The organism is Ideonella sp. sgz306126 (assembly GCF_056032705.1).
The window spans coordinates 114,588-171,329 of sequence record NZ_JBVYWP010000005.1; the positions used below are offsets into that span (position 1 = coordinate 114,588).

Here is a 56,742-nt window from a genome sequence, read left to right on the forward strand (position 1 = left end):
GGTGTCGGAACCACCGCGCCCCAGCGTGGTGATGTTCAGATCCTCGTCGACCCCCTGGAAGCCGGTGATGATGACCACCTTGCCCGCCGCCAGATCAGCCCGCACGCGCGCATCATCGATGCTCTGGATGCGCGCCTTGGTGTAGGCAGAGTCGGTCTTGATCGGCACCTGCCATCCGTTGTAGCTCACCGCGTCCATGCCTTCGGCTTGCAGCGCCAGCGACAGAAGGCCGACCGAGACCTGCTCGCCTGTACAGGCGATCATGTCGAGTTCACGCAGCATCGCGGGCGTCTGAGCGGCCGGCGAAACCTCCCTGGCCAAGCCCAGCAGACGATTGGTCTCACCGCTCATCGCCGAAGGGACGACCACCAGTTGGTGCCCGGCTCGGGCCCATTTGGCGACGCGCTTGGCGACATTGCGGATGCGCTCGGTCGAGCCCATCGAGGTGCCGCCGTACTTGTGAACGATCAGTGCCATGAGGGAGTTTGAAGAGTTGCCGCACGGGGCGGCCGGCCAGGACAGGCGAAGGGCACTCGGCCCCAGGCGCTAGAAAACCCTTGATTGTAAGGGCATGGGGCGGGCCGCCGTGCAGCGTCGCCCTGCCGCACGCTCATGCCTCGGCCTGCCACGCCAGCTGGTATTGCCGCTCACCCGGCGCAGCCAAGGCCCGGGCATCGACCCCCAGGCCCGGCACCCAAAGCAGCAGCTCGCCGGAGAAAATCAACGGCCCGCGCCGGGCCCAGGGCGCGATGGCAGCGCTCTGATACTGCTTCTTCAGGCTGCGCGCGATGCCGAACGGGCTGCGTTGGAACTGTTCGCCGCCGCGGCGCTCATCCCAGCGGGCGTGTGCAAGCAGGCGCGCCGACACCCCCCCTTGAGTCACCTCGCTGACCTGCAGCATCCCCGCCCAGCCGGGAAGTCGATGCCCACCGGCACGGTTCAGCGCGCCCGCGCCCGCAGGGCCGATGCCACCGTCCGATGCCGTTGCCGCGTCGACGCCCACCAGACTCAGCCGTTGCCGATAGCAACGCAGCTCGTACCCCTGGCCGGCCGGCCAGCGACCGGCGCGCGCACCGGGCAGCTCGGCCAGCAGACGCGACAGCAAGGCGTCCGGAACGCCGCCAGGCAGATGGGTCGCGAGCCAGGCCCGCAGCAAGAACCATCGGCGAGCGGCCGACAGCGGCCGCCACACGGTGAGGTCCAGCCCACCTTGCGATGCGGTGGCGAGCCGCAAGTCGGCGGCCGCCACTTCGTCGATCAGGGCCGCGGCGCGCTGGGCCTGCTGCGCCACCTGACACAGGCGGGCGTCGGCTTGTTCGAACGCAGCGCTCAGCGCCGGCCAGACCTGGCGACGCAGGCGGTTGCGGTCGAAGCGAGGATCGGCGTTGCTGTCGTCTTCGATGTGGCTGAGCCGGTGCCGACGGACATAGGCCTCGATGGCCTCGGACGGCAACGCCAGCCAGGGACGCGCCCAGACCACCCCGTCGCGCCCCGCATGCACCGGCATCGCGGCCAGGCCAGCCGGCCCGGCGCCTCGCATCGCCTGCAACAGCACGGTCTCCGCCTGATCGCGGCGGTGATGCGCCAGCAGGATCAGTCCGGCGCCCTGCTCGCGCGCCAACTGCCCCAGTGCCGCGTACCGCTCGCGCCGCGCCCAGGCCTCCACGCTGTCACCTGGCGCCGGCCGTCCGGACAAGCGCGCGGCATGAAAGCCGAGCGGCCAGCCGGCGCGCTGCCAGCGCGCGCACTGCCGCTGCAGATGCTGTTGCCAGGCGTCGGCATGGGGACTCAAACCGTGATGGACATGCAGCGCGACGACCCGCAGGCCCAGCGCGGCGGCCGGCCTCAACGTGGCATGCAGCAAGGCCGTGCTGTCGCGCCCCCCGCTGGCGGCCACCGCAACGACCGACGGCGCCGGGCTCATGCTGCCCGGCTCGTCAGCGGGCCGTCGTGTCGGTGAAGCGCCCGTAGCTCTTGAGTCGTTGGTAGCGTCGCTCCAGCAGTTCGGCCACCGGCAGGTCGTTGACCTGGCGCAGCGCGTCGACCAGGCCTCGCTTGAGTTGCGCCGCCATCTGCTTGGTATCGCGATGGGCGCCGCCCACCGGTTCGTTGACGATCTTGTCGATCAGGCCCAGGGCCTTCAGGCGATGCGCGGTGATGCCCAGCGCCTCGGCCGCGTCGGAGGCGCGCTCCGCCGTCTTCCAGAGAATGGACGCACAGCCTTCGGGCGAGATGACCGAGTACACCGAGTACTGCAGCATCAGGACCTGGTCGCCGACACTGATCGCCAACGCGCCACCAGAGCCGCCTTCGCCGATGATGGTGGTGACGACAGGCACCTCCAGCTGGGCCATCTCGAAAATGTTGCGGCCGATCGCTTCGGATTGGCCGCGTTCTTCCGCGCCGATGCCGGGATAGGCGCCGGGCGTGTCGACGAAGGTGAACACCGGCAGGCCGAATTTCTCGGCCAGCTTCATCAGCCGCAGCGCCTTGCGGTAGCCCTCCGGCCGCGCCATGCCGAAATTGCGCGCCGCGCGCTCCTTCGTGTCGCGCCCTTTCTGGTGACCCAGCACCATGCACGCCTGCCCGTTGAAGCGCGCCAGACCGCCGACGATCGACAAATCGTCCGCGAACGTGCGATCGCCGTGCAACTCCTGAAAGTCGGTGAAGATCTCGCTGACGTAATCCAGCGTGTAGGGCCGCTGCGGGTGGCGCGCGATCTGCGTGACCTGCCACGGCGACAGCTGGGTGTAGATGTCCTTGGTCAGTTGCAGACTCTTCTTGTCCAGCCGATCGATCTCTTCGGAGATGTCGACCGCGGACTCGTTCTGCACGTAGCGCAACTCTTCGATCTTGGATTCCAGTTCCGCGATCGGCTGTTCGAATTCGAGAAAATGTCGCTTGCTCATGGCATGGGTCCTCGCCGCTATTTTCCCTGATTTCAGTAGTCGACCGGCAGCGGATCCAGACTGCGCCACAGGTACCAGGTGGCCACGGATCGAAACGGTGCCCAGCCTTCGCCCAGTTCGCGGGCCTCGGCCCGCGACACCGGTTCGCCGCTGAAGTAGCTCAGGCTGATGCCCTTGAGCAGGCCCAGATCGTCCAGCGGCAGCACGTTCGGGCGCATCAGATGGAAGATCAGGAACATCTCGGCGGTCCAGCGGCCGATGCCCCGGATGGCCACCAATTCGTCGATGATGGCCTCGTCGTCCATCTCCTGCCACTGGCGCACATGAACCACGCCCTGCTCGAAATGGCGCGCCAGATCGCCGAGGTACTCGGCCTTTCGCGCGGACAGCCCGACACCGCGCAGTGACGGCGTGTCCAGGGCCAGCACCGCGGCCGGCTGGATGCGCGTCGACGGTCCACCGACCAGGATCGCGAACTTGTCCCAGACCGACTGCGCGGCCTTGACCGAAATCTGCTGGCCGACGATGGACCGGGCCAACGTGGTGAAGGCGTCGCCGCGGCTCTGCAGCCGCGCCTCGCCGAATTGAGGAATCAGCTTCTTCATCACCCGGTCGCGCTTGCCCAGGTGACGGCAGGCCTCGTCCCAGTACTCCGGTGTGACGCCGGCGTTCGCCGCTCTTGCCATCGTCAAGCCTTCACCCAGGTGGTGCCCTGAGGCGTGTCCTTGAGCAGCACGCCATTGGCCTGCAACTCGTCGCGAATGCGGTCGGCAGCGGCGAAGTCGCGTGCCTTCTTGGCGGCGTCGCGCTCGGCGATCCTGGCCTCGATCGCCGCGACCTCGTCGGTCTCGGCCCCGCTGCGCAGGAACGCCGACGGCGACTGCTGCAGCAGGCCCAGCACGCCGCCCAAGGCCTTGAGCAGGCCTGCCAGCGCGGGCGAGCGGCTGCGGTTGACCTCGTTGGCCAGTTCGAACAGCACGGCGACTGCCTCGGGCGTCCCGAAATCCTCGTCCATCGCCGCCTTGAAACGCGCCGCCGGGCCCAGCGACCAATCGATGGCCACCGGCGGCGCCGGCACACCGTCCAGCGCGGTGTACAGGCGCCGCAAGGCGGCCCGCGCATCGCTCAGATGCACATCGCTGTAGTTCAGCGGACTGCGGTAATGGGCGCGCACGACGAAGAAGCGCAGCGTCTCCGCCTCGAACTGCTCCAGCACTTCCCGAATGGTGAAGAAGTTGCCCAGCGACTTCGACATCTTCTCGTTGTCGACATTGACGAAGCCGTTGTGCATCCAATAGCGCGCCAAAGGCTGGCCGAACGCCCCCTCGCTCTGGGCGATCTCGTTCTCGTGGTGCGGAAATTCCAGGTCGGCACCGCCGCCATGGATGTCGAAGGTCTTGCCCAGAAGCGCGCAGGCCATCGCCGAGCATTCGAGGTGCCAACCGGGCCGGCCCTTGCCATAGGCACCGTCCCATTGCACGTCGGGCGGCTCGCCCGCCTTGGCGGCCTTCCAGAGGACGAAATCGAGCGCGTCCTCCTTGCCCTCCAGGCTGGCCACGCGTTCGCCGGCATGCAGTTCATCCAAGGACTTGCCTGACAGCTTGCCGTACCCTGGGAAGCGGCGCACGGCGTAATTCACGTCGCCGCTGTCGCTGCGATAGGCCAGCCCCTTGTCCTCCAGGGCGCGGACGATGTCGAGCATCTGCGGCACATAGTCGGTGGCCCGCGGGTCGTGCGTCGGGCGCTCGATCCCCAAGGCATCGAAGTCGCGGTACATCTCGGCGATCATCCGGTCGGTCAGCGCTCGAACCGCCTCGCCGTTCTGCACCGCGCGGCGAATGATCTTGTCGTCGACATCGGTGATGTTGCGAACGAAGTTGACGCTCAGGCCGCTGGCCTGCAGCCAGCGCCGCACGACGTCGAACGCGATGTTCGAGCGCGCATGGCCCACGTGGCACAGGTCGTAGACGGTGATGCCGCACACGTACATGCGCACGTGACCCGGCTCAAGAGGCGTGAACGCTTCGACCTGGCGGGTCAGCGTGTTATGGATGCGCAGCGTCATCGACGAAGGAAGCGGGCGGCAAGGCGTGGTGGGCGAATGTCAAGCCCCGATGCGCGGTGCGCGGGCCAGGATGGATCACAGGAAAATCAGCCGGCCCGGTGGCGAGTCGCTCAGCGACCGGGTCGGTAGAATCGAGCCAGTATAGCGAAGGAGACTCTGCCTGTGCCCATTCAATTTTCCGTCTCCCGCCCCCTGCGTCGCCTGCTGGTGGCGCTCGCATTGACGGCGGCAGCGGTGACCCCTGCGCTGGCGCAAAAGGTGCGGCTGGCCACCAGTGACGGCGACATCGTGCTGCAACTCGACGCCGCCAAGGCACCGCAGTCGGTGGCCAACTTCGTGCAGTACGTCAAAGCCGGCTTCTACAACGGCACCGTCTTCCATCGCGTGATCAAAAATTTCATGATCCAGGGCGGCGGCATGACGGCCGACCTGCACGAGAAGCCGACCCGCGCGCCGATCCCGCTGGAAAGTCGCAACGGCTTGGCCAACCTGCGTGGCACGGTGGCCATGGCCCGCACCTCGGATCCGAATTCGGCCACGGCCCAGTTCTTCATCAACGTGAAGGACAACCCGTTCCTCGACCAGGCCCAGGCGGGCGACGGCCAAGGCTACGCGGTGTTCGGCAAGGTCGTCTCCGGCATGGAGGTGGTCGACAAGATCCGCAACGTGGCCACCGGCAGCAAGGGGCCGTTCGACGACGTGCCGCTCACCCCCGTTTTCATCAAGAAGGCCTCGATGGAGGACTGACACACCATGACCAAGACCGTAGAACTGAACACTTCCGCCGGCGTGATCCGCCTTGAGCTTGACGATGCCAAGGCGCCGAAGACCGTGGCCAATTTCCTGGCCTATGTCAACAAGGGCCACTATGACGGCACGGTGTTCCACCGCGTGATCAAGAGCTTCATGATCCAGGGCGGTGGCATGCTGGCCGACATGAGCCAGAAGCCCACCGATGCGCCGATCCAGAACGAGGCCGGCAACGGCCTGAAGAACCAGAAGTACAGCATCGCGATGGCGCGCACCAATGCGCCGCATTCGGCCAGCGCGCAGTTCTTCATCAACACCAAGGATAACGACTTCCTGAATTTCACCGGCGAGACGCCCAGCGGCTGGGGCTACGCGGTGTTCGGCAAGGTGGTGGCAGGCGCGGACGTGGTGGATGCGATCGACAAGGTGCGCACCGGCCGCCAGGGTTTTCACGACGACGTGCCCGTCGAAGCGGTGACGATCATCAAGGCGCAGGAGATTGCCTGACCCCCTGCCAGTCGGGCCCGGCCTGCACCTGCCGGCGGCGACCCGCTCGGTCGAGTTCATCTCCGACCTGCACCTGAGCCCGGAGCTGCCGCGCACAGTCGCTGCGTTCAAAGCCTATCTGCAGGACTGCCGGGCCGACGCCTTGTTCATCTTGGGCGACTTGTTCGAGGCCTGGGTCGGCGACGATGTACTGACCCAGCCGTTCGAAGCCGATTGCGCGGCCGCGCTGGCCGCCACCGCCGGCCGGCTTCCGGTCTACCTGATGCACGGCAACCGGGACTTCCTGCTGGGCGTCCGCTTCTTCGAGCAGACCGGGTGCCGCCCCTTGCCGGATCCTCAGACCGTGTACGCGTTGGACCAGGCCGTCGTGCTGAGCCATGGCGACGCGCTGTGCCTGGATGACCTGGCCTACCAGGCCTTTCGAGCCCAGGTGCGTGCACCGGCATGGCAGCAGGCCTTTCTGGCGCGCTCGCTGCCTGAACGCCTGGCCATCGCGGCCCAGATGCGGGCCGTCAGCCGCGAACACCACGGCCGGCACGATCAGGTGACCTATGCGGACGTCTCGCCCGCGCTCGCCGGCCGCTGGCTGGCCGAGGCCGGCTCCGCAACCCTGATCCACGGCCACACCCATCGGCCAGGCAGCGAACGGCGCTCCGAAGGCTGGACGCGCCATGTACTCAGCGACTGGGATCTGGACCACGGCCCCGCGTTCCGGGCCGAGGCGCTGCGCTGGACTGCCGACGGCTTCGAGCGGCTGAACCTGACGTCCCCTGCGCACTGACCCCGTCCGGCTGCGGGCGAACGTGACAAGGGGCGCCGAAGCGCCCCTATGGTCGGTCGGCGCCCGCCGTTCAGATGGCGGCCGCCTCGGTACGGGGCTTGTCCCCGCTCTTGCCCGAGGCCTGGATGTCGAGCTGGGTGTTGCCCTCGGCATCGATGTCCACCGTCAAACGCCCGCCATCGACCAGGCGGCCGAACAGCAACTCGTCCGCCAGGGCACGGCGGATCGTGTCTTGAATCAGGCGCTGCATCGGCCGTGCGCCCATCAAGGGGTCGAAGCCCTTCTTGCCCAGATGCTGCCGCAGCGCGTCGGTGAAGGTCACCTCGACCTTCTTCTCAGCGAGTTGCTGCTCCAGTTGCAGCAGGAACTTGTCGACCACCCGCAGGATGATCTCCTGATCCAGGGCCCGGAAGTTGACGATGGCGTCGAGACGGTTGCGGAACTCGGGCGTGAACAAGCGCTTGATGTCGGCCATTTCATCGCCACGCTCGCGCTGGGTCGTGAAACCGATGGTCGCCCGGTTCATCGTCTCGGCACCCGCATTGGTGGTCATGACGATGATGACGTTGCGGAAGTCGGCCTTGCGGCCATTGTTGTCGGTCAATGTGCCGTGGTCCATCACCTGCAGAAGCACGTTGAACACGTCCGGGTGGGCCTTCTCGATCTCGTCGAGCAGCAGCACCGCATGCGGCTTCTTGGTGATCGCCTCGGTCAGCAAGCCGCCTTGGTCGAAGCCGACATACCCCGGTGGCGCACCGATCAGGCGGCTGACCGCATGGCGTTCCATGTATTCGGACATGTCGAAACGGATCAGTTCGATGCCCAGGATGTAGGCCAACTGCTTGGCCACCTCGGTCTTGCCGACGCCCGTGGGGCCGCTGAACAGGAAGGCGCCGATCGGCTTGTCGGACTTGCCCAAGCCCGAACGCGCCATCTTGATCGCCGCCGCCAGCGCGTCGACGGCCGGATCCTGTCCGAACACCACGCTCTTGAGGTCGCGCTCCAGCGTCTTGAGCTTGCCGCGGTCGTCGCTGGAAACACTGGCCGGCGGGATCCGGGCGATCTTGGCGACGATGTCCTCGACCTCGTTGCGTGTGATCGTCTTCTTCTGCCGACTCTTGGGCAGGATGCGCTGCGCCGCACCGGCCTCGTCGATCACGTCGATCGCCTTGTCGGGCAGGTGGCGGTCGTTGATGAACTTGGCCGACAGTTCGGCAGCCGCCTGCAGCGCGCCCAGCGCGTACTTGACGTTGTGGTGCTCTTCGAAGCGGGACTTGAGCCCCTTCAGGATCTCGACGGTCTGTTCCACCGATGGCTCGACCACGTCGATCTTCTGGAAACGCCGCGACAGCGCAGCATCCTTCTCGAAGATGCCGCGGTACTCGGTGAACGTGGTGGCGCCGATGCACTTCATCGCGCCGCTGGACAAGGCCGGCTTCAGCAGGTTGCTGGCGTCCAGCGTCCCGCCCGACGCCGCGCCCGCGCCGATCAAGGTGTGGATCTCGTCGATGAACAGAATCGACTTCGGGCTGTCCTTCAACTGCTTGAGCACACCCTTCAGCCGCTGCTCGAAGTCGCCGCGGTACTTGGTGCCTGCCAGCAACGCGCCCATGTCCAGCGCGAACACGGTGGCATCGGCCAGCACCTCGGGCACGGTGCCTTCGGTGATCCGCCAGGCCAGGCCTTCGGCGATCGCCGTCTTGCCCACGCCGGCCTCGCCGACCAGCAAGGGGTTGTTCTTGCGCCGGCGGCACAGTACCTGGATGACCCGCTCCACCTCGTGCTCGCGGCCGATCAGCGGATCGATCTTGCCTTCCCGGGCCAACTGGTTGAGGTTGGAAGTGAACTGGTCGAGCGGCGAGCCTTTGCCGTCGCCGCCTTCCTCCTTGTCGCCCTCGCCGGCCCCGCCGCCCTCGCTGCTGCCCTTGGCAGGCTCGGGCGGATCGGACTTCTTGATGCCGTGGGCGATGAAATTGACCACGTCGAGGCGCGTCACGCCTTGCTGGTGCAGGTAATACACCGCGTGCGAATCCTTCTCGCCGAAGATGGCCACCAGCACGTTGGCGCCGGTCACCTCCTTCTTGCCACCGCCAGTGGATTGCACGTGCATGATGGCGCGCTGGATCACCCGCTGGAAACCCAGCGTGGGCTGCGTGTCGACCTCTTCGGCGCCGCCCACCGTCGGGGTGTTTTCGCGGATGAAGCCGACAAGGCCCTTGCGAAGATCCTCGATGTTCGCGGCACAGGCGCGGAGCACCTCGGCCGCTGAAGGGTTGTCCAGCAAGGCCAGCAGCAGGTGCTCGACCGTGATGAACTCGTGACGCTGCTGGCGCGCTTCGACGAACGCCATGTGCAGGCTGACTTCCAGTTCCTGGGCAATCATGCGGCCTCCATAATGCACTGAAGCGGGTGCCCTGAACGGCGAGCCGCGGCGAGAACCAATTCGACCTTGGTTGCGGCGACGTCCTTGGTGAACACGCCACAAACCGCCCGGCCTTCATGATGGATCTTCAACATGATGAGGGTTGCGGCGTCAAGATCAAGCTTGAAATATTCCTGCAGAACCATGACCACGAACTCCATCGGCGTGAAGTCGTCGTTGAGCATGAGCACCTGGTACATGCGAGGCGGCTTGGTCCGAGCGGCTTTCCGCTCGGCCACGACGGCACCCTGACCGTCTTCCGGCTTGCTCACCGAAGGCAACTTCGGTGGTGTCTTAGGGTGGTTGGAGGACATCAATTCAGTATAGCCATTTGGTCATCGTGGCACCTGCTCATGGGATGGTGGCCGCAGCCCGCAGGGGGTAATCTGCGAAAAAGCCTGGCGAGAAGCGTACTTTTGCGCTTGCGCACGGCGGCCTTGCCACAGACAGGGTGGATTCATTTGACACAGCCCTGGACGGGAAACCAGAATGGATCGAGAAGCCTGCAAAAGGCGCAAGGAGGAATGGCATGGAATTGTTTGGTACGGTCAAGTGGTTCAATGACGCCAAGGGGTTCGGATTCATCGAACCCGAGGGCGGTGGCGGTGATGTGTTCGCCCATTTCAGCGCCATCCAGATGGAAGGCTTCCGAACCCTGAAGCAAGGCAGCCGGGTCGTCTACGAGTTGATCCAGGGTCCCAAGGGCGATCAGGCGCAAAACATCCGCACGGCCGATGCGATTTCTGAGCCAGGCGCCGCTGCAGAACGTCCGGCGACCCCGCAGGAAGGCCCCGCCGGCTCGGCTTGACGGCGTCCCCCAGCACCCGAACGCAGCCCGCCGAGCGCGGGCTGCGTCATTTGGTGGCGTAGGCCGCGCCATCGTGGATATCCGACCACCGCCCAGGTGTCTGCCTGGCGGGGTTCTTTGTGTATCGAGGCCGCGCCGCCGACCGTGTCGGATGGAAGGTGGCAGCCTAGAATGCCGCACGCCGCGCCTGCGGTGCATAACTCCATTCACTTCGGACCCACGAACCCATGGCAACTGCAAAGAAGACGACCCAGACCCCCGCCAAGAAGGCGGCACCGGCAACCAAGGCGGCCAAGCCTGTGAAGGCCGCGGCCCTCGCCAAGAAGGCCGCCGCACCGGCCAAGAAAGCCGGCAAGGTGACCGCTGTGGCCAAGCCGGCCGCGGCGCTCAAGCCGATCAAGACCGCCTTCAACAAGACCAACCTGATGGCGCACCTGGCCGAAGTGGCTGCGGTCGAACTGAAGGCCGTCAAGGCCGTGGTCGCGTCGCTGGAAGCGACGATCCTGGCTTCGGTGAGCAAGAAGGGCCTGGGCTCGTTCACCCTGCCCGGCCTGCTCAAGGTCAACGTCGTCAACGTGCCCGCCAAAAAGAAGCGCACGGGCATCGACCCCTTCACCAAGCAGGAACGCGTCTTCGCCGCCAAGCCGGCCAGCGTCAAGATCAAGACCCGCGCGTTGAAGAAGCTCAAGGACGCCGCAGCCTAAGCCCCCTGACACGGCGCCAGACCCTGGCGCCCGACCGGCCGCCGCAGCGCAGGTTGCGGCGGCCGGTCTGCATTCGGGCCTCGGCGAGATCGCCGCGCCGCGCTGCCGCTGCGTGGCGTCAAGCGACCTTCAACGCGTCGTCGATCAGGTCCCCCAGATCCTCCAACGTGCGCTCCTTGTGCATCACGGCATGCACCCCGAGCGCGTGGGCGCGCTCCCGCAAACTGTCGTTGATGTAGCCCGAGCTGATCAGCACCGGCAGGTCGGGGCGCAGACGGTCCAGCGCACGTGCCACATCCAGGCCGGACAGCCGCGGCATGTTGAAGTCGGTGACGACCAGATCGACGCCGGCCGGATCGCGCTCCACGAGCGTGATCGCCTCCTGCGGATCCAGTGCGGTGGTCGCGCGGTAGCCCAGCCGCTGCAGCAGACCCTGGACCATCGCGACCATGACCTCGTCATCGTCTACATAGAGCACGTGCTGGCCGCGTCCCCGGCCCGGGCTCATCGCCGAGGCGGGGTCGTCCGATGCGACCGGGACGCCGGGCTCGGCCACCGGCAGATAGACATCGAAACGGCTGCCTTCGCCGGGCGCCGAACTCACGGCGATGGCGCCGCCATGCGATTTCACGATGCCATGCACCACCGCCAGCCCGAGCCCGCTGCCCTGCCCGACCGCCTTGGTCGTGAAGAACGGCTCGAAGATGCGCGCACGGGTTTCAGTATCCATGCCCTCGCCATCGTCACGGACCCATAGCCGCGCGTAGCGCCCCGGCGGCAGGCCGGCGGCCGGCGGCGGGGTCGGCTCGTCGCCGGCCATCACGGCCTCCAAGCCCACCTCGATCAAGCCCCACCCCTGCGGCAGCGCCTGCCACGCGTTGGTCACCAGGTTCATCAGCAGGCGCTGGACCTGGCTTGCATCGCAACACACCGTCGGCAACGGGTCGATCAGGACCGCTCTCAACACCACCTCGGCGCCAAGCGTGGGACGCAGCATGGCCAAGGTTTCCTCGATCATCGGGCGCAACGACAGCCCCGCGAACTCGCCCGGCTGCTGACGGCTGAACGACAGGATCTGCTGCACCAGGCTCCTGGCGCGCAGGCTCGCCAGGTCGATCTGCGCCAGGTGGGCCTGGACGGGGTGGTCCGCGGGCACGTCCTGGCGCGCAAATGCCACGTTGCCCAGGATCGCCGCCACGATGTTGTTGAAGTCGTGCGCGATGCCGCCGGCCAGCGTGCCGATGGCTTCGAGCTTGTGCGCCTCGCGCAACTGCGACTCCAGCGCCAGCGTCCTGGCTTCGCCCTGCTTGCGCTCGATCGCGATCGAGGCCATGCGGGCGAACTCGGCGACGCAGGCGATGTCGACCGGCCGAGGTTCGCCGGGCTGGTCGCGGTAGGAGCCGAAGGTGCCCAGGACTGCGCCCGACGCGCTCAGAATCGGCTCGGACCAGCAAGCCCGAAATCCGGCCCGCTCGACCAGCTCGAGGTAGGGTGCCCAGCGGGCATCGCAGCGCAGATCCCGGCTGATGATGCGCTCGCCGCGGAAGGCGGCCGTGCCGCAGGCACCGGCATCCGGACCGATCGGCAGGCCGTGAATGGCCTGGTTGTAGAACACCGGCAGGCTGGGCGCCGCGCCGGTCAGCAGATGCCGACCCTCGGCGTCGAGCAACAGGATGCTGCAGCGCCAGTCGCCCAGCGTCTCGACGCCCCGCACGATGGATTCCAGGATCGCCGGCAGACTCGCCCCGGTGGCGATCTGGCGCGTGATGCCGGCCGAGACGGACTCCCGGATCTGCAGCCATTTGCGCTCGCTGATGTCGGTGTGGGTGCCGATCATGCGGATCGGCGTGCCATCGGCAGTGCGCTCAACGGTCTTGCCTCGATCAAGGATCCAGACCCAGTGGCCATCCTTGGCCCGCATCCGGAACTCGCCAACAAAGGTATCCCTCAGTCCCTCGGTGCACGCCTGTTGGCGGGCCATGACCTCGGCCAGGTCGTCCGGATGGATGCGATCGATCCATTCCTCCTGCCCCGTCCCGATTTCGTGCTCTTCGTAGCCCAGCATGGATTTCCAGCGCCGGGAGTAGACCGACTGGCCGGTCACGACGTTGGCGTCCCAGAGCCCGTCGCCCGAGGCCTCGAGCGCCAGCGTGTAGCGCTCTTCACTGGCCCGCAGCGCCCCTTCGGCGCGCTCGCGAGCCGCCAACTCCTGGGCCAGGCGAGCATGCGCCCGCAACAGGCCGGCGTAAAGAACCGTCATCCCGACGAGGGCATAGGGAAAAATGGTGGCGACGACGAAGAGATCGGGGTGGATCCAGCCCAGCTTGATGGCCGGCAACTGGGCCGGATAGATCAACAGCAACAGGCTGACCAGGCCGTTGCCGTGACCGCGCTCGCGCCGCATCGCCCGGGCAAACAGCCAGGCCCACGCGAGATTGAACGATGCCACTGCGACCACCGCCTGGCCGCGGGTCAGCGCGTGGGCTGCCACGCCGGCCATCACCAGCGCCGCCGTCACGACGGCACCGATGCGCAAACGGCGCGCAAGGCGGATCTCCACGCCCACATAGTCGATGAAGCCGAAGCTGATCGCCACCAAGGCGACGATGGCAAGGAGGAAGTTGCGGAAAATCGGCACCCCGCCAGGTGCAATGCCATGGTGGCCGGTGGTCACCAGCGCGTACAAGGCCGTCAACAGCAGAAAGCCGGCCGACAGCCACAGAGCCCAGCGCGACTTCAAGGTACTCCAAACCAGCGCATAGAAGCCGCCGAGGATGCCCAGCATCACGACGCCGGACTGTGCCAACACGTCCGGAACGTTCACCACCGAGCATCCCCCCCGGCCACCGGCCGCGACGCCGCGCCGGTGCGCGACCGGCCGTCCCGACCGCGGCACGGGCAGGGGCAAGACTTCAGGCAAGGCATACGGGGCAAGGAGGGCATCGTCGTTGAACGCTCGGCGCCGGGCCACCGGCATCGCGGCGGCCCGGACCGGAAACCGGGCACATCAACGATATCGGCCAGGCACCGGTCCGACTTGAGCGGGCATGGGCCTGCGGAGGCGGCGCGGTCGGTCGTGCAGCGGCTTATTTTGCCGGCTGGAAGCGCGGATCGCCGAACTGCCAGAGCATGAAACTCCACATGTCGGCGTACTGCTGCTGGCGTTGCGTCTTGGTGCTGCCGATGCCGTGGCCCCCTTCATAGTCCAGCCGAAGCAGTACCGGCTTGCCGGACGCCGACGCAGCCTGGAGCCGGGCCGCCATCTTCATCGATTCCCAGGGCGGCACCCGTGGATCGTTGATGCCGTGGATCAACAAGGTGGCCGGGTACTTGACGCCGTCCACCACGTGCTGCAACGCGTCCATCTCCAGCAGACCGTGGAATTGCGATTCGACCTTGACCGTGCCGAACTCGGGAATGTTGGGCACGCCGTTGGCCGAGGTCTCGGCGCGCAGGGCGTTGAGCACGCCGACCTCGGGCACGGCCACCGCGAACAAGTCCGGCCGTTCGGTCATCGCGCGCCCGATCAGGATGCCGCCGGCACTGCCGCCGTGGATGCCCAGCCGGGCCGACGTGGTGTAGCCCTGCTTGATCAGGTAGTCGCCGCAGGCGATCAAGTCCTTCCAGGTGTTGGGCTTGGTCGCCATCTTGCCCGCCAGGTGCCAGTCTTCGCCGTAGGCACCGCCGCCGCGGACATGGCAGGTGGCACGGATGCCGCCGAGCTCATACCAGGCCAGGAAGCGCGGGATGTAGACCGGATCATCGGTGATGCCATAGGCGCCGTAGCCATACAGGTGCACGGGGTTGCTGCCATCCCGCTTGATGCCCTTGGGGTAGACGATGGACAGCGGCACCTGGACGCCGTCGTAGCTCGGCACCAGCACCTCCTTCGATTCAATGTTCTGCGGCGCGCCGTAGGGGCCCAGCGGCTGCAGGCCGGTGTCGGTGAAACGGCCGCTGCGCGCGTCGAGCTGGTAATAACCGAAGTCGCGCGTCCACGAACCGATCAGCAAGGTCACGCCGGGCAGCCGGGGGTCGGCCGACGCGATCTCCAGCGAGCCCTCGCGCGGCAGGGGCAAGGCTACCGGCTCGGCCCGCGGCGCGTAGGCGACCCGATAGAGCTTGCCCACGGTGCCGTCGCGGGTCTGGACGTACAAGCCATCTTGCGCCGCCGAGATGCCCACCACCACCTCGCGCCCGGGCGCCACCACGACCTGGGCATGGGCGAGATCCGGATGACTCACGCTGGTGCGAAGCACCTGGTAGCGCGGCGCGCCCTGGTGGGACAGCAGGTACAGGTCATCGCCATGGATCGCAAACGAGGTCACGTTGTCCTGGCTGCTGAACAACTTGCGCCAGGCCCGGTCCGGCTTCAGCACGTCGGCGGTCCGGGTGATGTAGAGCGAGAACTCGTTCTGCACACCGTTGCCCGGCACGGCGATGGTGAAGGGCGTGCCCGCCACAGGGGCGACCTGCGGGAACTCGTCGGGCGTGATGGCGATGTCCTTGCCGGCACCGGCGGTCAGGATGGCCAGGTCCGGCCCGGACTCTCCCATGCGATGGAAGAAGGCCGTCTGGAAGCGGTACTTCTCGGTCTCCGGGGTCCCCTTGGGCAGCGCGCGCTGGCGCAGATAGAAGAAACCGCTGTCGTCGGGCAGCCAGCTCGCGTCGCTGTAGTGCGCCCGGTCGATCGGCGCCATCACCTCCTTCAAGGTCGCGGTGTCCAGCACGTGGAGCGACGCTTCTTCGGATCCCCCCGCGGACAACCCATAGGCCAGGTAGCGGCCGCTGGGCGAGGGCTGGTAGAAGTTGACCGCGTAGGGGACGCCGGCGGACTTGCCCAGCGCTTCGGGGTCGACCAACAGCCGCTCGACCCCATTCAACCCGTGGCGCAAATAGATGTTGAACTGGTTGGCCCCCGCCGTGCGCTCCTCGTAGAAATACAGATCTCCAGGCAGCCGTTTGACGCTGCCGATGCGCGGCTGATCGCCCCCTTCCAGCTCGGCGATCCGGGCCAGCAGCCGGGCCCGCCCTGGAATCGCGTCCAGCACCGCCCGGGTGTGGTCGCTCTGCGCCTTCGCCCAGGCCTGGACCTCGGGCGAGGACAGGTCCTCCATGTAGCGGTAAGGATCGGTGACCGACACGCCAAAATAGCTGTCGACGACCGGCCTGACCGGCGCCACCGGCGGCGAATCGGCTCGGCACAAGCCGGCCACACTCGCCAAGACCAGGCCGGCCCACACGGGCACGCGCGTTGCTAGGTGTTTCATCGGAAGGAGGCCGAAGTCGATCAATGGCGCAGTATGACGTGGCAACGCCCCGAACCGAACCACCATGAACCCGGGATGTCTTCCACCCCTCAGCCGACGCAGCGGCATCGGGATTTATGGCGATGAGCCACATAGTCTTCGGCTGTCAAGCGGTTACAACCGAGATTCATTAGGGTGAAGCCAGTAATGACAGAGGCCAACCGCCCGCTATAGTCTCGCCTTTCACGGCCCTGTGGCCGTTGGCATCTGAATGCAGCGCCCCGCACGGGGCCTGGGAGGAACCGAGTGGATTTCGCCGAATCGCAGCGCAACCCGGGCAAGCACCCGATCGGCCTGATCGTGGTCGTGATCATGCACGTGATCCTGGGTTATGCACTGGTGAATGGCCTGGCACGCAAGATCGTCGATGTGGTCAAGGCCCCCATCGAAACCAAGATCATCGAGGAGGTCAAGCCGCCACCGCCGCCGCCGCCTGAGAACCTGCCGCCGCCGCCGAAGAACCTGCCGCCGCCGCCGGCCTTCGTGCCGCCGCCGGAGGTGCAGGTGACGCCCCAGCCGACCGTGGCCCCGACGATCACCACGACGTCGGTGGCGCCCCCGCCGACCGAAGTCAAGATCAGCCAGGCGCCGCCGGCGGTGAAGGCCCCGCCGGCACCGGCCGTGCAGCCCAAGCCGGCGATTGCCGACGTGCATGCCTGCGCCCCGACCGCGGACGACTACCCGCCTGCGGCCATCCGCGCCGAAGCCACCGGCACCACCAAGATTCGCTTCACGATCGACGCCAACGGCGCGCTCGTCAAGACCGAGGTGGTTCATTCGGCCGGCCCGACCCGAGAGCACAAAATGCTGGACCGCGTGGCGGTGACCAAGCTTAGCGAGTGCAAGTTCAAGGCCGCCATCGACGCCCAGGGCAAGCCCGTCGGCGGATCGTTCGATGTCGACTACGTCTGGAATCTGAACTGACCGGCAGCCCGGCTGCCGGCCCGTCAGCGTTCACCACCCTTTTTGACCTGGCACCGTCAGATCACCCCACTGATGCGTTGCCGTAGACCCCCTGTACCCGGAGGAACCATGTCCCTGCTCAAACTCGTGCGCGCCCCTTTCCTGGCCGCCACCATTGCCCTGATCGGCTCCCTGGGTGCCACCCAGCCCGCCCTGGCCCAGGCCTCCGCGCCCGAAGCGGCCTCTGCCGCCGAGGCCAGTTCGGCTCCGGCGCCGGCCCCCGTGCCGGACGAGATCCCCGCGCCCGAAACCAAGAAGGAAGTGGTGAACAACCCTTACGGCCTGGGCGCCCTGTGGAGCCAAGGCGACTTCGTCGCCCGCGGCACGCTGATCATCATGCTGATCATGTCGATGGGCAGCTGGTACATCATCTTCACCAAGCTGTTCGAGCAGCGCAAGATTCTGAAGAGCGCCGATCAGGTGACCGAAGGCTTCTGGAATGCCGGCTCGATCCGCAAGGGTGCCGAGACGCTGGAAGACGGCTCCGCCTTCCGCTACATGGCTGAGCAAGGTCTGAAGGCCAGCGAACACCATGAAGGCACGCTGGTCGAGAACATCGACCTGCACACCTGGATCGGCATGAGCGTCCAGCGCGCCGTCGACAACATCATGTCGCGCCTGCAGGACGGCATGGCCTTCCTCGCGACGGTCGGCTCCACCGCGCCGTTCGTCGGCCTGTTCGGTACCGTCTGGGGCATCTACCACGCCCTGACGGCCATCGGCATCGCCGGCCAGGCGTCGATCGACAAGGTGGCCGGTCCGGTGGGCGAGGCGCTGATCATGACCGCGTTCGGTCTGGGCGTCGCCGTGCCGGCCGTGATGGGCTACAACTGGCTGATCCGCCGCAACAAGACCGTGATGGAGAAGGTTCGCGCCTTCTCCGGCGACCTCCACAACGTGCTGCTGGCCGGCAAGCGCTGAACGTCGGCCCCAGGACCTGCCGCCCGGCGGCAGGTCGCCCCCCGAGGGGGTCGGATTTCCCCGGCGCCGCCAGGCGGAAATCCAGGCTTCCCCCCGATGACCGCAAGGAACACAAGATGGCGATGAACGTAGGTTCAGCCGACGACGGCGAAGAGCAGATGAACTCCAGCATCAACACCACCCCGTTGGTGGACGTGATGCTGGTGTTGCTGATCATCTTCCTGATCACCATTCCGGCGATCACCCAGTCGATCCAGCTGCAATTGCCCAAGGAGCGCAACGTGGTGACGGTCACCAAGCCGGAGAACATCCTGCTGGCCGTCAGCAAGGACGGCGACGTGTACTGGAACACCAAGAAGATGGCGGACAACCAGATGCTGCTCGATCTGCTGAAGAAGGAATCCGTCAAGGTGCCGCAGCCCGAGGTGCACATCCGGGGCGATGAGAGCGTGCGCTACGAATCGGTCGGCCGCGTGATCGTGGCCTGCCAGCGCGCCGGCATCGCCAAGGTGGCCTTCATCACCGAGCCGCCGCCCAACGGCCAGTAAGGAGCAACAAGATGGCAATGAACGTAGGCTCCGCCGGCGATGACGACATGATGGTCGACATGAACACCACGCCGTTGATCGACGTGATGTTGGTGCTGCTGATCATGTTCATCATCACGATTCCGGTGCAGACCCATGCGGTCAAGATGAACATGCCGGTGAACTCCAGCGCCAACCCGCCCAAGCCACCGGAGATCGTCCGCATCGACATCGACTTCGACGGCACGATCGGGTGGAACGGCGAAATCGTCAACGGCCGGCCCGACCTGGAACAGCGGTTGAACCAGATCGCCCGACTGCCCGACCAGCCTGAAGTGCACCTGCGCCCGAACAAGCTCGTGACCTACAAGTACGTCGCGATGGTGATGGCCGAGGCACAGCGCCTGGGCGTGACCAAGATCGGCATCGTCGGCAACGAGCAATTCATGAACTGACGTGTCCCCTGCCCGGACGCGAGGGGATCGGCCATCATCGGACCGGTCCCCTTTTGCGTTCAGGCGTCCACCCTCATTTCCCTTCCCACCATGACATCCTTGCGAGTTCTCACCGCTGCCCTGTTGACCGCCGGCTGCCTGGCATCCGTCCACGCCCAGAGCGTTCGCGCCGACGTTGGCAAACCGCTGCAGCAAGCCAGCGAACTGCTGCGGGCCGGGCGGGCCAAAGAAGCCTTGGCCAAGATTCGTGACGCCGACGCCGTGGCCGGCAAGACCGCTCAAGAGCAGTTGATGATCGACCGCATGCGCGGCGCCGCGGCGCAGCGTGCCGGCGACACGGCCCTGGCGGTCCATTCGTTCGAATCCGCCTTCAACTCAGGGCATCTGCCGGCCGGTGAACAAGCCCAGGTGGCCGAGTCGATCGCCTACGGCTATTCGCAGCTCAGGGACAACGCACGCGCGACCCAATGGGTGCAGAAGGCCGAATCGCTGGGCGACAACAGTGCCCAGCTCAAGCAACTGCAAAGCTACCTTCAAGGGCAGAGCGGCGACTACAGCGCGATTGCCCGCGATGCCGCAGCAGCGGTGTCGAACGCCGAAAAGGCAGGTCGCCGTCCGGACGAGGGGGACCTGCTGCGCCTCGCCGACGCCCAGCAGCGCATGCACAACATGGCGGGCCAGGGGGTCACCCTTGAAAAGCTGGTGGCCGATTACGGCAAGAAGGAATACTGGGCAGCGGCACTCGACCGGTTGCCCCGCAAGCCCGGTTTTTCCGATCGCTTCGCGCTCGACGTGATGCGCCTGAAACTGGCCACCGGCAACCTCAACACGACCCAGGACTACATGGAGATGGCGCAGCTCGCCCTGCAGGCCGGCTACGCCGCCGAAGGCAAGCGTGTGGTCGACAAGGGGTTTGCCGCTGGCGTGCTGGGCACCGGACCCGAGGCGGCCCGCCACAAGCGCCTGCAGGCGCTGGCCGAGCGGCAGGAAGCCCAGACCGCCGCGTCCATGGCCAAGGACATCGCCGCGGCCACCGCGGCGCCGGACGGCAACGATCTGGTGCAACTCGGCAGCGAGCTTGCCTCGATGGGCCAGGCCGACAAGGGTGTGGCGCTGATCGAGCAAGGCCTTGCCAAGGGTCAGCTGAAGCATCCCGAAGATGCGCGGCTGATGCTGGGTCGTGCATTGTTGCAAACGGGCAAGAACAAGGCCAAGGCGCAGCAGGTGCTGCGCAGCGTCCAGGGCAGCGACGGTGCCGCCGACGTGGCCCGGCTGTGGGCCATCCAGGCCAACCAGCAGTAACTCGCGGCGCATGGCACTGCCGGATTTCGTCGATGACCTCGGCGGCGGCATCTTTGCCGTCGACACCGGGTTTCAACGCCCTCGTTTCGACGCGGCCTACCTGATCGTCGATCGAGGCCGCGCCGCCTTCGTCGACACCGGCACCGGCTTCGCCGTGCCGCGCCTGCTGGCCGCGCTCGCCGCCGCGGGTCTGACCCCGTCGGCAGTGGAATGGGTGATTCCCACCCACGTCCACCTGGATCACGCTGGCGGCGTGGGGCATCTGATGCAGGCCTTGCCAGAAGCCAGGGTGCTGGTGCATCCCCGTGGCGCACGGCACATGATCGACCCCCGTGCGTTGTACCAGGGCGCGCTCGCCGTCTATGGCGCCGAAGAGATGCAGCGCTCGTATGGCGAATTGGTCGGCGTGCCGGCAGAGCGGGTGGTCAGCAGCCACGATGGCCAGCTCGTGGTGCTGGGCGGGCGAACGCTGGAACTGATCGACACACCCGGACACGCGCGCCATCATCACGCCGTCTGGGACCCGGTCACCCGCGGCTGGTTCACCGGCGACACCTTCGGCTTGTCGTATCGCGAATTCGATGTCGACGGCCGGGCCTGGATCTTCCCGACCTCGACCCCGGTGCAGTTCGAACCCGAGGCATTGCGCAAGTCGGTGCTGCGGCTGCTGGACCGCGAGCCTCGGTGGGTCTACCTGACCCACTACAACCGTCTGGGCGACGTGGCTTTGTTGGGCAGGCATCTGCTGGCGCTGCTGGACGACACGGTCGCGCTGGCCCGCTCGCTGGCCGCCGCCCCTGCGCGCCATGTCGCCTTGTGCGACGCGCTGCGCGGGCTGTACGTCGAGCGGCTCCGCGCTTTTGGCTGCCGCCTGAGTGACCAGGCCATCGCGCAGATCCTGGCCTTGGACATCGAACTGAACGCGCAGGGGATCGGCATCTGGCTGGACCGCAGCAGCCTGCCGTAAACACCGAGCGTGCGGCCACCCTCCCCTTGGAGCTCCCCCTGTCCGAGCGCATGCTTGCTCCTCTTGCCTCCGGTCACCGGCCGCAGCCTTTGCGACCCGCTGTGGCACCGGGCCCGGACACCCGCCAACGCGACGAGGCGTGAGACGATGTACCAACCCGAAGCCTTCATCGAACAAGACCCCGTGGCGCTGGCGGCGTTGATGGCGGACTTTCCACTGGCGACCCTGGTGCGCACCGGGCCCGACGGCGCCCTCGACGCGGACCACCTGCCGCTGCTGTGGCAAGCCGATGCACAAGGTCCGGGCGGGGTCCTGCGAGGCCACGTGGCCCGCGCCAATCCGTTGTGGCAGCAAGCCACCGGACGCAGCGTGCTGGCCGTGTTCCAAGGCCCTCAGGCCTATGTCACGCCGTCGTGGTATGAGACCAAGGCCCGCACCGGCAAGGTCGTGCCGACCTGGAATTACGCGGTGGTCCACGCCCATGGCACCTTGCGGGCCATCGACGACCCTGCCTGGCTGCTGGACTTCGTCTCGACGCTGACGCGACGGCACGAGGCCGGACGGCCCCGGCCCTGGGCGGTGAGCGACGCCCCCGAGGACTACATCGCCAGCATGCTCGGGGCGATCGTCGGCATCGAGCTGCGGGTCAGCCGCCTGGAGGGTAAATGGAAAATGAGCCAGAACCGCCTGGCGGTTGACCGGGAAGGGGTCGCCCAGGGTTTGATGGCGGATCCAGGGCGTGATGCGGCCACCTGGATGGCCGAGCGGGTGGCGCCCCGCCAGAGCTAGACCCGCAGCGCGGCGGCCTGCCGAGCCAGTTGGGTGATGCGCGGCCAATCGCCGTCGCGCACCGCGTCGGCTGGCGTCAGCCAGGAACCGCCGCACACCCTCACGTTGGGCAGGGCCAGGAACTCGGGTGCCGACGCCAGCGTGATGCCGCCGGTGGGACAGAACACGACGTCCGGAAACGGACCGGCCAAGGCCTTGAGCAGTGGGATGCCGCCGGCTGCGGTGGCCGGGAAGAACTTCAGGAAATCCAGCCCGTCGGCCTGGGCGGCCATGACTTCACCAGCCGTCGCCACGCCGGGCAGCAGGGGCAGGCCCAGGTCGCGGCAGGCCGCGCCGACCGCCGCGGTGTAGCCCGGGCTGACCCCGAACACCGCCCCGGCCGCTTTCGCGGCGCGGGCATCGGCGGCACTGCGGATCGTGCCCGCGCCGACGATCGCCGCCGGCACCGCGGCCACCATCGCCTCGATCGCCTGCAACGCCACCGGCGTGCGCAAGGTCACCTCCAGCACGTTCACGCCGCCGTCGACCAGCGCCCGGGCCAAGGGCACGGCATCTTCCAGCCGATCGATCACGATCACCGGGATCACCGGGCCGTGGGAAGCAAGTTCTAGGGTGTTCATGGGTGATCGGACTCTCTGCTCAATGCGGGATCGGGACACTCGGACGAAAAACGGTGGCTGCGGCCCGCCTGTCGACGGGCCGCCACTGGCATCGGCGGCGCTTGGCAACGCTCACAGCCAGGTGCAGGCGCCTTCCTCGGCGCTGTTGACGTGCCGGCGCAGGCCGGCGAAGAGCTCGCGACCCAAGCCGTGGGCGCTGTCCGCCGCGTGCGCCGCGTCGCGCGAAGCCGGGGTGCGTGCTTCCCACTCGTCGGCCGGCACCAGCGCCTCCAGCGTGCCCTGATCTGCATCGAGCCGGATCAGGTCGCCGTCGCGGACCTTGGACAGCGGCCCACCGGCGAGTGCCTCCGGGCTGACGTGGATCGCGGCCGGCACCTTGCCCGACGCGCCGCTCATCCGGCCATCGGTGACCAACGCGACCCGGAAGCCCTTGCCCTGGAGAACGGCCAGCGGCGGGGTGAGTTTGTGGAGCTCCGGCATGCCATTGGCCTGCGGCCCCTGAAATCGCACCACGGCCACCAGATCGCGATCCAGGGCACCGGCGCGAAAGGCTTCATGCAAGGCTTCCTGGCTGTCGAACACGACGGCCGGCGCCTCGATCACCTGCCGATCGGCAGGCACAGCCGACACCTTGATCACCGAGCGACCGAGGTTGCCGGTCAGCAGCCGCAGGCCGCCAGTGGCCGAGAACGGTGCACCGGCGCCGCGCAGCACCTGCGGATCCGCGCTGTGCGCCGGCGCGGCTTGCCAACGGGGCCGCCCGTCCGCTGCCAGCACCGGGACCTGGGTCTGCGACCGCAGCCCGCCCTGGGCAACCGCCGGCACATCCTCGTGCATCAGGCCGGCATCCAGCAACTCGCGGATCACGAAGCCCGGGCCCCCCGCCGCCTGGAACTGGTTCACATCGGCCGAGCCGTTGGGATAGACCCGGGCCAGCAGCGGCACCACGGCCGACAGGTCCGCGAAATCGGTCCAGTCGATCACGATGCCGGCGGCGCGTGCGACTGCGACCCAGTGGATCAAATGGTTGGTGGAGCCGCCGGTGGCCAACAGCGCGGCCATCGCGTTGACGATACAGCGCTCATCCACCAGGTGACCGATCGGGAGGTCCCGCTGGCCGGGCCGCAGACTGAGCACCGTGTTCACCGCCTCGCGAGTCAGGGCTTGTCGCAACGGCGTGTGCGGAGGCTCGAAGGCCGCGCCTGGCAGATGCAGGCCCATCGCCTCCAGCAGCATCTGATTCGAGTTCGCCGTGCCGTAGAACGTGCAGGTGCCGGGGCTGTGGTACGCGGCTTGTTCGGCGGCCAACAAGGCATCGCGACCGACCTGGCCCTGGGCGGCCTGTTCCCGCACCTTGGCCTTGTCGCTGTTCGACAGGCCCGACGGCATCGGGCCGGCAGGCACGAAGACGCAGGGCAAATGCCCGAAATGCAAGGCGCCGATCAACAGCCCGGGGACGATCTTGTCGCAGATGCCCAGCAGCAGCACCGCGTCGAACATGTCGTGCGACAGCGCGATCGCCGTCCCCATCGCGATGGTGTCGCGGGAGAACAGGCTCAACTCCATTCCGGGGTAGCCCTGAGTGACACCGTCGCACATCGCCGGCACCCCCCCCGCCACCTGGGCCGTCACGCCGAGTTTCAAGGCGGCGTCACGGATCAGCGCAGGATAGCCCTCGTACGGCTGATGCGCCGACAGCATGTCGTTGTAGGCCGTGACGATGCCGATGTTGGGCGCCTTTTCCGTCACCACGCGGAACTTGTCCGAAGCGGGTAACGCGGCAAAGGCATGCGCCACGTTGGCGCAGCCCATGCGGTCCACGCCGCGTGGCCGGCGGCGCATCGCCTCGACCTGTGCCAGGTACGCCGACCGGGTGCCTTCGCTGCGACCACGGATGCGCGCGGTGACCGCGGCGAGGACGGGATGCAAGCTGCTCATCGTGTTCCGAATCTGTAACCAACACCTTCATTATCAGGTAACTTGATTACATCGTCAAACCCATGCCGCGCGGCATGGTGACGCTTCGCAGGCCAGACCGCAGGCTAGTCGGCCGCCTGTCCGGCGCGAAGCCGCAGGCGATCCCGTGCGACAAGCAGCGCTTGCTCGGTGGCGATCGACATCAACACACCGGGATCGTCGACCTCGATGCCCAACGCCGGATACCGGGTCAGCAGGCGCAGGGCGGCATCGTCACCGGCGAGGTCGATCAACTCGGAATAGAGCTCGGGACCGTAGCCCACCGGCTGCCCGCGCCGCCCGCCGTGCTGGGCATAGACCAGCGGGTGCTCGGCGAGCGCGGCGGCGACCCGTTGCAGCGACGATGGACGCACCAGGGCCATGCCGGCCGGCAGGAGCAGCCAGCCGGCCGCAGAGGCCCGCGCCCCGACCGCCGCGGCAATGGCGCGATTGACGCCCGCCCCCCGGCCTCCTGCAGACGACGGGGTCGCGACCAGCACGTCGCGGCGGGCCACCAGCCGCGTCATGTCGTCGACCCGGTCTGGCGGGGTGACCACGAGCATCGGCAAGCCGCTGTCGATCACCTGGCGAACCGTGTGCAGCAACAGATGATGGCTGTCGCCCGCAGCCGCCGCGTCCGAGCGCCCAGGCTGCCGGCGGAGCACCGTACCGGTATCCAGCACGATCACCACGGGATGGGGCTTCAAGGTCTGCACTTCTGCTTTCCGGACATCTGGATCGAGAACCCGCATGGGCCTGACCACGAGAATCAGGGCAGGTGCTGCCCGATTCCAGTCGTACGTTCACCTAGGGCCTTGCCCTAGGCTGGCCGGTACCAGGCCGCTGCCACCCCGTACGGGGCGGGCATAAACTCGCGCCATGAACGATTTGACGGCACTGCGCAAGAGCTACGAACGGGATGAACTCGATGAGACGTCGGCTGCGGCCGCGCCCTTGCTGCAATTCGAAACGTGGCTGAAGGACGCGCTCAAGGCCGGCGTGCCCGAGCCCAACGCCATGACGGTGGCCACCGTCGGAGCCGACGGGCGTCCGTCGACCCGGGTGGTGCTGATCAAGTCCTTCGATGCGGCGGGCATCGTCTGGTACACCAACTACGACAGTCGCAAGGGACGCGAGTTGGCGGTGCACCCGTACGCGGCACTGCAGTTCCACTGGGTCGAGATGGAACGGGTGGTGCGCATCGAAGGCACGGTGGAAAAGGTGTCGGCGGCCGAGTCGGACGCCTACTTTCATTCCCGCCCGCTGGATTCACGCCTGGGGGCTTGGGCCTCGCCGCAGAGCCAGGTGATCGGTTCGCGCGCCACCCTGGTGGCGAACGCCGCCCGCGCGGCAGCCCAACATGGCTTGAACCCGCCGCGGCCGCCGCACTGGGGCGGCTTTCGCCTGCTTCCCGACACGTGGGAGTTCTGGCAAGGCCGCAAATCGCGCCTGCACGACCGCCTGCGCTACCGCTGGGACGGCGGTGCCTGGGTGCGAGAGCGGCTGGCGCCCTGAGCCTGCCGCGGGCATGGCGCCGCAGACGCTCAGCGCGTCGACAGCGATAAATCGACGCCGGGCGTCCACCCCGCCGCGCTGCCGGCCTGGGTCTTGGGAGCAGCCAGGAACAGACGGTCGTTGGTCAGGCCGCGTGCCAGCAGCGCGTCGCGCACCACCAGCGCTCGCCGCTGCGCCAGATCTCGAACTTCATCGGGCGTCACCTTGATGTTCGCTTTCAGCAGCGCTTCCATTTCGGACGGCGCAATGTCCTTCGCAAGCCCCAGCATGTTGCGCGGCTTGGCCGGCAACTTGGTGTCCGAATAGACCTGCTTGAGCAAGCGCAACCGCTCCTCGGGCGTCAGGGGCGGCGCTGGCGTATCGGTCGGCGTCCCGCTGCGCTGCAAGACCTTGCGCTGCTGAGCCAGCAGTCGGACCTGCAGTTGTGCTGCCTGCAAGGCGTCGTGTTCGGTGGTGGCGTCGGCCGTCCCGTTCAGGGTCAATTGCAAGGCCGGGCGGTCCGCCAGGGCCTGGGCGACCTTGTCGAGCACGGCCGGGGAGGTGGCCGTCGGCACGGCGGTCCCGGGCTCGAAGGGCACGACACTCAGGTTGTCGCTGCCGCCCCCCGATAGCAGGGAGAAGGGGGACGTCAGTGCCTTGGTCAGCAGGTTGACGATGACCTTGATGATCAAGCGCCCCACGCTGAACTGTGGATCGTTGATCGAGCCGCCGATCGGCAGGTTCAGGTCGATCACGCCGTTGCGGTCCTTCAGCAGGGACACCGCCAAGCGCACCGGCAGGTGGGTCGCATCCGGGCTGGCGACCGGATCACCGAAGGTCAACTGGTTCAGAACGATCTTGTTGCTCGCGTCGAGCTTGCCGTCGGGCTGGATCTTGTAATGCACGTCCATCGTCAGCTTGCCGCGCTCGATCGCGTAACCGGCATATTTGCCGGAATATGGAGACAGTGGCGACAGGTCGAGATCGCTGGCCTTCGCCTGAATGTCCAGCGCCAGGGGATGGGCCGTCGGATTCAGCGCGCCGTGCACGGCCAACTGTGCGGTTCCGGCGACCTTGCCACTCAGGTCGAGCGCAGCCATGTCGGCGGAACCCGACCGGAACCCGCCCAAGGTGCCGTTGAGTTCGGTCACCGCCGCGCTGTAGTGCGGCCGGATGAAATGGTCGGCGAAGTCAACCTTGCCGTTGAGCAATTTGACACCCCCCACCGTCAGATCCAGCGGCAAACCATCGTGCATGGCGGTGACCGTCGCCGCCGTGCTTGAGGCTGCTGAGGCAACGCTTGGTGCGGACGACGCGGGCTCGGCAGCCTGCACGGCGGCCAGATCGTTGAGGTTGAACCGGCCCTGCTCGGTGATCAGCAGCGCCGCATAGAAATCGGCCAGCGTTGCCTGCGCCATGGCCACCCGCGGCCGCTCGCCCGGCGCCAGGTCGACCTGCACACCGTCAAGCGCCAGCGCCTGCCAACTCAGCAAGGGATCGCCTGGGCCTGCGTCACCAGCCTTGGCATTGACTTGCAGATCGTTCAGACGCGCCGCGCCTTTGATCCCCAATCGCAACCCCTTTGCAGTCAGTTGCCCAGCCACGTCGCCACGCCAGTCCGCCGTCGCGTGTTGCAGCACCCAGGGCAGGCGATGCTCGAAGTACGGCGCAAGCAGATGCACCGGAAAGCGCTCGGCCTGGGCCCGACCACGCCAGGCCAGGGGCTGCAATCCGACCTGTCCGCGCCAGTCGAGCCGGCCCTTAGGCTGTTTGGCGGTACCGGGCAGCCCAAGGGTTGCACTGGCGTTCACCGCCACCATCGCCTTGGCGGCAGCGGGCCATCGCAGATCGCGCGCAGCGAACTTCACATTCATCAGGCCCATCGTCACCGGTGCGCCGCCGGTGGCTTCGTCATGCCACTGGACTTGGCCGCCAGACACGTCGGCCTCGTTGAGTTGAAGATGCCATGGCGGATCGGACGCCGAGCCCTTTGATCGAACGGGTGTGCTCGCGGCAGGGGTCGCCAGCCACTGTTGCAGGTTCAGTACCCCAGCCGCGTCACGGGCCATCGCAAACCGGGGCTGGAGCCATGCCAGACGCCCCAACGTCAGTTCACGCGCCTTCAGATCCAGCACGCCGTCGCTCAGCGCGAGCGATTGCCATTGCGCCAGCGGCCCCCCCTTGCGTCCGTTCGGGTCGACGATGCGCACCCGCTCCAGGCGCAGGCTGGGCAGCGTCAGCGCCGGCAGGCTGTCGCCTGGCGTGCCGGACCAGCGGGCCGCCAATGCCATCGACAGTTGCCCCTCGACACGTGGGCGGACGTAGTCGCGCAAATAAGGCGAGAAGCCTGCCAAGTCGCAGCCGGCCAGTTCCCCTTTGGCATCACCGCCCCGGGCATCCAAGCGAGCTTCGAGATGCAGTCGGCCCGGTGCCAGGGTCTCGCCCCCCGCCTCCTCCTTCGACGGCGAGGCCGCGCGCCCGGCGGCCATCGCTTGGCGGCCGGGCACCACCAAGGTCGCATCCAGCAAGCCGTGGGCCGCGACCTTGGGCGACAGCGGCCAGGACAGGTCGAACGCCTGCATCGCCCCGTCACGCAACAGCAGGGTCGCGCCGGGGCGCGGGGCGTCGTCACGCCAGTTCAGCGCCACGCGCTTCGCGTCGAGACGCCCGGCACGAAGATGCCAACCCGTGCCCTGCCCCGATGCCGCCGGGGCTGGCGGGGCTGGCGGCCCGGCCACGTCGGGCGCAGCGGTCGCGGGCGCGTCCTGCAGCGTCTTCAGCCAGTTCAACCGACCTTGAGCATCGCGCGAGAGGTTCAGGGTGGCGCCATTCAATCGGATCGCGCCGAGGGAGACCTGACGTCGCAACGGCTGGACATCGTCAAGATGCACCTCGATCAAGTCCAGCGCGGCCAACTCGGCCCCGGCTCGGTCCGCCAAACGAAGCCCATTGGCACTCAGATCGCCCTGCAGGATCACGGTCGGGGCCTGACCCGGAGGTGCGGCGAACTGAAGCCGAAGATCGGCGCTGAGCTTGCCGGCCGTGGGTCGCACCGGCAACTGCGCCGGCAGGTAGGGCAGCCAGTCTTCGAGGGCGATGCCGCCACTGCGCAATGCCAGCTTGGCGGAATGGTCGCGTGAGAAAGGCGTCGCCTGAGCGCCGGTATCGAACATCGCGCCATCGAGTTGGAAGGAGAGTCGCGGCTCGACCGTGATGTTGACCGCGCGGTCGTTCAGCGTCGACAGGAAGGGCAGACCGAGCCTCAGGTCCTTCAGATGGTGCTGTCGTTGCGCAGGCCGGTCATCGACATCCAGCGCCCCCCGCGTCACCAACAGGTTGTACAGCGCCAGGCGGGCAGGCCCGGTCGCAGGTTCCGCTGGCGCGGTCCTGGCAGCCTGCAGATGGGCCAGGACGTCGTCGAAGTCGTAGTGCCCCGGCGCGAGCCGGGTGACACGCAGATGAGGCGCGTCAATCCGGAGCTTGTCGATCACCGGCGCGCCGTGCCAGATCGAACTGGCCGACACGCTGGCCTCGAGTTGCGCCACGTCCAGCGCAGGCGACTGACCCGCTTGGGCCGCCGCGACCTGCAAGCCGTCGACCGACAGCGTCAACGTCAGTGGATTGACCCGGACGCTGCCCACCCGGACCGATCGACCCAGGACCTTGCTCAGCTCGGTTTGGGCGATCCCTCGCACCAGCGGAGGCAAACCCAGCCATGCCAGAAAAACAAGCAGGCTCAGTGCCACCAGCACACGGAGCGCAAGACGCCGAGCGCGTTGCCAGTCGGGGGTCCAGGCCATGTCGTTGCCCTATGAGAGAAGTACAGCAGCAGGCGCCATGACGCCGCAGTCGGGAGGAAGCGCGTCGGCCTTGGGCGCAGGCCAGACACCTCTTCAGAACGACGAAGCCCCCCGAACCGTTGACGGCCCGAGGGGCTTGTGGGCAGTTTCACTGCCCGGTGGAGATCCGGCGTTAAAGGGGCCGGGGCTCCGTAGACGCTGGAATTGCGTCTGGGGTGTTACCTCAGTGAAGAGGCAACTGAAGATTAGGCCCAACCGCGCCTGAACGCAAGGACTTTGTCCCGGTTCAAGTCAACAGGCGTTCGTAAAGCGCCTTCATGCGGGCCTCGACCTCGGCATCCATCGCGATCACACGCCCCCACTCACGCGTGGTTTCACCCGGCCACTTGTTTGTGGCGTCCAGGCCCATCTTGCCGCCCAAGCCGCTGACCGGGGAAGCGAAATCAAGATAGTCGATCGGCGTCGATTCGACCAACGTGACGTCACGCACGGGGTCCATCCGGGTGGTGATCGCCCACACCACCTCCTTCCAGTCACGAATGTTCACATCGTCATCGGTCACGACAATGAATTTGGTGTACATGAACTGGCGAAGGAAACTCCACACGCCGAACATCACGCGCTTGGCATGCCCTGGATAGCTCTTGCGAATGGAGATGACCGCCATGCGGTAGCTGCAGCCTTCCGGCGGCAAATAGAAATCGGTGATCTCGGGAAACTGCTTTTGCAGCAACGGTACAAAGACCTCGTTCAGCGCCAGCCCCAGCACGGCCGGTTCGTCCGGCGGCTTGCCGGTGTAGGTGGTGTGGTACACAGGGTCCCGCCGATGCGTGAGCCGGTCAATGCGAAACACCGGGAACCAGTCCTGCTCGTTGTAGTAGCCGGTGTGATCGCCATAGGGCCCTTCCAGCGCGTGCAGATAGCCGTTGATTTCCTTGGTGGGAACACCGTGCTCGCTGCGGCCCGCGAAGCCCGCGGCAGCGGGAGGCACGTGCCCCTCCAGAACCATTTCCGCACGCGCCGGCACCTGCAGCAGCAGATCGCCCTCGCCGACTGAACTGTCGGCGACCTCGGTGCGTCCGCCTCGCAACAGTCCGGCGAACTGGTATTCGCTCAGACTGTCGGGAACGGGCGTCACCGCCCCCAGCATGGTGGCCGGGTCGGCGCCCAACGCCACGGCGATCGGGAACGGTTGGCCTGGATTGACCCGCGCGAACTCGCGGAAATCAAGCGCGCCGCCACGATGGGCGAGCCAGCGCATGATGACTTCATTGCGCCCGATTACCTGTTGCCGGTAGATGCCCAGGTTCTGCCGCAAACGAGGGCGAGGGACATTCCGGGGACCTCGCGTGACCACCAGCCCCCAGGTGATGAGCGGTCCGGCGTCGCCGGGCCAGCAGGTCTGGACCGGCCATTGGCCGAGGTCGACCTGATCGCCGTCCAGCACGACTTCCTGGCAGAGCGGAGTACTCACCCGCGTCGGTTTCATGTCCCAGACAGCCCGAGCCATGTCCCACAGCTTGCCCGCCTCGCGCAGAGACTTGGGCGGATCGGGCTCTTTCAAGGCGGCAAGCAATCGCCCCACCTCCCGCAGTCCCGCCAGATCTTGCGCTCCCATCCCCAACGCCACCCGACGTGGCGTGCCAAACAGGTTGGCCAGCACCGGCGTTTTGTAACCAATTGTGTTTTCGAACCACAACGCGGGCCCCTCGGCCCGGAGCACGCGGTCGGCGAGCGCTGTCATCTCAAGGCGCGCCGATACAGGATCTGCGATCCGCCGAAGCTCTCCTTGCCGCTCCAGCGCCTGGCAAAAGTCACGAAGATCACGGTATTTCATATTTTTTTGTTATGTTTTTTGAATTAATCAGGGTTGACTGGTTATTTCGAGCCTTTCTACAATTCGCCCGAAGTTTCGATTACGGGTTTACCCGCGCCACTCAGAAATTGCAAGGCGCCGTGACAGGGGGACCTGCCCGCATCTGCCGTGAATCCCGCGTGCCCAGCCGCACCGATCACCCACACGGCAACCGATTATCACCACCCTCGCCCCGGCGCCGGCCCAGAGCCCGCGGGACCTTTGCGACGGGAGGTGGCCCGAAATAAAGGATGGACATGACTGGACCCCACTGGTTACAGAGCATGACCGACGCAGGACGCCGCAGCGCGAGCATCTTCCTGCGCGACGTCGGACATGGCCTGCTGGAAGTCAGCCACAACATGCTGGCCTTGCTGGGCCTGCTGGTGATTGCCGCAGCCCTGTTTGCGTTCGGCCGCGCCGACCTTCGCGACAGCATGGAGCGCCAGGCGCTGGGTTGGCTCGAGCAGCGCCACGGCGTGCACCCCGACGACGCGGCACTGACCGGTCTGCCTGACGACGCGGAGACGGCCAACCTGGTGCATGCCATGGCGACCGATCCGGCATCGTTGAGCCACCAACAGGCGGCGGTGGCCAGTTGGCTGGCCCGCCGCTACCGGGTGGCACCGGAACCGGTTGCCCGTCTGGTGCAGGAGAGCTGGAATGTGGGCAAGCGTGCCGGACTGGAGCCGACCTTGATCTTGGCCATCATGGCGATCGAGTCGAGCTTCAACCCGTTTGCCCAGAGTCCGGTGGGTGCCCAGGGCCTGATGCAGGTGATGACCCGCATCCACAATGACAAATACGCCGCCTTCGGCGGGAATCTCGCGGCCTTCGATCCGGTGAGCAACCTGCATGTGGGCGTCCTGGTCCTGAAGGAATGCATCAGTCGCGCCGGCAGCCTGGAAGCGGGACTGCGCTATTACGTCGGTGCGGCGAATCTGGAAGACGACGGCGGCTATGCAAGCAAGGTGTTGGCCGAACAGCGGCACCTGATCCAGGTGGCGGCGGGGCAAAACGTGCCGGTGTCGGTGGCCAACGTGGTTGCCGCAGCAACGCCGGCGGCCAGCGCGCCCCTCCGTTCGATCGCGGCCTCCGAACCCTTGCCCTCTCCGTCGGCGGCGCCCGGCGTCTTGACACCCCCGCCCCAGCGGGAGCAAGTCGCGTTGGCCCCCTGACCTGGGTGCCAGTGCGCGCCGATCGCCCCCGGCCGACGCTCCGCTGCCCTGGCCGGGCTACACTTACGGCCACGCGCGACTGGCGATAGGGCGCGTCAGCGGCCTCGTCGGGGTCGTGCTGGCGTGTTGCGAGGTGGATCACCACCGGGAAGCGCGGAGGCAGAGTTCTCTGCCTTTCAAAGCCGTTCGCCTGGGCAAGCTCGCTTCCGGATCACCGACCGGAAGCCGCAGCGTGAATCCGCCCCGACTTGAAGGAATTCTCATGTTCGACCGCACCCAATCGACGATCGCCAACGTCGACCCCGAGATCTTTGCCGCCATCCAGGCCGAGAACCAGCGCCAGGAAGAGCACATCGAGCTGATCGCCTCCGAGAACTACACCTCGCCGGCGGTGATGGCGGCGCAAGGCAGCCAGCTCACCAACAAGTACGCCGAGGGCTATCCCGGCAAGCGCTACTACGGCGGTTGCGAGAACGTCGACGTGGTCGAGCAACTGGCGATTGACCGGGTCAAGCAACTCTTCGGCGCCGAGTACGCCAACGTGCAACCGAACTCGGGCTCGCAGGCCAACCAGGCCGTGTTCTTCGGCCTGCTGCAGCCCGGCGACACCATCATGGGCATGAGCCTGGCCGAGGGCGGTCACCTGACGCACGGCATGCCGCTGAACATGAGCGGCAAGTGGTTCAAGGTGGTGAGCTACGGCCTGGACGCCAGCGAGGCCATCGACTACGACGCGATGGAGCGCCTGGCCCACGAGCACAAGCCCAAGCTGATCATCGCCGGCGCCTCGGCCTACGCGCTGCGCATCGACTTCGAGCGCTTCGCCAAGGTGGCCAGGGCGGTCGGCGCCTACTTCATGGTCGACATGGCGCACTACGCCGGCCTGGTGGCCGCGGGCGTCTACCCCAACCCGGTGCCGCACGCCGACGTGGTCACCTCGACCACCCACAAGAGCCTGCGCGGCCCACGCGGCGGCATCATCCTGATGCGCGGCGAAGAGGTGGCCAAGAAGATCAACAGTGCGATCTTCCCCGGCATCCAGGGCGGCCCGCTGATGCATGTCATCGCTGGCAAGGCGGTGGCCTTCAAGGAGGCGCTGTCGCCCGAGTTCAAGGCGTACCAGCAGCAGGTCGTCAAGAACGCCGAGGTGCTGGCCCGGACCCTGACCGAGCGCGGCCTGCGCATCGTCAGCGGCCGCACCGAAAGCCATGTGATGCTGGTGGACCTGCGCCCCAAGGGCCTGACCGGCAAGGAGGCCGAGGCCATCCTGGGCGCGGCCCACATGACCTGCAACAAGAACGGCATTCCGAACGATCCGCAAAAGCCCATGGTGACCAGCGGCATCCGCCTGGGCACCCCGGCGATGACCACCCGCGGCTTCACCGAAGAGCAGGCGCGCCAGACCGCGCACCTGATCGCCGACGTGCTGGACAACCCGCACGACGAGGCCAACATCGCCCGGGTGCGCGAGAAGGTGGCCACGCTGACGCGCGACTTCCCGGTCTACCGCTGAGCACCCGCCGCTGATCGCGCACCCATCTCACCCACGCCATGCGCTGCCCCTACTGCAGCCACGATGACACCCAGGTCGTCGAGACCCGCGAGTCCGACGAGGGTGACGTGGTGCGCCGCCGGCGGCGCTGCCACAAGTGCGAGAAGCGCTTCACCACGTACGAGCGGGCCGAGATCGCGCTGCCGGCGATCGTCAAGCGCAGCGGGGCGCGGGTGGAGTTCGACCCGGCCAAGCTGCGCGCTTCGATGACCCTGGCGCTGCGCAAGCGCCAGGTGAGCATTGAGCAGGTCGACGCGGCCATCGAGCGCATCCAGGACAAGCTGCTGGCCACCGGTCTGCGCGAGGTGCCATCGACGCGCATCGGCGAGCTGGTGATGCGCGAACTCAAGCGCCTGGACAAGGTGGCCTATGTGCGTTTCGCGTCGGTCTACCGAAGCTTCGAGGACGTCGACGAGTTCAGCCGGCTGATCAAGGAAATCTGAACTGCCTGAGTGGCGTGACCGGACTCAGTGCCAGCAATCGGCCACCGTGCCGGCCGACACGCCCTTCTGCCCGGTGTCGGTCAACGTGAACTTGCCACAGGCGGCATCGGCAAAGCCGACCGGGGTGGCCGTCAATGTGAAGCTCCGGCCTGCATTCGTGATCACGGCTGCAATCGCGTAGGTCTCGCGACCGGAACTGGTCACGGCGGCAAGACCGGACTGATCCAGCGCGGTCTCCGCCCCCAAGAAGCTGTCCTGCGCGGTGTAGTAGCGCTGCAAGTACTGTGCCGCCTGGAGCAGTCCGGTCTGGGCGTCTGCCCGTTTGCCACGCAGCACCTGCTGTGTGTACACCGGGTAGGCCAGTGCAGCCAGAATGCCCACGATGGTCACGGCGACCATCACCTCGATGAGGGTGAACCCGGCGACCCAGGTCCGAAGACCACGCGAGCGGCCGCGGCGCCGTGCCGATACCGACCCCGGCCACATGATGGAGATCCCCATCATGGGATGGGCGGGTTGACGATCTGGCGCCATATCCGGTCCTTGAAGATCAAGCCCTGCCGGGGGAGTTTTATCTGGCGGCTGCCATGGGTATCCTCATCCACCAGATGGCTCGGATCGGTCGGATCGATCAGGATCTGGTCGACGCCATCGGCTTCGGTCTGGTAGCCGGCGGCCGCGACATCCTTGCCATCGACGCGACCATCGGCATTGGTGTCGTAGATCGGATCCGCGATGGCGGCGCCGTCTGCGGCCGCCAGCAGGTAGTTGTAGCCAACCCCTTTGCTGACATCGCACACCGGCGCGGAGCCCGCCGGCAGCAACGTCTGGATGAACACGTAGTTGCGCGCCACCACAAGTGCCGGCTGGAGAACGCGCTGCCTCGCAAACGGCAAGTCCATGTACCAGCCGAGTTGGCGACTCCAGTCCACGGGCAGCGTCGTGACGGTGAAATAAGCAGACGCCTGCCGGACGTCGGTCGGATCGTAGACCGGCGTGGCGGAGGCCAGTTGCGCCTGCAGCGCCGCTCGCTCGTCGCCACCGCCCCGGAATGGACTGTCCGCCGTGGCGGACGACGCACCGCTGGCCGTCTTGTCCCACACGCCGTAGAAGGTCTGCAGGTGACCGTCGTCGCCATCGTTCTCATCCACCAGCCGGCCGGTGCCGAAGAGCACCACCCGCCCCAGGCCTGTCGGGTGACTGACGAACGCGGGCGCGCCCGTGATCGGCTGGCCGATGCCCGACACCGCTGCGGTGAACAGTGGTTGGCCGCTGAAGCCCAGCTTCCAGTTGGCCGGCGCGCCGCCTTCAAAATCGAATCGCCAGAGGTTGCCGTTCAAGTCGCCGGCAAAGGCCGCCACGACTTCCCGGGTGGCTTCGTCCCGCAGCAGGCTCACACCCATCAAGCCGTTGTTAACTCCGCCCGGAACCGTCAGCTTCGCATCGACCTGCCCCGTGGCCAGATTCACCACCATCAGCGTCGCCGTGCCTGACGCGCTGTAGATGCCGTTGCCAACGAAGGCCTCCCAGTCGCCGCCTTTGACCTTTCCGACCGCGATCGGACCCAGGATGTTGCCGATGTCAGGATCGTCCGCGCTGTGGCGCTCCCACATCAACGTGTTGGCGTCCAGCGCGGTCGGATTGGCGGTGGGCACGTGGAGTGCGAAGAAAGCCTTGCCTCCCGCTCCCATGCTGCCCACCACCACGTTCGCCCAGGCGGCTGCGTTGCCGGGGGTGGCGATATAGGCGTCCGTTTCAACGAGCGGGCCGTCCACGAAGAAGCGGTGGTAGTTGCGGGTCGTGCCGTAGTTCTTCTGCCCGACAAGGTTCAGGTTCGCGAGCCCGGCTTGCGGCAGGTAGCCGTAGACCTCGGCCCCCGTGGAAGCGTCGAATGCCTCCAGGATGCCGGCGTTGCCGCCCAGGAAGACCACCCCCGCTGTGCGAACCTTCTTCAGGCTCACATACTGGCGGTAGTCGGCGCGGATCGCGTCGTAATTGAGATCGATCAGGTCCTTCACGAGCACCGGTGCCGCGTCGACGAAATCACCGAGGATCTGGCCCCCGCGGCTGCGATGCGCCAACCCCAGGCCCTCGTTGCCAGCGTCTCCCCGGATGAAATCGGTCAGCGTCTGGCCCGTGGCCAGGCCGCTCACACTGGCGCTGAGGGTGCCTTGGTTGATGCTGCCCATCGCGTCCCAGGTGAAGGGACGGGCCCTGGTGCCATCCCAGGTGAAGAGATTGCGGCGGTCCCAGGCGGGCATCTCCGCACTGGCCACCCACACCGGCGTGCCGCCGCTGGACACGGCACCGTTGCCGTCCAGTGTGTAGGCCGTCAGGTCGCCGCGCCATGTGACCGACTGATAGCTGGGCACCAACTTCAGACTGCCGGACCGCAGCACGGTCGACGTCGTGGCCACCCCCGCCTCCCTGGCCGTGACGCCCGATGCCTTGCCGAAGGCGTCGGTCAACGCCGCGCTGAGTTCGCCGACGTTGCGGATCGAGTAGAAATCGCCACCCGAGTTGACTGCGGCGTGCCACATGTCGTCGATCTTCGCCGCTTCGCTCGCCGTCGGCGCGGGCCATGACTGCGATCCGCTGGTGATGGCCTGCAAGACGGCGGCCCGGGAGGCCGCGGAACTCGCATCCAGGGTCCCGTGGACACCCAGGCCGATCATGACCTGGGTCAGGTGCTGCCAGTAGGCCAGATCGCCGTCGATCGGCGGCACCTTGTTGTCCATGCCCCGTTGCAGGTCATTGGCAAACAGCAGTGTGGCAACGTTGGCCAGCGAGGCGGGGGCAGGCACGGCATCGACGAATGGACGCTTCGCGACGTAATGATCTGGCGAGTAGGCGTTCGGGTTGTCGGTGCTGCCCACCCACCCGTTGGGCGCGCCATCCGACTGATCCAGGCTGGCGCTCATGGTCGGGAAATCGAACCCGACCCCATGCAGGACCGTGGTCACCTGATCATCCGCGTCGTTGTAATAGCCATCGGTCAGCAACAGGTTGACCGAGCGGCGACACGTCAGCGGAGTCGGGTCGAGCTGACCCGGGCTGGCGTTCCACGGGCTGGTGGCACCGCTTCCGAAGCCATCGGCGGCATCGCCCGAAAAATACCGGCCCACCTCCAGAAGTGACTTGCGCGTCGGCGTACCGCCGAACGACCGGATCGCATACACGTGCGACAACAGCGCCTTCACAGCGTCGGCGGTCAACGGCGACATACCGTCCTGGACCACCTTGCCGAGCCGGACTGCGCCTTGGTTGAATTCGCCGAAGCCCAAGCGCAAGGTGTTCACGCGATCCGCGACGATCTCGCCCAGTCCCCCTTTGACCATCGACTCCCGCATCCGGTAATAAGTGAACCAGTTGGCGAAGTTCTGCTGTTCTTGGGCCTGGGTACACCCCTGCCCGACCGGACAGTCGACGCGCGCGGCAGCGTGGCGCCATCGGGTCGGATACGCGGCAGGATCGTTGACGTCATAGGCGTCGTACGAGGTGCTCCGCGTCGGGTCGGACGACGCGGTCTTGAGCCGATAGACCAAGCCCGGCGCAAACGCCAGGCCGGTCGCTGGATGGCTGCACCCCGTGTCATCGGGCGTCGTGCACCAATCGGTTCCGCCGAGGGTCTGAGTGGTGGTGAGGTCGAACGTCGACGGGCTGCTCGGCAAGATCGGATCCCACTTCGCGGCGGCGGGCGCGGCATTGGGAAAGCGCCGCGGGTTCTGCCAATCCGACGTCGCCACCGGATCGACCCAAGGCCGGTACAGAACATCGGGGTTGTAGTACAGCGGATTCACATCCGGGGAGCGGAACTGCATCTGGTAGACGGGCGGGTTGAGCCGGGTCGCGGTCACTGTCCCCGTCTGATAGTTCCAGGCCCCGTTGGCAAGGCGCCGCGGGTCGTTGGGCCAGCCACCGTTGATGCATTTGGCGGTGCCTTGCGGTCGGCGGCAAAGCGCGGAGGCGTCGTTGCCGAGCAAGATGGAGGCGCCGTTCTGGACGAACGTCTCTTCCGGAAGAAAGTCGAAGGTCATCGAGCCTGAATCGTCGAGGGTCACCATCACGTTGGGCTGCGGTGGCGGCGCCGATCGATGGGCCAGCGGCGCCTGGAACGGTTCGGCGGCCTGCGCGATCAAGGTCGTGGCCAGGCCCGCCAGACTCGCCAGCGCGCCCCCTAGCCCGCATCGACCTATCGACCGCCAAGATGGAGACGCAGCATGGAGGGGTTCGATAGGATGCATGGCAGTCCTCGCTCAAGGTGTGATCAGCGGTTCAGCGACTGCAACCACACGACCGAGCCGCTGACGGTCTGGCCGTTGGTGCCCGCGGCGTAGTCGGGGCTGAAGCCCCTGGCCGTCACCACGACAGTCGCAGCCAAAGCGGGGTCGTTGGAATACTCGGCCATGCATTGCGGCAAGGTCGCGAACGACAGCGGCGTGATCGCCGATCCCATGGCCGCGGCGGGAACGGTCACCACCGCAGGGCCCGCCCAATTGGTGGCGACCTGCCAGGCCTGTGGTGCACTCGCGGCCTGTGGCGGCTGCGGCACCAGCGTCGGTGGACGGGGCGGATTCGGGCCTATCTGCTGCTCGCAATAGCGCAACCCGACCTGAGCCGCCTGCCAGGCCAGCGTCTGCAGCCGCGCGTTGTTGGCCACCAGGTCGGAGGTCAACGAACTGCGCATCAGCGAAGCCGAAGCCAGGCCGATGACGACGAGCATGATCAACGCCACGATCAACGTCACCCCCCGCTGGCATGCGAGCGTCGTGCGCCGGAACGACGGGCCGCGAGATGGCTTCATGATCAGAGCACCCCCAGTCGGTTCTGCAGCACCACGGTCGACATGAACGCCCGGTACATGCGGCCGTCAGCCGGTACCCTCGCCGCCCCGGAGCAGTCCCGGTAGGACGGCCAGGCACCGGCGACCCGCTCCATCACCGCGTTGGCGCTGGCCACCACGACGCACAGGCGCACCGACACCACTGCGTCAAAACTCGTGATGCCGCTCGCGCGGATCGCGGTCGCGGTCGCGTAATACGCGGCCTGACCGGGTTGCCCGACCGGCGCCACGTCGGCTGCTACGCCGTACTGGATCTGCAGGTCCTCGATGTTCTCGACCAAGGTCTGGGCGGCCGCAGCCCCGGCTCCCTTGCAGAACAACGCCGTGTGCGTCGCGCCGGCAGGCTTATCGAGGTAGAAGACGTTGTAGTCGAGGTAGTACGGCCCGGTCGGCGCCAGACCATTGCCGAGACAATCGAGCGGCACGCCCGCTGCCGACACGAGGTCGTTGTCGCCATCGACCTCGTAGGCCACGGCCACCGCGTCTCGACCGGCGCCGCTGCAAGTCAGGCTGTAAATGGGCTGGCCCGGATCGGCGAAGGCGCTGTCGCACCCCACCAGCCCGGGGGTGCCGGCTCCGGTTCCCGGGTAGCTTTTCGCGAACTTGCCTGTGGCCGCATCGACCCCGGTGGGACGGCCATAGCCGACTTGCACCAGATTGACACGCAGCAGGGCCAGCGCGGCGTGGGCATCGTCGCTCATCTGAGTCAACGCCTGGCCCTGCCGATGGCTGACCGTGGTGGCGTAGTACGCCGACAGCAGCGCGCCCACCACCATCAAGCCGACGGCAATGGCCACCATCAACTCAACCAGCGAGAAGCCGCGCAGGCCGGCATCCCACCGCCCCCCGCGAGCGCGCGATCTGACTTTCCTCCCGGCCCCGATCACAGCGCCACCCGGAGGTAGGTACAGCGAGGCTGCGGCGCCGCACCGGCGAAGCCGGGCGGACAGCGCGCCCGGCCGGTGGCGTTGTTGGTATCCTCGATCCGGTCGAAATCAGACGTGGACAAGGCCGCGGGATCCAACCAGGCGACCCAGAGGTCGATGGCGTTGCCGATCGGGTCGTACCGCACGTAGCCCATGCCATTCGGTACCGCGTCATGAACCGCGCGGTTCCACTGGGCCAGATCGATCGCGGCCATCTCGGTCGGCGTGCATCGGGTGGCCAGCGCACACGGCGGCTCGGCGCCCGCCGGAACGGGGGCGGGCGCGGGCACCAAAAAAGCGGTCGTCTGGTCGTAGCTTGACGGCGCCCCCGCCGGCGGCCCGTTGGCGCAGCGCCCTGGCATGGCACACAGATTCGCGGCGATGCGATCGGCGATATCCGCCGTCAGGAGACTGGCCGCGGCGCGGTATTCGCTCGCCTTGCCGAGCCGACCCGACGCCACCATGGCGCCGGCCATGGCGATCACGCCCAGCGAGACGATCAGCACCGCCACCAGCACTTCGATCAGCGACGTGCCGTGCTGGCACCCTGAGCCGGCGGCCTGGGTCGGGCACCTGTGGTAGCGCCCGCACGGCGGCCAGCCAGAACGCCGCTCGATCGACCGGGTTCCCAGCTCGCCGAATCGGGTCCCGATGCTGCCTGAAAACACTGCCGAGATGCTCATTCGAATCCCTTCTTGCCAAGACCTTCCGAAGCCCTTCGCCGCGACAAAGGCCGCCCAGGACAACGCCCGCGGTACGGATCGGTGGATCAACTGGCGCAGGCCTGCACGTCGTCCAGCACCCGCAGCCGGCCGGGCTTGTTGATGCAGGCCCGTCGCGCCCCCGGCAGCGGCTGGCCTTCGGGAAGAAAGTCGAAATGAGACGCCGCGTTGAGCGAGATGCCGGTGCCTTCAAAGCTCAGGTACCGCACGGTCGCAACCACCTGCAGGGATCGCCGCTCAGGCCGGTACAACGCCAGCAACACATCGTCCGGGTCCAGGCGGCCGCGCTGGCTCCGGTCGACAAACACCAGCCATCCGGCACTCCAGTCCTTGCCGGCGGAAGCGCAGTTCGTGTCCTGATCGCCCGAGGCCGGATCACGAGCGCAGACGGTGACGTGTTCGCCGCGCTTGACGGCTTCCGAGCGTGCCAGGCGCAGCGCGCCGGCCAGCGATGAAATCGACGCCGCCACCACAGCGCGGTTCGTCACGGTGGCCATCTGCGGCAGCGCGATAGCCGTCAGGACGGCCATCACGGCCAGCACCGTCAGCAGTTCAATCACGGTGAAGCCGCGGCGACAGCCGGCGGAACCAGGGCGCATCGGACTCTCCCACTTCCGTGCCGGTCCGCTACCGCGGTGGCGGCACACAAATCTGCGGCAAACATCCCACCCTGACTGCGGATCGCGAGCCGCCGCGCTTGGAACTGCTGTTGGACATTGTTCGGCGCGCGAGCGTCCGCTGTCGCTCCCCCAGAAGTGGGGACGGCGGCCCCGTACACTGAAGCCACCCCCTGTCCCGCGCCACCATGTCCGCCTTCGACGAAGCCCCCCTGCGCCGCGCCCTGGCGCTGGCCGAGGAAGCCATCGGCCTGTCCGACCCCAATCCGCGGGTGGGCTGCGTCATCACCACCGCCGACGGGCAGACCGTGCTGGGTCACGGTCACACGCAGGCGGCAGGCTCGGCCCATGCCGAGATCATGGCGCTGCGAGATGCTCAGCAACGCGGCGCCGACGTGCGCGGCGCGACGGTCTATGTCACGTTGGAACCCTGCTCCCACCACGGCCGCACCCCGCCCTGCTGCGACGCCCTGGTGGCTGCCGGCGTCGGACGGGTGGTGGTGGCCGTGGGCGACCCCAACCCGCTCGTGAACGGCCAGGGCATGGCCCGCCTACGGGCGGCCGGCATCGCGGCCGATTGGGCGGCGCCGGAATTCGCCCAGGCCTCACGCGACCTCAATATCGGATTTTTCTCGCGCATGCAGCGCCGCCGCCCCTGGGTGCGGATGAAGATGGCCGCCTCGCTCGATGGCCGAACTGCGCTGACCGACGGCAGCAGCCAGTGGATCACCGGCGAACCCGCGCGCACCGACGGCCATCGCTGGCGCAAGCGTGCCGGCGCGCTGCTGAGCGGCGTCGGCACCGTGTTGGCGGACGACCCGCGACTGGACGTGCGCCTGGTGCCGACGGCTCGGCAGCCGCTGCGCGCGATCGTCGACGCCCGGCTGGATACGCCGCCCGGCGCGCGCCTGTTCGAGGTCGCCGACGCGCCGCTGCGGTTCTACGCCGCCGCGCCGCCGCCGGGGCGCATGGCGGCACTGCAGGCCCGCGGCGCCGACGTCTGCTGCCTGCCCGACGCGGAGGGACGCGTGGATCTGGTACAGGTGCTGGTCGATCTGGCCGACCGGGGTGTCAACGAACTGCACGTCGAAGCGGGCGAGCGGCTCAACGGCTCGCTGCTGCGCCAAGGCCTGGTGGACGAATTGCTGCTGTACACCGCCCCGCTGCTGATCGGCCCGGGCCGCGGCTTGGCCGAGCTGCCCGCGCTGGCGACGCTGGACAAGGCGATCCGCTTCGAGTTTCATGCCGCTGACCGGGTCGGTGACGACCTGCGATGCCTGCTTCGCGCCGGGCGGCGCTGAGGACGGACATCGGCTCGCGCGCTGTTCGCCCGCCCCTGGTCTGCAGCCCCGGCCCGACCGGTGCCCGCCTACAATCGCGGGATGCCCATTTCACCTGTTCCCGAGTTGGTTGCCGAACTGGCAGCCGGCCGCATGGTCATCCTGGTTGACGAAGAAGATCGCGAGAACGAAGGCGATCTGGTCCTCGCCGCCGACCACGTGACCCCCGAAGCGATCAACTTCATGGCCCGTTATGGCCGTGGCCTGATCTGCCTGACCCTGACCCGCGAGCGCTGCGAGCGGCTGCGCCTGCCGCCGATGGCCGCCCGCAACGGCGCGTCGCACGGCACCGCCTTCACGGTCAGCATCGAGGCGGCGCAGGGCGTCACCACCGGCATCTCCGCAGCCGACCGGGCGCGCACCGTGCAAGCGGCCGTCGCCCGCGAGGCCACGGCCGCCGATCTGGTCCAGCCCGGCCACATCTTCCCGCTGCAGGCGCAGGACGGCGGCGTGCTGATGCGCGCGGGCCATACCGAGGCCGGCTGCGATCTGGCCGGCATGGCCGGGCTGAGCCCGACCTCCGTGATCTGCGAGATTATGAACGACGACGGCAGCATGGCCCGCCTGCCCGACCTCGAGATCTTCGCGCGGCAGCATGGCCTGAAGATCGGCACGATCGCCGACTTGATCACCTATCGCAGCCGCAACGAATCGCTGGTCAGCCGCGTCGGCCAGAGGACCCTGCAGACGGCCCAGGGCCGCTTCGAAGCCCTGGCGTTCCGCGACCGCTCGGGTGGCGTGCATCTCGCGTTGACGGTCGGCCAGTGGACCCCGGCCGACGAGGTGCTGGTGCGCGTGCACGAACCGCTTTCGGTGCTGGACCTGCTCGATGCCGGCGGCGCCAACAGCCACTCGTGGCCGTTGCCGGCGGCACTGGGCGCGCTGCAACGTGCGGGCCGCGGCGTGGCGGTGCTGCTGAACTGCAGTTCGGAAAGCGCCGATGCGATGCTGGCCCACCTGCTGCCCGGCAGCCAGGCCCCGGCCGTGCGGCCGGCGGTGGACCTGCGCACCTATGGCGTCGGCGCGCAGATCCTGCGCGAACTGGGCGTGACCCGCATGAAACTGCTGGGCAGTCCGCGCCGCATGCCCAGCATGACCGGCTACGGGCTGGAAGTGACCGGCTTCATCGCCGCCGAATGATGTACCAAGGAACCCACCATGCAAGGCGCTGACAAGGGCCAGAGCGGCTCGCTCGAAGGCGAGGGCCTGTCGATCGGCATCGTCCGTGCCCGCTTCAACGACGCGATCACCACCCGGCTCGCCGAAGCCTGCCTGGCCGAACTGGCCGCGCTCGGGGTGACCGACAAGCACATCGTGCAGATCACCGTCCCCGGCGCGCTGGAAGTGCCGGTGGCGCTGAAGGCCATGGCCGACAGCGACGACTACGATGCGCTGATCGCGCTGGGCTGCATCATCCGCGGCGAAACCTACCACTTCGAGCTGGTCGCCAACGAGAGCGGGGCCGGCGTCAGCCGCGTCTCGCTGGACCACCAGATCCCGGTGGCCAACGCGATCCTGACGGTCGAGACCCTGGATCAGGCCGTCGCCCGGGCTGACGAAAAGGGCCGCGATGCCGCCCGTGTGGCGGTTGAAATGGCCAACCTGATGGACGACCTGCTGTGACCGACGCGATTCCCCGCAAAACCCCGGCCGCCGCGGCCAAGCGACCGATCCAGAAGTCGTCGCGACGCCGCTCGCGCGAATTTGCCCTGCAAGGCTTGTACGAGTGGCTGCTGTCCGGCGCCGATGCCGGCGTGGTCGACGCCCACATGCGCGAGCAGGAGGGTTTTGCCAAGTGCGACACCAAGCACTTCGACGCGTTGCTGCATGGCTGCATCGGCGAGGCGGCTGACCTCGACGCCGTGCTGGAGCGCCATGTGGACCGCCGCACCGTCGAGTTGTCGCCGGTCGAGCACGGCGTGCTGCTGATCGGCGCCTATGAGCTCAAGCATTGCCTGGACGTCCCCTACAAAGTAGCGATCAACGAGGCCGTCGAACTGGCCAAGAGCTTTGGCGGCACCGACGGCCACAAGTACGTCAACGGCGTGCTCGACAAGACCGCCGCGGACCTGCGCCCGGCCGAACTCCAGGCAGCCCGCAGCCGCTGAGCGGATCCACCTGGCGGGCCGGGCGCTCGCCCGGGCTGGCCCGCCCTCCTACCGTCCCCTGCCATGAAGCTCGCCAGCCGCCTGGATCACATCGATCCGTTCTACGTGATGGAATTCGCCAAGGCGGCCAACGCACTGGCGCGCCAGCCTGCGTGCGATCCGGCCCAGGGCGGTCGACCGATGATCTTCCTGAACATCGGCGAGCCCGATTTCACGGCCCCCGTCGCCGTCCAGGTTGCGGCGGAACGGGCGATCCGCGACGGCCGCACCCAGTACACCGAGGCCTGCGGCCTGCCCGTCCTGCGCGAGGCCTTGTCGGGCTGGTACGCGCAGCACTTCGGGCTGGCCGTGGACCCGCGGCGCATCGTCGTCACCGCGGGGGCTTCGGCGGCGCTGCAACTCGCCTGCCTGGCCTTGTTCGAGCCTGGCGACGAGGTGCTGATGCCGGATCCGTCCTATCCCTGCAACCGCCATTTCGTCGCGGCGACCGGTGCCACGGCGCGGCTGCTGCCGGCCGGCCCGGAAGCCCGCTTCCAGCTCGACGCCGCCAGCGTCGCGGCCCACTGGACACCAGCCACCCGCGGCGTCGTTCTCGCGTCGCCGTCGAACCCGACCGGCACCTCGATCGACCCCGAGGAACTGCGCCGCATCCACCAGGTCGTGCGCGAGCGCGGCGGCGTGCTGCTGATCGACGAGATCTACCTCGGCCTGAGCTACGAGGCCCGCTTCGGCCACAGCGCCCTCGCGCTGGGCGACGATGTCCTGTCGATCAACAGCTTCTCGAAATATTTCAGCATGACCGGCTGGCGGCTGGGCTGGCTGGTGCTGCCCGAACCGCTCGTGGCGCCGATCGAGAAGCTGGCACAGAACCTCTACATCTGCGCCTCCAGCGTGGCCCAGCAGGCGGCGCTGGCCTGTTTCGATGCGGCCTCGATCGCCGAATACGAGCGTCGCCGGGAGGCCTTTCGCGAGCGCAGGGACTTCATCGTCCCGGCGCTCGACGCGATGGGGCTGAGCGTGCCGGTGGTGCCCGACGGGGCGTTCTACGCCTGGGCCGATTGCAGCCGTTTCGCGACCAGCAGCTGGGAGTTCTGCGGTGACGTGATGCGTGCGGCCCACGTGGCGCTGACCCCCGGGCGAGACTTCGGTCCGGCCGCTGCCGAGCGCTACCTGCGCCTGTCGTTCGCCAGCAGCCTGCCCCAGTTGCAGGAAGCCGTGGCCCGGCTGCGCCAGTACCTCGCGACCCGCAGCCGCCCGGCCTGAGGCATCGGTCGCGCTTTCGCCGCCCTGCGTGATACCCGACGGCACCCGATTGCGTATGCTTGGGCCGATGCGCTGGCGCAACCCCTTCCGGCAATCCGCGGCGGTGGCAGGTCCCCCCGCCGTCGGCGATGCGTCGCTCGAAGCGACCCGTCTGGACAACGCACCGCAGGCGCGCCCGGGCGCCGTCGCGGCGCAGGACGACAGCGCCGCTGCGCTGGCCGACGCGGCCCTGTCCGGCGCCAACAGCATGGGCCACGTGGGGCGCTATGCGCTCAAATCGGTGCTCGGCGAAGGCGGCCTGGGGACGGTCTACGCCGCCTGGGACCCGCTGCTGTCGCGGCCGGTGGCGGTCAAGACCTTGCACCTGACGCCCAGCGAGGCCGGTCCGCCCGGTGCCCTCGATGAATTGATCCTCAACGAAGCGCGCGCCGCCGCCGGCCTGTCGCACCCGCACATCGTCACGGTGTTCGACGCCGGCACCTCCGACCAGGGCGTCTACATCGCGATGGAGCCGCTGAAGGGGCGTGATCTGCGCCACTTGCTGCAAGAAGGATGGCGGCCCGGATTCGTCGAGACCGCGCACCTGGTCCGGCGGGTCGCCGACGCGTTGGCCTACGCGCACGGCAAGGGCGTGATCCACTGCGATGTGAAACCGGCCAACATTTTCATGGTCGGGCGCAAGCAGCCCAAGCTGCTGGACTTCGGCATCGCCCGGGTCGCCCACCGCGACGCCCCCGCGCTGGACGGCCTGATCGCCGGCTCGCCCTACTATCTCGCGCCCGAGCAGTTGCAGAACCGGCCTCTGGATCGCCGCTGCGACGTCTATTCGCTGGGGGTCGTGCTGTTCGAACTGCTGACCGGCCAGCGCCCCTACGGCGGTGCGACCCTCGACGATATCCACCGTGCCGTCTTGTCGGCCCCGCAGCCGCAGGCCCGCCGCGTCCACGCCAAGGTGCCGACGGCCTTGTCCGCGATCGCCGCGCGCGCGATGGCCCGCGACCCCGGCGCGCGCTACCCGTCGGCCCGGCACCTGGCGATGGACTTGCGTCATTGGCTGGATTCCCCGGAAGCCCAGGCTTTGCAGGAGACGCCGACCGAACAGCGCGCGCGCCACCTGAAGTGGCTGGCGCTGGCCCTGGCGGGCCTGGCCGCGGCCACCAGCCTGCAGATCTGGTGGACCAACGCGCATCGCAAGGACGTGCCGGGCGTGGTGGCCCTTCGCCCCCCGGCACCGCCACCGCCCGACCGACCGCCGCCGGCGGTCGCCACGGCCGAGCACGAGCCGCAGACCGCACTCCCCGGCCAGGACAAGGTCCCTACCGCGCCGGCCGCCCGGGCGCCGACGCGCCACGCCACCCGCGCGGCCCGCGAACGGCCGCACCTTGGGGAATCCAGCCCCTTGCCCGCCACCGGCACGCTGAGCCTGGCCGTTTCCCCCTGGGGACAGATCGAGGTCGATGGCCGCCCCGCCGGCACCGCCCCGCCGCTGACCCGTCTGACCCTGCCGGCCGGCCGCCACACGCTGGTGGTGCGCAACGCCGACTTCCCGCCCATCCAGCGCAGCGTCGACATCGACCCTGAGCACCCCGTGTCCCTCAAACTTCACTTCGGATCGTGATGTCCCCCCCCGATGCCTCCCTGCGCCGTGCTCTGGCCGGCCTGGGCGCCGCCACCCTGCTGATGCTGGGCGGATGCGCCGCCCCCCCGGCGCCGGTCGGCGTCACCGAGTTGATGGTCCACCCCGCGGAACACCAGCTGCTCGCCGGGCTGCGCCTGTACGACGACGCGCGCTACCCCGAGGCCGAACAGGCGCTCAAGAGCGCGCTGAGCCTGGGGCTGGCCAGCCGCCGCGACCAGGCGGCGGCCTACAAGACGCTGGCCTTCATCGAGTGCACCCACGAGCGCCTGACGGAGTGCGAGGCCGCTTTCCGGGCGGCCCGGGCGGCCGACCCTGCCTTCGCGCTCAGCCGCGCCGAAGCCGGCCACCCGATCTGGGGGCCGGTCTACACCCGCTCGCTGCACTGAGCACCGGCCGTTACGCTCTGCCCGCAGGGCCTCGCGTATCATCCGCCGCTTGCATGAGCGCCACTGACATCTTTGCCGCCGACTTCTCGCACCCGGTGCGGGTCTACTGGGAAGACACCGACGCCGGCGGAGTGGTGTTTTACGCCAACTACCTGCGCTACTTCGAGCGCGCCCGCACCGAATGGCTGCGCGCCGCTGGCTGCGGCCAACAAGCGCTGGCCGAGGCCACCGGGCTGCAATTCATCGTCACCGAAGCGCAGACGCGGTTCCTCCGGCCGGCCCGCCTCGACGACAGCCTGCGCGTCAGTGTCGAACCGGTCGAGCTGGGCCGGGCCCGCATGCTGCTGCGCCAACGCTGCCGGCGTGGCGAGACGCTGCTGTGCGACGCGACCATCCAGGTCGCCTGCGTCGACCGCGGAACCTTCCAGCCGCGTCGCATTCCGACTGACATCCTCCAACGTCTGGGCTTGCCGCCCACCACCCGCTCCGCATGAATCAGGATCTCTCGATCGTTTCTCTCGTGTTGCACGCCAGCTTCGTGGTCCAGCTGGTGGTGGCCGGGCTGCTGACCATCTCGCTGGCCAGCTGGACGGTGATTTTTTCAAAGCTCTCGGGCCTGTCGCGGGTGCGCGGCGGCAACGACCAGTTCGAGCAGGATTTCTGGTCCGGCAAGAACCTCAACGACCTGTACCAGAGCGCCAGCAGCCGGGTCGATGCCTCGCCGATGGAACGCCTGTTCGCCAGTGGCATGCGCGAATTCCTGAAGCTGCGCGAGCGGCGCCTGGACACCGGCGCCCAGCTCGACGGCGCGCGCCGCGCGATGAAGGCCAGCCTGCAGCGCGAGCTCGACACGATCGAGGGCAGTCTGGGCTTCCTGGCCTCGGTCGGCTCGGTCAGCCCCTATGTCGGCCTGTTCGGCACCGTGTGGGGCATCATGCACGCCTTCGTCGGCCTGTCGAACCTGCAGCAGGTCACGCTGGCCACCGTCGCGCCGGGCATCGCCGAGGCGCTGGTGGCCACCGCCATCGGCCTGTTCGCCGCCATCCCGGCGGTGATCGCCTACAACCGCTTCGCGCGCGACATCGACCGGATCGCGATCCAGCTCGAGAGCTTCACCGAAGAGTTCTCCAACATCCTGCAGCGCAACGTGGCCGCCCCCAACGCCACGCCGGCGCGCTGAGGGCCGCGCGATGCCCGGAGTCGTCTCGCGGGGTGGCAGCGGCCGCCGCCGACGCTCGATGAACGAGATCAACATGGTCCCGTTCATCGACGTGATGCTGGTGCTGCTGATCATCTTCATGGTCAGCGCGCCGCTGATCACCACCGGCGTGGTGGACCTGCCCACGGTCGGCAAGGCGCGACAGCGGCCCAGCTCGGTGGTGGAGATCGTGGTCGGCCTGGACGACCACATGAAGATCCGAGTCGACAAGGGCGAGGCCGAGTCCGTCACGCTGGCCGAGCTGGCGGCGCGCGTCCAGCAGGCCCAGAACGGTCGCAGCGACGTGCCGGTGGTGATCTCGGCCGACCGCCAGGTGCGCTATGAAAGCGTGGTCAAGGTGATGGACAGCCTGCAGCGCGCCGGCGTGCAGCGCGTGGGGTTGTCGGTCAAGCAAGGCGGTTGAGCGCCGTGTCCGCCCCCTCGTCCTCCTCGCTGCTGCACCCGCTGACCGTGCCGCGCGATGCGCTTCGCCCGCCCAGCGCGGACAACCCGCGGGCCGGCGTGCTGATGTCGCTGATCGCCCATGCCTTGCTGGTGACGGCGTTGACGCTGGGCGTGCACTGGCACACCGAGGAGCCTGCCGGCGTGCAGGCTGAACTGTGGGCGGCCACGCCACAGCTCGCGGCACCGCCCCTGACCGCCCCGCCCACGCCGGCGCCGACCCCTGCGCCGCCCCCGACGCCGACGGTGCGCCCGGTCGAGCCACCGCCGCCACAACCCGCCGCCCAAGCGCAGCGCGATGCCGAGATCGCGATCGAGAAGGCCGACCGCGAACGCAAGCGCCAGGCCCAGCGCGAGGCCGAGGAGCAGCAGGCCCGGGATCAGCGCGCGAAGGACGAACAGGCGCGCAAGGCCCAGGCCGAGAAGGACAAGCTGGCCCGGCGCCAGGCCGACGAGGCGGCGCGGCGCCAGCAGGCCCAGGCCCAGGCCGCTCAGCTCAAGCGCGATCAGGCTGCGGCCGCCCAGCAGGCACAGGCCGCTGCCGCTCAGCGCGAGAAGCTGCGCCAGGACCAGATCCGGCGCATGAACGCCCAGCTGGGCGGCACCGGCTCGCCCGACAGCACCGGCAGCGCCGCCCATGACGCCGGTCCGTCGGCCACCTATGCCGGGCGTATCAAGGCCCGCATCAAGCCCAATATCGTGCTCACCGACGACATCGCCGGCAACCCGGTCGCCGAGGTCGAGGTCCGGGTGGCACCCGATGGCAGCATCATCGGCCGGCGCATCGTGCGGCCCAGTGGCGTGAAGGCCTGGGACGACACCGTGCTGCGCGCGATCGACCGCACGGCCCTGCTGCCGCGCGACACCGACGGCCGCGTGCCGCCGACGATGGTGATCAGCTTCCGACCCCAGGAGTGACGCCGCGCGCGTCGCGCCGGTGCGGTTGAAAGGTTCGGCCGGTCTGGCGCGACCAAGCGCCAGACCCCGCCATCACCCCGGGACACGGATCAACGCCGGTCCCGGAACTCCGTACACTGCTCCGATCCCTCGCCTCGCCGTCCCCTTGCATGAGCGACTTCCCCCGACAGATTGAAGCCCTTCGCCCGCAGCTGATGCGCTACGCCCGCAGCCAGCTGCGCAATGACGCCTGGGCCGAGGACGCCGTCTCGGACACCGTGCTCGCCGCGCTGGAGCGGCCCCAGTCGTTCCACGGCAGCTCGCAGCTCAAGACCTGGCTGGTAGGCATCCTGAAACACAAGCTGATCGACCAGTTGCGCCGCCATGCCCGCGAGGCCACGGTGCTGGACCGCGACGATGGCGAGGACCTCGATGCGCTGCTGTTCGACGACACCGGCCACTGGCGCGAATCCCCGGCCGACTGGAGCGACCACCCCGAGGCGTCGCTCGGCCAGCGCCAGTTCCTGGCGGTGCTCGACGCCTGCGTCGAGCAGTTGCCCAGCACCCAGGGCCGCGTGTTCATGATGCGCGAGTGGCTGGAACTCGACACCGACGAGATCTGCAAGGAACTGGCGATCAGTTCGAACAACCTGTGGGTGCTGCTGCACCGCGCCCGCCTGCGGCTGCGGGAGTGCCTGCAGGCCGGCTGGTTCAGCCCGGCCCGGGTGGCGGGATCTCATCCATGAAGCTGCACCTCAGCTGCCGCGACGCGACGGTGCTGGTCCTGCAGGGCGAGGACCGCCGCCTGTCGCTGCTGGAGCGGCTCACACTGCGTTTTCACCTGCTGATCTGCGAGGCCTGCCCGAAATTCGTCCGGCAGGTGCAGATGATGCGGGGGGCGATGGGTCCGTGGCGGGCCTACCGCGACGGCGACGACGGCTGAGCGGGGCACCGTCACGGAATTGGCGGGTCATCGGGGTCTTGTTCCGGATTTCGACCCGCCGGCCTGCTCCTACGATCGGCCTGTCCGCCGTGGGCTGTCGATGTCCCGACGCCACGGACGGCCTGAGCAGCGACCATGTCGGATCTGTCCCACCCGCACCTGACCCTCGTCCCGCACGACGCGGCCGACCTTGGGCCCGTCCGCGACCGCAGCGCGCAGCCGCCCTTCGCGTGGCCGTCGCCGCCCTATGCGGCCTACGCGGCGGCGGAACCCCAGGCGGAACCCGAGGATTGCGAGATCGAGGGACTCAACGGCAAGGTCATGCACGCGCGTCTGACCCTGTTCGATCCGGCCCAGGGCCTGGCCCAGGTGCAGGTGCCGCCGGCGCGCACGACGATGCCGCTGCGGCTGTCGCAGTTCCGACGCCTGACGCTGACCCGGCCGATTCATCCGGTCGCGGCTGCTCCAGGGCTGTCGGGAGAGCTGCTGACCTTCCATCCCCGCATTCCCTACCGCATCGTCCTGAAGGACGGCCCGGTGATCTCGGGCGAGACCATCGGACACGTCGACACCGAGCTGGGGCTGTTCCTGTTCCCACCGCTGGATGATCGGGGCGGCGTGGCGCGGCTGTTCTGCCCGCGCACGGCCTACGAGCGGGCGGATGTCGGCGTGCCGATCGGCCAGCAGCTGCTGGCCGACGACACCGCGTCGCCGGCACAGATCAACGCGGCGCTGGCCGAGCAGGCGGAGATGCGCCACCAGCGCGTCGGCGACATGCTGCTCAAGAGCAAGGTGGTCAGCCCCGAACACCTGCAAGCGGCGCTGCAAGAGCAGTCGCGCATGCCGATGGTGCGCATCGGCGAGGCGCTGATCGCGCTGGGCTACATCGACCAGCAGCAGCTCGAAGCGGCGCTGGCGCAGCAGGCGCAGGACAAAAGCGTCCCGCTGGGCGAGCTGCTGGTGCGCAAGGGGCAGGTGCAGCGGCACGAGCTGCGCATCGCCCTGGCCCGCAAGATGGGCTACCCGGTGGTGGACGTCGAAGCGTTCCCGATCGAGATCGCGGCGCTCAAGCGCATCCCCACCGCGGCGGCGACGCGCCTCAACGTGCTGCCGCTGCAGGAATTGCCGGGCCGGCTGGTGCTGGCCATCGAGGATCCGTCGCGCCGCGACGTGATCGACGAGATCGAGTTCCTCGCGCAGACCAAGGTCATCCCGGTGCTGCCCTCGCAGGACGACCTGGCCCGGGTGGTGGTCGCGACCTACCAGCGCCACGGCCTGAGCGACGCGACCTCGCTGCAGATCGAGAACTCCGGCATGGTCGACCTCGATGAAGGTGGGGCCGGCCGCCTGCTGGCCGCGCTGGAACTCAGCCCCACGCACGAGCGCGAGACGGCGGACGACAACGCCATCGAGCAGTCGGACAACTCCCTGGTGCGGCTGATCAACACGATGATCTACGAAGCCCATGCGCAGGGCGTGTCGGACATCCACATCGAGACCCACCCCGGGCGCGAGAAGGTGCGCATCCGCTTTCGCCGCGACGGCCTGCTCAAGCCTTACATGGAGTTGCCGCACACCTACCGCAGTGCGCTGATCGCGCGCTTGAAGGTCATGTGCGACCTCGACATCTCGGAACGCCGCCGGCCGCAGGACGGCAAGATCAACTTCGCCCGCTTCGTGCCCAGTTGCCCGATCGAGCTGCGGGTGGCCACCATCCCGACCGCCAATGGCCTGGAAGACGCCGTGATGCGCATCCTGGCCTCGGCCAAGCCGCTGCCGCTGGATGCGCTGGGACTGTCGCCGAACAACCTGACGGCGCTGAAGGAGGCGATCGAACGCCCCTATGGCATGGTCTTGTGCGTCGGCCCCACGGGCTCCGGCAAGACCACCACGCTGCACTCGGCGCTGAGCCACATCAACGTGCCCGAGCGCAAGATCTGGACCGCCGAGGATCCGGTCGAGATCACCCAGCCCGGGCTGCGCCAGGTGCAGGTGAACCCCAAGATCGACTGGACCTTCGCCAAGGCCCTGCGTGCCTTCCTGCGCGCCGATCCGGACGTGATCATGGTCGGCGAGATCCGGGACGGCGAGACCGCCCGCATCGCGGTCGAATCCTCGCTCACCGGCCACCTGGTGCTCTCGACGCTGCACACCAACAGCGCGGCCGAGACCGTCACCCGCCTGCTCGACATGGGCATGGACCCGTTCAATTTCGCCGACTCCCTGCTCGCCGTGCTGGCCCAGCGCTTGGTGCGCCGGCTGTGCCCGCACTGCCGCCAGGCGGCGCCGGCCACCGAGGACCAGCTCCAGGAACTGCTGGACGACTACCTGCACGCCTGGACCTCGGGCGAGGCGGCACCCAGCCGCGACGCGCTGCTGGGCGAGTGGCGTCAGCGCTTCGGCGTGGCCGGGGTTCTGCAGGCCTACCGCAGCCCGGGCTGCCCGAAATGCGACCACGCCGGCGTGCGCGGCCGGGCCGGCATCCACGAGTTGCTGACCGTCACGCGCTCGCTTCGGCACCTGATCCAGACCGGCGCGCGCGCCGAGGAGATCCAGCGTCAGGCGCTGGCCGACGGGCTGCGCACCTTGCGCCAGGACGGCATCGAGAAGGTGCTGGCCGGTATCACCTCGATCGACGAGGTGCGCGCCACCAGCAACGTCTGACGCCGACCCGCGCTCGCGCCCTTACTTCAGGGCCTTGAAGCGCAGGCGGTGCGGCCGGGCCCCTTCCTCGCCCAGGCGCTTCTTCTTGTCGGCTTCGTACTCCTGGTAGTTGCCGTCGTAGAAGAACCACTGCGAGTCGCCTTCGCAGGCCAGGATGTGGGTGCAGATGCGGTCCAGGAACCAGCGGTCGTGGCTGATGATCATCGCCGAGCCCGCGAATTCCAGCAGCGCGTCTTCCAGCGCCCGCAGGGTTTCGACGTCCAGGTCGTTGGACGGCTCGTCCAGCATCAGCACGTTGCCGCCCTGGGCCAGGGTCTTGGCCAGGTGCAGGCGGCCGCGCTCGCCGCCTGACAGCTGGCCCACCAGCTTCTGCTGGTCGTTGCCCTTGAAGTTGAAACGCCCCAGGTAGGCGCGGCTGGGCATCACGAACTTGCCGACGACGATGTTGTCCAGTCCGCCGGAGACGTCCTGCCACACGGTCTTGTCGGCCGCCAGGCCCTCGCGGCTCTGATCGACGAACGCCAGGTGCGCGGTCTTGCCGACCTTGACCTCGCCCGAATCGGGCTGCTCGACGCCCTGGATCATGCGGAACAGCGTGGACTTGCCGGCGCCGTTCGGTCCGATGATGCCGACGATCGCGCCCGCCGGCACCTTGAAGCTGAGGTTGTCGATCAGCAGGCGGTCGCCGAAGCTCTTGCTGACGCCGTTGAATTCGATCACCTCGTTGCCCAGTCGCTCGGCGACCGGGATGAAGATCTCGTTGGTCTCGTTGCGCTTCTGGTATTCGACGTCGCTCAGTTCCTCGAAGCGGGCCAGGCGCGCCTTGCTCTTGGCCTGGCGGCCCTTGGCGTTCTTGCGCACCCATTCCAGTTCCTGCTTCAAGGCCTTGGTGCGGGCGTCCTCGCTCTTCTGCTCGGCCTCCAGGCGCTTCTCCTTGCCTTCCAGCCAGTCGGAATAGTTGCCCTTGTAGGGGTGGCCCACGCCCCGGTCGAGTTCGAGGATCCACTCGGCGGCGTTGTCGAGGAAGTAGCGGTCGTGGGTGATGGCCACGACGGTGCCGCTGAAGCGCTTGAGGAACTGCTCCAGCCAGTCCACCGACTCCGCGTCCAGGTGGTTGGTGGGCTCGTCGAGCAGCAGCATGTCGGGCTTGGACAGCAGCAGGCGACACAGCGCGACGCGGCGCTTTTCGCCGCCCGAGAGCTTGCCGATGTTGGCGTCCCAGGGCGGCAGGCGCAGCGCGTCGGCGGCGATGTCCAGCAGGTGGTCGGTGTTCTCGCCGCCGGCGGCGGCGATGATGGCTTCGAGCTCGGCCTGCTCGGCGGCCAGCTTGTCGAAGTCGGCATCGGGCTCGCCGTACGCGGCATAGACCTCGTCGAGGCGCTTTTGCGCGGCGATGGCCCCACCGATGCCCTCCTCCACCGCTTCGCGCACCGTCTGGTCGGGGTTGAGCTGGGGCTCCTGCGGCAGATAGCCGATCTTCAGGCCCGGCATCGGCACCGCTTCGCCCTCGATCTCCTTGTCGATGCCGGCCATGATTTTCAGCAAGGTGGACTTGCCCGAGCCGTTCAGGCCCAGCACGCCGATCTTGGCGCCGGGAAAGAAGGACAGCGAGATGTCCTTCAGGATCTGCCGCTTCGGCGGCACGATCTTGCCGACG

51 protein-coding genes and 1 riboswitch (2 of these 52 running past the window's edge) are annotated in these 56,742 nt (G+C 67.9%); of the genes, 30 read left to right on the plus strand and 21 right to left on the minus strand.

Annotated elements, in window-relative coordinates; translation table 11 throughout:
- From AC0N04_RS15650 to cysS, 5 genes are all read right to left on the minus strand, one after another.
- Positions 1 to 477: the 5' end (the start) of an aspartate kinase gene (locus tag AC0N04_RS15650; RefSeq protein ID WP_474283183.1), read on the minus strand. Its footprint begins 813 nt before the window's first position; the window shows 477 of its 1,290 coding nt (coding positions 1–477); the start codon lies at positions 475 to 477; its stop codon lies off the left edge, out of view.
- A gap of 133 nt (positions 478 to 610) precedes the next feature.
- Complete coding sequence (gene tilS / locus AC0N04_RS15655) at positions 611 to 1,924, minus strand: tRNA lysidine(34) synthetase TilS (RefSeq protein WP_474283184.1); 1,314 nt, start codon at positions 1,922 to 1,924, stop codon at positions 611 to 613.
- Positions 1,925 to 1,937: 13 nt separating this feature from the next.
- Positions 1,938 to 2,909, minus strand: a complete 972-nt coding sequence (locus AC0N04_RS15660) for an acetyl-CoA carboxylase carboxyltransferase subunit alpha (protein WP_474283185.1) — start codon at positions 2,907 to 2,909, stop codon at positions 1,938 to 1,940.
- 32 nt (positions 2,910 to 2,941) lie between these two features.
- Positions 2,942 to 3,595 (minus strand): DNA-3-methyladenine glycosylase family protein, encoded by a 654-nt coding sequence (locus AC0N04_RS15665; RefSeq protein WP_474283186.1) that lies wholly within the window; start codon positions 3,593 to 3,595, stop codon positions 2,942 to 2,944.
- Positions 3,596 to 3,597: 2 nt separating this feature from the next.
- The gene (gene cysS / locus AC0N04_RS15670) at positions 3,598 to 4,974 is read right to left on the minus strand and encodes a cysteine--tRNA ligase (RefSeq protein WP_474283187.1); all 1,377 of its coding nucleotides are present in this window, start codon (positions 4,972 to 4,974) and stop codon (positions 3,598 to 3,600) included.
- A gap of 192 nt (positions 4,975 to 5,166) precedes the next feature.
- Here cysS and AC0N04_RS15675 point away from each other — a divergent pair, with 192 nt between their 5' ends.
- Genes AC0N04_RS15675 through AC0N04_RS15685 form a run of 3 tightly spaced genes read left to right on the plus strand, consistent with a single transcriptional unit; the run spans position 5,167 to position 7,012 of the window.
- Positions 5,167 to 5,721 (plus strand): peptidylprolyl isomerase, encoded by a 555-nt coding sequence (locus AC0N04_RS15675; protein ID WP_474283311.1) that lies wholly within the window; start codon positions 5,167 to 5,169, stop codon positions 5,719 to 5,721.
- 6 nt (positions 5,722 to 5,727) lie between these two features.
- A complete protein-coding gene (locus tag AC0N04_RS15680) occupies positions 5,728 to 6,231 on the plus strand; it encodes a peptidylprolyl isomerase (protein ID WP_474283188.1) in 504 nt (167 codons plus the stop codon).
- Positions 6,224 to 7,012, plus strand: a complete 789-nt coding sequence (locus AC0N04_RS15685; RefSeq protein WP_474283189.1) for a UDP-2,3-diacylglucosamine diphosphatase — start codon at positions 6,224 to 6,226, stop codon at positions 7,010 to 7,012. The genes AC0N04_RS15680 and AC0N04_RS15685 overlap by 8 nt, the downstream gene beginning before the upstream one ends.
- A gap of 70 nt (positions 7,013 to 7,082) precedes the next feature.
- Here the strand turns inward: AC0N04_RS15685 and clpA are convergent, their stop codons facing one another.
- Positions 7,083 to 9,395: an ATP-dependent Clp protease ATP-binding subunit ClpA gene (gene clpA, locus AC0N04_RS15690; protein ID WP_474283190.1), complete on the minus strand. Its 2,313-nt coding sequence runs from the start codon at positions 9,393 to 9,395 to the stop codon at positions 7,083 to 7,085.
- A complete protein-coding gene (gene clpS / locus AC0N04_RS15695) occupies positions 9,392 to 9,748 on the minus strand; it encodes an ATP-dependent Clp protease adapter ClpS (RefSeq protein ID WP_474283191.1) in 357 nt (118 codons plus the stop codon). The genes clpA and clpS overlap by 4 nt, the downstream gene beginning before the upstream one ends.
- Positions 9,749 to 9,963: 215 nt before the next feature.
- Between clpS and AC0N04_RS15700 the strand changes: the two genes are divergently transcribed.
- Both AC0N04_RS15700 and AC0N04_RS15705 read left to right on the plus strand, forming a co-directional pair.
- Positions 9,964 to 10,242 carry a cold-shock protein gene (locus tag AC0N04_RS15700; RefSeq protein ID WP_474283192.1) on the plus strand — a complete coding sequence of 93 codons (279 nt, stop codon included), beginning with the start codon at positions 9,964 to 9,966 and terminating at the stop codon, positions 10,240 to 10,242.
- 227 nt (positions 10,243 to 10,469) lie between these two features.
- Positions 10,470 to 10,946: an HU family DNA-binding protein gene (locus tag AC0N04_RS15705; protein ID WP_474283193.1), complete on the plus strand. Its 477-nt coding sequence runs from the start codon at positions 10,470 to 10,472 to the stop codon at positions 10,944 to 10,946.
- A gap of 118 nt (positions 10,947 to 11,064) precedes the next feature.
- Here the strand turns inward: AC0N04_RS15705 and AC0N04_RS15710 are convergent, their stop codons facing one another.
- Together AC0N04_RS15710 and AC0N04_RS15715 are read right to left on the minus strand one after the other, a co-directional pair.
- Positions 11,065 to 13,770, minus strand: a complete 2,706-nt coding sequence (locus tag AC0N04_RS15710; protein WP_474283194.1) for a PAS domain-containing protein — start codon at positions 13,768 to 13,770, stop codon at positions 11,065 to 11,067.
- Between the two features lie 262 nt (positions 13,771 to 14,032).
- Positions 14,033 to 16,216: a prolyl oligopeptidase family serine peptidase gene (locus AC0N04_RS15715; protein ID WP_474283195.1), complete on the minus strand. Its 2,184-nt coding sequence runs from the start codon at positions 16,214 to 16,216 to the stop codon at positions 14,033 to 14,035.
- A gap of 285 nt (positions 16,217 to 16,501) precedes the next feature.
- On the opposite strand from AC0N04_RS15715, the gene AC0N04_RS15720 reads away from it, so the two are divergent.
- From AC0N04_RS15720 to AC0N04_RS15750, 7 genes are all read left to right on the plus strand, one after another.
- Entirely contained in the window at positions 16,502 to 17,179 is a 678-nt protein-coding gene (locus AC0N04_RS15720) for an energy transducer TonB (RefSeq protein ID WP_474283196.1), read from the plus strand.
- Positions 17,180 to 17,287: 108 nt separating this feature from the next.
- Entirely contained in the window at positions 17,288 to 18,139 is an 852-nt protein-coding gene (locus AC0N04_RS15725) for a MotA/TolQ/ExbB proton channel family protein (protein ID WP_474283197.1), read from the plus strand.
- A 116-nt stretch (positions 18,140 to 18,255) separates the two neighbouring features.
- Positions 18,256 to 18,687 carry an ExbD/TolR family protein gene (locus tag AC0N04_RS15730; RefSeq protein ID WP_474283198.1) on the plus strand — a complete coding sequence of 144 codons (432 nt, stop codon included), beginning with the start codon at positions 18,256 to 18,258 and terminating at the stop codon, positions 18,685 to 18,687.
- An 11-nt stretch (positions 18,688 to 18,698) separates the two neighbouring features.
- Complete coding sequence (locus AC0N04_RS15735) at positions 18,699 to 19,121, plus strand: ExbD/TolR family protein (protein ID WP_474283199.1); 423 nt, start codon at positions 18,699 to 18,701, stop codon at positions 19,119 to 19,121.
- Between the two features lie 90 nt (positions 19,122 to 19,211).
- Positions 19,212 to 20,423 carry a hypothetical protein gene (locus AC0N04_RS15740; RefSeq protein WP_474283200.1) on the plus strand — a complete coding sequence of 404 codons (1,212 nt, stop codon included), beginning with the start codon at positions 19,212 to 19,214 and terminating at the stop codon, positions 20,421 to 20,423.
- A gap of 10 nt (positions 20,424 to 20,433) precedes the next feature.
- Positions 20,434 to 21,390: an MBL fold metallo-hydrolase gene (locus AC0N04_RS15745; protein WP_474283201.1), complete on the plus strand. Its 957-nt coding sequence runs from the start codon at positions 20,434 to 20,436 to the stop codon at positions 21,388 to 21,390.
- 147 nt (positions 21,391 to 21,537) lie between these two features.
- Positions 21,538 to 22,179, plus strand: coding sequence for an FMN-binding negative transcriptional regulator (locus tag AC0N04_RS15750; protein WP_474283202.1), 642 nt, complete (start codon positions 21,538 to 21,540; stop codon positions 22,177 to 22,179).
- On the opposite strand, the gene eda is transcribed toward AC0N04_RS15750, so the two are convergent.
- The 3 genes from eda to AC0N04_RS15765 form a co-directional block, all read right to left on the minus strand.
- Positions 22,176 to 22,799, minus strand: coding sequence for a bifunctional 4-hydroxy-2-oxoglutarate aldolase/2-dehydro-3-deoxy-phosphogluconate aldolase (gene eda / locus AC0N04_RS15755; protein ID WP_474283203.1), 624 nt, complete (start codon positions 22,797 to 22,799; stop codon positions 22,176 to 22,178). The two genes, AC0N04_RS15750 and eda, sit on opposite strands and share 4 nt — an antisense overlap.
- A gap of 111 nt (positions 22,800 to 22,910) precedes the next feature.
- On the minus strand, positions 22,911 to 24,737 hold the full coding sequence (gene edd / locus AC0N04_RS15760) for a phosphogluconate dehydratase (protein WP_474283204.1): 1,827 nt from the start codon (positions 24,735 to 24,737) through the stop codon (positions 22,911 to 22,913).
- 104 nt (positions 24,738 to 24,841) lie between these two features.
- Complete coding sequence (locus AC0N04_RS15765; RefSeq protein WP_474283205.1) at positions 24,842 to 25,507, minus strand: NTP transferase domain-containing protein; 666 nt, start codon at positions 25,505 to 25,507, stop codon at positions 24,842 to 24,844.
- Positions 25,508 to 25,634: 127 nt separating this feature from the next.
- Between AC0N04_RS15765 and pdxH the strand changes: the two genes are divergently transcribed.
- The gene (gene pdxH / locus AC0N04_RS15770) at positions 25,635 to 26,270 is read left to right on the plus strand and encodes a pyridoxamine 5'-phosphate oxidase (RefSeq protein ID WP_474283206.1); all 636 of its coding nucleotides are present in this window, start codon (positions 25,635 to 25,637) and stop codon (positions 26,268 to 26,270) included.
- 29 nt (positions 26,271 to 26,299) lie between these two features.
- On the opposite strand, the gene AC0N04_RS15775 is transcribed toward pdxH, so the two are convergent.
- Positions 26,300 to 30,049, minus strand: a complete 3,750-nt coding sequence (locus AC0N04_RS15775; RefSeq protein ID WP_474283207.1) for a DUF748 domain-containing protein — start codon at positions 30,047 to 30,049, stop codon at positions 26,300 to 26,302.
- A gap of 286 nt (positions 30,050 to 30,335) precedes the next feature.
- A complete protein-coding gene (locus AC0N04_RS15780) occupies positions 30,336 to 31,886 on the minus strand; it encodes a UbiD family decarboxylase (RefSeq protein ID WP_474283208.1) in 1,551 nt (516 codons plus the stop codon).
- Positions 31,887 to 32,188: 302 nt separating this feature from the next.
- Between AC0N04_RS15780 and AC0N04_RS15785 the strand changes: the two genes are divergently transcribed.
- The 3 genes from AC0N04_RS15785 to nrdR all read left to right on the plus strand — a co-directional run bounded on the left by AC0N04_RS15785 (position 32,189) and on the right by nrdR (position 35,077).
- The gene (locus AC0N04_RS15785) at positions 32,189 to 33,082 is read left to right on the plus strand and encodes a lytic transglycosylase domain-containing protein (RefSeq protein WP_474283209.1); all 894 of its coding nucleotides are present in this window, start codon (positions 32,189 to 32,191) and stop codon (positions 33,080 to 33,082) included.
- Positions 33,083 to 33,147: 65 nt separating this feature from the next.
- A riboswitch (ZMP/ZTP riboswitch) is annotated at positions 33,148 to 33,285 on the plus strand.
- Positions 33,286 to 33,344: 59 nt separating this feature from the next.
- Positions 33,345 to 34,595 (plus strand): serine hydroxymethyltransferase, encoded by a 1,251-nt coding sequence (glyA, locus tag AC0N04_RS15790; RefSeq protein ID WP_474283210.1) that lies wholly within the window; start codon positions 33,345 to 33,347, stop codon positions 34,593 to 34,595.
- Between the two features lie 38 nt (positions 34,596 to 34,633).
- Complete coding sequence (nrdR, locus tag AC0N04_RS15795; RefSeq protein WP_474283211.1) at positions 34,634 to 35,077, plus strand: transcriptional regulator NrdR; 444 nt, start codon at positions 34,634 to 34,636, stop codon at positions 35,075 to 35,077.
- Positions 35,078 to 35,101: 24 nt separating this feature from the next.
- Here the strand turns inward: nrdR and AC0N04_RS15800 are convergent, their stop codons facing one another.
- The 6 genes from AC0N04_RS15800 to AC0N04_RS15825 all read right to left on the minus strand — a co-directional run bounded on the left by AC0N04_RS15800 (position 35,102) and on the right by AC0N04_RS15825 (position 42,167).
- Entirely contained in the window at positions 35,102 to 35,578 is a 477-nt protein-coding gene (locus AC0N04_RS15800) for a type IV pilin protein (RefSeq protein WP_474283212.1), read from the minus strand.
- Entirely contained in the window at positions 35,578 to 39,216 is a 3,639-nt protein-coding gene (locus tag AC0N04_RS15805; RefSeq protein ID WP_474283213.1) for a pilus assembly protein, read from the minus strand. The genes AC0N04_RS15800 and AC0N04_RS15805 overlap by 1 nt, the downstream gene beginning before the upstream one ends.
- A gap of 128 nt (positions 39,217 to 39,344) precedes the next feature.
- Complete coding sequence (locus AC0N04_RS15810; protein WP_474283214.1) at positions 39,345 to 39,881, minus strand: pilus assembly PilX family protein; 537 nt, start codon at positions 39,879 to 39,881, stop codon at positions 39,345 to 39,347.
- Positions 39,882 to 39,883: 2 nt separating this feature from the next.
- On the minus strand, positions 39,884 to 40,807 hold the full coding sequence (locus AC0N04_RS15815; RefSeq protein WP_474283215.1) for a PilW family protein: 924 nt from the start codon (positions 40,805 to 40,807) through the stop codon (positions 39,884 to 39,886).
- A complete protein-coding gene (gene pilV / locus AC0N04_RS15820) occupies positions 40,804 to 41,529 on the minus strand; it encodes a type IV pilus modification protein PilV (protein ID WP_474283216.1) in 726 nt (241 codons plus the stop codon). The genes AC0N04_RS15815 and pilV overlap by 4 nt, the downstream gene beginning before the upstream one ends.
- An 86-nt stretch (positions 41,530 to 41,615) precedes the next feature.
- Entirely contained in the window at positions 41,616 to 42,167 is a 552-nt protein-coding gene (locus tag AC0N04_RS15825; protein ID WP_474283217.1) for a GspH/FimT family pseudopilin, read from the minus strand.
- 206 nt (positions 42,168 to 42,373) lie between these two features.
- Between AC0N04_RS15825 and ribD the strand changes: the two genes are divergently transcribed.
- From ribD to AC0N04_RS15895, 14 genes are all read left to right on the plus strand, one after another.
- The gene (gene ribD / locus AC0N04_RS15830; protein ID WP_474283218.1) at positions 42,374 to 43,486 is read left to right on the plus strand and encodes a bifunctional diaminohydroxyphosphoribosylaminopyrimidine deaminase/5-amino-6-(5-phosphoribosylamino)uracil reductase RibD; all 1,113 of its coding nucleotides are present in this window, start codon (positions 42,374 to 42,376) and stop codon (positions 43,484 to 43,486) included.
- An 81-nt stretch (positions 43,487 to 43,567) separates the two neighbouring features.
- A complete protein-coding gene (ribBA, locus tag AC0N04_RS15835) occupies positions 43,568 to 44,665 on the plus strand; it encodes a bifunctional 3,4-dihydroxy-2-butanone-4-phosphate synthase/GTP cyclohydrolase II (RefSeq protein WP_474283219.1) in 1,098 nt (365 codons plus the stop codon).
- Between the two features lie 18 nt (positions 44,666 to 44,683).
- Positions 44,684 to 45,148 carry a 6,7-dimethyl-8-ribityllumazine synthase gene (gene ribH, locus AC0N04_RS15840; RefSeq protein WP_474283220.1) on the plus strand — a complete coding sequence of 155 codons (465 nt, stop codon included), beginning with the start codon at positions 44,684 to 44,686 and terminating at the stop codon, positions 45,146 to 45,148.
- Between the two features lie 8 nt (positions 45,149 to 45,156).
- Positions 45,157 to 45,633, plus strand: a complete 477-nt coding sequence (gene nusB / locus AC0N04_RS15845; protein ID WP_474283312.1) for a transcription antitermination factor NusB — start codon at positions 45,157 to 45,159, stop codon at positions 45,631 to 45,633.
- Positions 45,634 to 45,696: 63 nt separating this feature from the next.
- Positions 45,697 to 46,896, plus strand: coding sequence for a pyridoxal phosphate-dependent aminotransferase (locus tag AC0N04_RS15850; RefSeq protein ID WP_474283221.1), 1,200 nt, complete (start codon positions 45,697 to 45,699; stop codon positions 46,894 to 46,896).
- A 103-nt stretch (positions 46,897 to 46,999) separates the two neighbouring features.
- On the plus strand, positions 47,000 to 48,514 hold the full coding sequence (locus tag AC0N04_RS15855) for a serine/threonine-protein kinase (RefSeq protein WP_474283222.1): 1,515 nt from the start codon (positions 47,000 to 47,002) through the stop codon (positions 48,512 to 48,514).
- Entirely contained in the window at positions 48,514 to 48,921 is a 408-nt protein-coding gene (locus AC0N04_RS15860) for a TssQ family T6SS-associated lipoprotein (protein WP_474283223.1), read from the plus strand. The genes AC0N04_RS15855 and AC0N04_RS15860 overlap by 1 nt, the downstream gene beginning before the upstream one ends.
- A 53-nt stretch (positions 48,922 to 48,974) precedes the next feature.
- Entirely contained in the window at positions 48,975 to 49,415 is a 441-nt protein-coding gene (gene ybgC / locus AC0N04_RS15865) for a tol-pal system-associated acyl-CoA thioesterase (protein WP_474283224.1), read from the plus strand.
- The gene (gene tolQ / locus AC0N04_RS15870) at positions 49,412 to 50,101 is read left to right on the plus strand and encodes a protein TolQ (protein WP_474283225.1); all 690 of its coding nucleotides are present in this window, start codon (positions 49,412 to 49,414) and stop codon (positions 50,099 to 50,101) included. Before ybgC ends, tolQ begins: the two co-directional genes overlap by 4 nt.
- Positions 50,102 to 50,111: 10 nt before the next feature.
- Positions 50,112 to 50,543 (plus strand): protein TolR, encoded by a 432-nt coding sequence (gene tolR, locus AC0N04_RS15875; RefSeq protein ID WP_474283226.1) that lies wholly within the window; start codon positions 50,112 to 50,114, stop codon positions 50,541 to 50,543.
- Positions 50,544 to 50,548: 5 nt separating this feature from the next.
- Positions 50,549 to 51,499 (plus strand): cell envelope integrity protein TolA, encoded by a 951-nt coding sequence (gene tolA / locus AC0N04_RS15880; RefSeq protein ID WP_474283227.1) that lies wholly within the window; start codon positions 50,549 to 50,551, stop codon positions 51,497 to 51,499.
- Between the two features lie 149 nt (positions 51,500 to 51,648).
- The gene (locus AC0N04_RS15885; protein ID WP_474283228.1) at positions 51,649 to 52,224 is read left to right on the plus strand and encodes a sigma-70 family RNA polymerase sigma factor; all 576 of its coding nucleotides are present in this window, start codon (positions 51,649 to 51,651) and stop codon (positions 52,222 to 52,224) included.
- Positions 52,221 to 52,421 carry an anti-sigma factor family protein gene (locus tag AC0N04_RS15890; protein WP_474283229.1) on the plus strand — a complete coding sequence of 67 codons (201 nt, stop codon included), beginning with the start codon at positions 52,221 to 52,223 and terminating at the stop codon, positions 52,419 to 52,421. The genes AC0N04_RS15885 and AC0N04_RS15890 overlap by 4 nt, the downstream gene beginning before the upstream one ends.
- A gap of 135 nt (positions 52,422 to 52,556) precedes the next feature.
- On the plus strand, positions 52,557 to 55,085 hold the full coding sequence (locus AC0N04_RS15895; protein WP_474283230.1) for a GspE/PulE family protein: 2,529 nt from the start codon (positions 52,557 to 52,559) through the stop codon (positions 55,083 to 55,085).
- A 21-nt stretch (positions 55,086 to 55,106) separates the two neighbouring features.
- On the opposite strand, the gene ettA is transcribed toward AC0N04_RS15895, so the two are convergent.
- Positions 55,107 to 56,742, minus strand: partial view of an energy-dependent translational throttle protein EttA gene (gene ettA, locus AC0N04_RS15900; protein ID WP_474283231.1) — the 3' portion only. It continues 29 nt past the right edge of the window; the window shows 1,636 of its 1,665 coding nt (coding positions 30–1,665); its start codon lies off the right edge, out of view; the stop codon is at positions 55,107 to 55,109.

What these genes read in the sequence shown, in the direction of transcription:
- AC0N04_RS15745 (WP_474283201.1), top strand. Translation starts at nt 20,434, where the DNA reads ATGGCACTGCCGGATTTCGTCGATGACCTCGGCGGCGGCATCTTTGCC.
- tilS (WP_474283184.1), bottom strand. Translation starts at nt 1,924, where the DNA reads ATGAGCCCGGCGCCGTCGGTCGTTGCGGTGGCCGCCAGCGGGGGGCGC.
- edd (WP_474283204.1), bottom strand. Translation starts at nt 24,737, where the DNA reads ATGAGCAGCTTGCATCCCGTCCTCGCCGCGGTCACCGCGCGCATCCGT.
- AC0N04_RS15885 (WP_474283228.1), top strand. Translation starts at nt 51,649, where the DNA reads ATGAGCGACTTCCCCCGACAGATTGAAGCCCTTCGCCCGCAGCTGATG.
- pdxH (WP_474283206.1), top strand. Translation starts at nt 25,635, where the DNA reads ATGAACGATTTGACGGCACTGCGCAAGAGCTACGAACGGGATGAACTC.
- nrdR (WP_474283211.1), top strand. Translation starts at nt 34,634, where the DNA reads ATGCGCTGCCCCTACTGCAGCCACGATGACACCCAGGTCGTCGAGACC.
- AC0N04_RS15735 (WP_474283199.1), top strand. Translation starts at nt 18,699, where the DNA reads ATGGCAATGAACGTAGGCTCCGCCGGCGATGACGACATGATGGTCGAC.
- AC0N04_RS15750 (WP_474283202.1), top strand. Translation starts at nt 21,538, where the DNA reads ATGTACCAACCCGAAGCCTTCATCGAACAAGACCCCGTGGCGCTGGCG.
- AC0N04_RS15775 (WP_474283207.1), bottom strand. Translation starts at nt 30,049, where the DNA reads ATGGCCTGGACCCCCGACTGGCAACGCGCTCGGCGTCTTGCGCTCCGT.
- AC0N04_RS15660 (WP_474283185.1), bottom strand. Translation starts at nt 2,909, where the DNA reads ATGAGCAAGCGACATTTTCTCGAATTCGAACAGCCGATCGCGGAACTG.
- eda (WP_474283203.1), bottom strand. Translation starts at nt 22,799, where the DNA reads ATGAACACCCTAGAACTTGCTTCCCACGGCCCGGTGATCCCGGTGATC.
- ribH (WP_474283220.1), top strand. Translation starts at nt 44,684, where the DNA reads ATGCAAGGCGCTGACAAGGGCCAGAGCGGCTCGCTCGAAGGCGAGGGC.
- AC0N04_RS15665 (WP_474283186.1), bottom strand. Translation starts at nt 3,595, where the DNA reads ATGGCAAGAGCGGCGAACGCCGGCGTCACACCGGAGTACTGGGACGAG.
- glyA (WP_474283210.1), top strand. Translation starts at nt 33,345, where the DNA reads ATGTTCGACCGCACCCAATCGACGATCGCCAACGTCGACCCCGAGATC.
- clpS (WP_474283191.1), bottom strand. Translation starts at nt 9,748, where the DNA reads ATGTCCTCCAACCACCCTAAGACACCACCGAAGTTGCCTTCGGTGAGC.
- AC0N04_RS15890 (WP_474283229.1), top strand. Translation starts at nt 52,221, where the DNA reads ATGAAGCTGCACCTCAGCTGCCGCGACGCGACGGTGCTGGTCCTGCAG.
- AC0N04_RS15825 (WP_474283217.1), bottom strand. Translation starts at nt 42,167, where the DNA reads ATGCGCCCTGGTTCCGCCGGCTGTCGCCGCGGCTTCACCGTGATTGAA.
- AC0N04_RS15730 (WP_474283198.1), top strand. Translation starts at nt 18,256, where the DNA reads ATGGCGATGAACGTAGGTTCAGCCGACGACGGCGAAGAGCAGATGAAC.
- clpA (WP_474283190.1), bottom strand. Translation starts at nt 9,395, where the DNA reads ATGATTGCCCAGGAACTGGAAGTCAGCCTGCACATGGCGTTCGTCGAA.
- AC0N04_RS15705 (WP_474283193.1), top strand. Translation starts at nt 10,470, where the DNA reads ATGGCAACTGCAAAGAAGACGACCCAGACCCCCGCCAAGAAGGCGGCA.
- pilV (WP_474283216.1), bottom strand. Translation starts at nt 41,529, where the DNA reads ATGAGCATCTCGGCAGTGTTTTCAGGCAGCATCGGGACCCGATTCGGC.
- AC0N04_RS15780 (WP_474283208.1), bottom strand. Translation starts at nt 31,886, where the DNA reads ATGAAATACCGTGATCTTCGTGACTTTTGCCAGGCGCTGGAGCGGCAA.
- AC0N04_RS15895 (WP_474283230.1), top strand. Translation starts at nt 52,557, where the DNA reads ATGTCGGATCTGTCCCACCCGCACCTGACCCTCGTCCCGCACGACGCG.
- AC0N04_RS15680 (WP_474283188.1), top strand. Translation starts at nt 5,728, where the DNA reads ATGACCAAGACCGTAGAACTGAACACTTCCGCCGGCGTGATCCGCCTT.
- AC0N04_RS15810 (WP_474283214.1), bottom strand. Translation starts at nt 39,881, where the DNA reads ATGAAGCCATCTCGCGGCCCGTCGTTCCGGCGCACGACGCTCGCATGC.
- AC0N04_RS15700 (WP_474283192.1), top strand. Translation starts at nt 9,964, where the DNA reads ATGGAATTGTTTGGTACGGTCAAGTGGTTCAATGACGCCAAGGGGTTC.
- ybgC (WP_474283224.1), top strand. Translation starts at nt 48,975, where the DNA reads ATGAGCGCCACTGACATCTTTGCCGCCGACTTCTCGCACCCGGTGCGG.
- ribD (WP_474283218.1), top strand. Translation starts at nt 42,374, where the DNA reads ATGTCCGCCTTCGACGAAGCCCCCCTGCGCCGCGCCCTGGCGCTGGCC.
- AC0N04_RS15715 (WP_474283195.1), bottom strand. Translation starts at nt 16,216, where the DNA reads ATGAAACACCTAGCAACGCGCGTGCCCGTGTGGGCCGGCCTGGTCTTG.
- tolR (WP_474283226.1), top strand. Translation starts at nt 50,112, where the DNA reads ATGCCCGGAGTCGTCTCGCGGGGTGGCAGCGGCCGCCGCCGACGCTCG.
- tolQ (WP_474283225.1), top strand. Translation starts at nt 49,412, where the DNA reads ATGAATCAGGATCTCTCGATCGTTTCTCTCGTGTTGCACGCCAGCTTC.
- cysS (WP_474283187.1), bottom strand. Translation starts at nt 4,974, where the DNA reads ATGACGCTGCGCATCCATAACACGCTGACCCGCCAGGTCGAAGCGTTC.
- ribBA (WP_474283219.1), top strand. Translation starts at nt 43,568, where the DNA reads ATGCCCATTTCACCTGTTCCCGAGTTGGTTGCCGAACTGGCAGCCGGC.
- AC0N04_RS15800 (WP_474283212.1), bottom strand. Translation starts at nt 35,578, where the DNA reads ATGGGGATCTCCATCATGTGGCCGGGGTCGGTATCGGCACGGCGCCGC.
- AC0N04_RS15765 (WP_474283205.1), bottom strand. Translation starts at nt 25,507, where the DNA reads ATGCGGGTTCTCGATCCAGATGTCCGGAAAGCAGAAGTGCAGACCTTG.
- AC0N04_RS15860 (WP_474283223.1), top strand. Translation starts at nt 48,514, where the DNA reads ATGTCCCCCCCCGATGCCTCCCTGCGCCGTGCTCTGGCCGGCCTGGGC.
- AC0N04_RS15785 (WP_474283209.1), top strand. Translation starts at nt 32,189, where the DNA reads ATGACCGACGCAGGACGCCGCAGCGCGAGCATCTTCCTGCGCGACGTC.
- AC0N04_RS15850 (WP_474283221.1), top strand. Translation starts at nt 45,697, where the DNA reads ATGAAGCTCGCCAGCCGCCTGGATCACATCGATCCGTTCTACGTGATG.
- AC0N04_RS15725 (WP_474283197.1), top strand. Translation starts at nt 17,288, where the DNA reads ATGTCCCTGCTCAAACTCGTGCGCGCCCCTTTCCTGGCCGCCACCATT.
- AC0N04_RS15740 (WP_474283200.1), top strand. Translation starts at nt 19,212, where the DNA reads ATGACATCCTTGCGAGTTCTCACCGCTGCCCTGTTGACCGCCGGCTGC.